Here is a 52,913-nt window from a genome sequence, read left to right as displayed (position 1 = left end):
CGGCGGCGTGCGCATCGAGAGCGGCGGCACGGGTGACGGTCAGCTCGGTGATCCGCAGCGAGAGGTCGGTGCCCGGGGGAGGCGCCAGCAGGTGGCGGCCCGGCCACTCCTGTACCCGGACGAGCGCAGGCCCGAGCGCGACGAGGAAGGCGCCGCAGAGCACGCCGGTGGCGCCGACGGTCAAGGGACCCGTGATGGTCCAGAAGAGGAAGCTGGGGGAGTTGTCCTCGGGCGGCAGCAAGTGGTACCAGAACGGGTACGTCGTGTTTTGCAGCATCACGGCCGGCAACGAGAGCCCGATGAACCCGGCGGCGAAGCCGGCTGTGGCGTGCAGCAACAGCCATGCCAGCTCACGTCGCACCGTCACGTCGCGCAGCGCGGCCCGGGCCCGGTGCGGCACGAGGCCGGGGCCGAGAACATCGAGCCGGGCCCGTTCCCGGTTCGCGACTGCCCGCAGCACACTCAGAGCGGAGGGCACCAGGACAATGCCGACACGAACGCAGCTGAGCAGCACGACCACGCCGATCCAGACGAGCACGGCCATTGCGAGCAACGCCGTCGCCAGGCCGCCTATCAGGCGCGCAACGGCATCGAGCGACGCCCACAGGCGCCGCGACACCCGAGTCATTCCACCTCCCGAGCCCGGACCCTATTCGATCAGCAAACTCCACATCGGACCGAGTCGACCTACCCTCCGTCGCCCACCCACCAGGGCAAGCTGGTCGCTGTCACGAGGTCGTCTGTGTCGAGAAGTCGGACGGACGTGCTCAGGCCGTCGACGCCTGGCGCCGAACAATCGCGAGCCGCACGGAATCGTTGATTCCAAGGCAGAACGTAATGTCGTCCGCTGGTCAGAGCGACCCAGACTGCAGGTGGTTCTTGGTAGCGCAGGCTGTACCTTTTGCTCCGCGGCGGCGATGCCGGCCCCGGCTCGACGAGCACGAACGCCGTCGACGCAGCGGAGGGGGACACCGTGCGCTGTTACGTCCGCACAATCCCGGCGGTCGTGGCGGCAGCTGTTCGCCGTCAGCGGCGGTAGGTGGAGCCGGCCGCCGCCGGACATGGGCCAGCGGGGCTACAGCGGCCGGGTCCCTCTCCGCGCACATCGATACAAGTGCGACGGAGTCCGCCGCTTGAGCCGATGATGGCTCGAGCAGCCCTATCAGTCGTCCGACCCGGATGCGAGCGGTCGGACGCGGGAGAACATCTCCACGTCTGACCGTCGCCCACCCACGGCCTGCCAGTTGCGCAGCAGTCCTTCCCGAACGAACCCTGCGCTGAGCGCCACTTGCTTCGACGGTTCGTTCCACGGCTCGATGCACAGCTCGACGCGCCAGCTGCCGAGCTGGTCGAACGCCCAGTCGGCGAGTCCGGTCACAGCCTCGCGAGCCACCCCTCGGCCGCGCGCGACGGCAGAACCCAATAACCGAGCCCGACCCGGCCGAGGTCGAGATCGCGCAGGCGGAGGCTGATATGTCTGACGACAGAGTCGGTGACCCGGTCCGCGATCGCTCGTGGCACCGTGATTCCGTCAGCCGACAGCTCCGTCATCCGGCGCAGGAAGCCATGTCCCGCTTCCGTGGTGCTCGTGGCCCGAACCGTCGTGATCGATGTGATGTAGGGGTCGGTCGCGGCCTCCGCCAGCACGCTCAGGTCACTCTCCCGCCACGGCCGCAGCTTGAACCGATCGGTCGCTACCTCAACGGTTGCCAAGTTCACAGTCTGCAATCGCGCCTCCTCTGTCAACGCCTCGAACGCCGACATCCAGCCGCGTGGTGGCACCTAGAAGATCTTCATCGTCCTGGTCGTGCCGTTGTTCGAGTGGTGACCGTGGGTTGTCGAACCATTGGGGCGAGTTCCCGCCGAGAGCTCGGCTTCATCTGTCATTGCTGTCGACCAGGGGTGCTCTCGCGTGAGCCGACGAAGGCGGCAAACCGCGGCATCGGTTTCAGGGAACGAGCACGATCTTGCCGAAGGCGGCACCGGACTCGAGCTTGTCATGCGCGTGCGCCGCGGCTGCGAGAGGGAACGTTTCATCGATCAGACTGGCAATGGTTTTGTCGGCGACGAGTTCCAAAAGCTTCTCCATGCGTGCGCGGAGCTCTGCACGGCTGATCGAGGAGAGGCTGAGCATGAGCAGGGTCGGGGATGCCGTGAACCGGCCGAGCAGGATCGAGCCGAAGTCCGGCGTGGGGAGACCCGCCACTCCTCCGCACAGCACGTACCGGCCGTTGGGAGCCAGCCTCTCCAGGAAGCGATCGAACTCCGGGCCGCCGACCGGGTCGATGATGATGTCGTATTCCTCGTACGCTTGAGCATCGGCAAGACGGTTCACGACAGTCGACGCCCCCAGCGCCGCTAGCCGTTCACCGCGACGAGCGGAGCCGGTCACTGCTGTCACGGCAGCCCCGAGGTGGATGCCCAGCAGGGTCGCCGTGAGCCCGACTCCGCCACCGGCACCACGGACCAAAGCCTTGTCTGCCCTGCGCACCTCGGCACGTTCGAGCGATGTCAGAGCGGTCAACGCGTTGAAACCAAGCGCGACCGCGTCCGCTTCACCGACTTGGTCGGGGAGAGCGACGACAGCCTCGACGTCTGCCGTGACCAGCTCGGCATAGCCGCCACCGGTCCGGTCCAGCATCGCGTAGACGCGGCGGCCGACCCACGCGTCGTCGACGTCCCCACCGGCCGCCACGACGACACCGGCCACCTCGATGCCTGGCACGGAACCGGGAGAACCACCGAACTCACCTCGGCGGGACATGACGTCGACGTGTCCCACACCGGCCGCCCTGACTTCTACCAGCACTTCTCCCGGTCGCGGCCGGGGATCGGGGAGGTCGGCGAGGACAAGGTTCTCCACGCCTCCGAATGCCTTCAGAACAACAGCCTTCATGATCAGCGTTTCTCCTCGGTGGGGCTGCGTCCGATTGGATCGCACTATCACTGTATGAGGCTTGGACCGGCACATGCCATGCGCGTATGTGCCGCTTTCATGCGCGATTGTGCCTATGCTTCTGGTGTGGACGTGTTCAGTGATGTGATCGGCAGCATCCGGGCCGGGCGGCCGGCGTTCTGCCGCACCTCTGGCAGCGGCGCTTGGGGACGGAGCTTCGACGACTTCACCGGGGCCGGCTTCCACGTGCTGCTCCGTGGTGCGTGTTGGCTTCTGCTGCCCGGTCGGACGCCGTTGGCGCTCAGTCCGGGCGACGTGGTGCTGCTGCCGCACGGCACTCGGCATGGGCTGAGCGAGCGACCGGATCGACCACTGGCCGATCTGCCGAGGGAGGCAAGTCTCCCCTCTGGAGCTGACTTGCGACCGGAAGTGCCGATCGACCCCGCGGTGGCGCACGCGGACATGGTGTGCGGCGCCTACGAGTTGCAACTCCGGCCGCTGCACCCGTTCTTGCGGGCGCTGCCGGACGTCGTCCACGTGCCTGCGCGGGCCGGCCGGCACCCGGCGCTACGCGCGGCGGTCGATCTCCTGGCCGCCGATGTGGTGGACGCGCTCCCCGGTGCTGACGCGGCGGTGCCCGCGCTCCTCGACCTGGTGGTGATCTACACGCTCCGCGCGTGGCTGCAGGAGGAGTCCGAGTGCACAGCCAACACCGGCTGGTGGGCCGCGCTGGCTGACCCCGCGATCGCCGAGGCACTTCAGCACATGCACCGGGAACCCGGTCGCAAGTGGACAGTGCAGGAGCTCGGTGAGACGGTCGGCCTGTCCCGAACCGCGTTCACCCGGAGGTTCACCTCCATGGTTGGACAGCCTCCGCTGGTCTACCTGACGAATTGGAGGTTGGGCATGGCCGCTCAACTGCTGCGGGAAACCGATAATCCGATCGCCCTCATCGCGGGTCAGGTCGGCTACCGGTCCGAGTTCGCCTTCGCCAACGCCTTTCGCAGAGCGTTCGGCGTGCCCCCTGGGCGTTTCCGGCGCGCTGAGCCACCTGTCAGCCGTGGTCGTGAGAGTCATCGGAAGGCAGGCGCCACCGCATCCGCCAGGTAAGTCCTCCCACTCGCGGCGGCACCACCACTTCTGCCGACGAGGGCGTCTCACAGTCCAGCGGAATGACACCTCTGATCACGGTAGGCCCGCCTGGCGGACTGACGATCTTCGTCGTGCCGGCGAACGCGGCGACCCTGCGCTGGATACCGGGCAACCCGGCGCCGTGCCCGTCGTCGGCGCCACCGTGACCGTCGTCGTGACCGTCAAGACCGAGCTACTCGCGTTCCTGAACGGCTGGCGGTGGCGCGGTGATCGGCGTTCCCGGGAATCGTCTGGTGCGGTTGCGTTCACGCACCGTGAGCAGGTGGACGAACAGCAGCACGCCGGACAGCAGCGGCAACGTCACGAGGTCCGCGATGGTCACGCCCAGTGCGAGAAGCGCGGACATGGCTTTGAACCCGACGACCCAGCCGAAGGGTGAATACCGCCACTTTGCGGCCAAGACCAGTCGGGAGAGGTGGCAACCTCGGCGATCACGCCAGGCGTTCGAGCACACGATGTTGACCGGACGGGTGGGTGAGTCATCCTCCCTGGTCGGCCGGTGCGACACCAGTGAGGGTGAGGCTGCCGGGAATGGCGGCGAAGGCCGCGAGCGTGTCGGTGGCGAGGTGCTCAACGGTCGGGTCTTGCGGCCGGTCTGCCCAGGTCTCCAGCGCGCGGTGGAACGCGGCGGCGAGGATGTCCAGCGCCAGGCGGGGGCGTAGGTCGTGTGGGTCGAGCCCGAACCTGCGGTGCAGGACGTCGAGGGCGGCGCGGACGGTGACGCCGCAGAAGTACAGGCAGTGCGCCTCGATCGCCGGAGTCCTGCCGGCCAGCCGTGTGCAGGACAGCAGCCGGTGCGCCCAGTCGCCGGTGTTCATAGTCCGCATCGCGGCGAGCACGGCGTCTTGCAGCACCTGCAGGATCGAGCGTTTCGCATCCACCGGCCGGGTTTCCAGCTCGTCGATGAACGCCTTCCACATGTCCTCGTACGGAGCCATCGCCACTTCTTCCTTGCTGGCGAAGGTGCGGAAGAACGTGCGCTTGGACACCTCCACCCGGTCGCACAGCTCGTCCAGCGTCACGCTGTCGAAATCACGTTGCGTGAACAGGCGCAGCGCGGTGTCGACGAGCGCCTCGCGTGTGCGCTGTTTCTTGCGCTCCCGCAGCGTCGGCCGTGGGCCGGGAGGCGACACGGAGTCGGTGGCCATGCGGCGACCTTACCTCAATGCCACATGCCGCTTGAAAGCAATCGCCACTCAGTGGCAAGGTGGTGCGGAACGATCACCGAACCGGGAGGCACCTATGCAGGCCCTGCTCCTCGACCACTCCGCACCCGGCCACCTCCGGCTCGGCTCGGTTCCCGACCCGGAGCCGGCCGCCGACGAGGCTGTCGTCCGTGTGATCGCCAGCTCCGTCAACCCCGGTGACCTCTACCTGGACGCCGCTCCGGAGGGCAGCGTGCCCGGTTACGACGCCGCCGGGGTCGTCGTGCGGGCGGCGGCGGACGGCTCGGGTCCAGCTGTCGGCACACCGGTGGTGACGCTCGGCTTCGCCGGCGGGTGGGCCGAGCTTCGCGCGGTCCGGACCGATTGGATCGGCGTCGCTCCGGCCGGCGCCGACCTCGCCGCCGTCAGCACGGTTCCGGTGGCGGGTACCAGTGCGCTGCGCGCGCTGCACAGGCTGGGCCCGATTCTCGGCCGCCGAGTTCTCGTGACCGGCGCCACGGGTGCGGTGGGCCGATACGCCGTGCAACTGTCCCGACTCGGCGGCGCCTACGTAGTGGCCTCCACCGGTGACCCGGACGCGAACGGTGACCAGTTGCGGGCGCTGGGCGCCGATGAGGTGGTCCGCGAGCCAGGAGACCTCGACGAACCAGTCGCCGGCGTCATCGACGTGGTCGGTGGTGAACGCATGGTGCAGGCGTACGAGAAGCTCGCGGAAGACGGCGTTCTGGTGTCGGTCGGGCACATGAGTGGCGGAGGGGAGCACTTCCCCGCCTTGGCCTTCTCCGGTCACGACGGCCGGAACAACCGCAGCATCACCTCCTTCTTCCTGGGCGCCTACGCCGGACTGTCCACAGACCTGTCCTGGTTGGCCGCGCGGGTCACGGACGGCACCCTGAGCCCAGGCATCTCCCGGCGCGAGGATTGGAAGAACGCGGGCACGGCCATTCAGGCGCTCGTGGAAGGCCGCGACCGCGGCAAGCTGATCCTCGACATCGGCCAGCACAGGTAGGACACCTCCCGCTGTTATGGCCGCGCGGATGACGTGCCATGCGTCCGGTCCCACACCAGTGGCGTGAGGCACCGGTCGACCATGCCCGCACCCTCGATCGACGTCACCTCTGCACCAGGACCGCCGGTCACCGGATCCTCACGACCGGGGGCTTGTGATCTGGTGGTCACGTCGTCGTGGCACTGCTATGCACGACCGATGCCTTCAGCGAACTGCTCGGCGCCCACAGATGCGCGCGTGCGCTGAGCCGGTACTGAGTGATAGCCAAACCCGACATCGGGCGACGTCCTCAGCGGGCGATCCTTTGGAGAGTCTCGGCGTTGCGGCCGACCGGGCAGTTCCGACAGCGTTTCTCGACCAGCCTGGTAACGAACAGCCGATGCGCTGTTCCTCCCGCGCACACCCGCTCCTGCAACGAAGACTGTCCCGCCTGCGCGATACCCGCTGGCTGTGCGACAACCGGCTGGTCCGGACGGCGCCGTCGCGGGCCACCGGAGACCGCCCAAGGCCGGGCCGCTTGGGGGTGCCACCACTACCTCGGTTGTTCAGCAAGCTGGATTGTCCACTCCGGAGGAGATGAGAAGCCTGGAATCAGTCGGTCACAGCAAGACTGACGTCCGTGGAACCCAGGAGTTGTCTGCCTTGTTCACATCCTCTTCCCACCGATATCGACCTTCCTCGGGGTATCGCCGCGTGGCCACCATGACGGCGGCGGCGGTCGCTGCAGGTGGTCTCGCGTTCGCCGGCCCGGTCCCAGCCGCCCAGGCCGAGCCTCGCCGCGACGCGGTACAGCAGAGCATCGACAAGCTCGTCGGGGTCGACCGGCACCCAGGAGCGCTGGCCGCAGTCCGGGACCGGCATGGCCGGACCCGCCACTACACGGCTGGGCGCGGTGACCTGCGGACCGGCGAGCAGGTGCCGGTGAACGGCAGGGTGAGGATCGGCAGCGCGAGCAAGATGTTCGCCTCCGTGGTCGTGCTGCAGCTCGTCGGGGAGGGCAGGCTGGAGCTTGACGCATCGATCGAGAAGTACCTGCCGGGCCTGGTGAGGGCCAAGGGCGTGGACGCCTCCAAGATCACGGTTCGCCAACTGCTGCAGCACAACAGCGGCCTGCCGGACTACACCGAGTCGATGTTCGCGCCCTTGGGCGACTTCTTCCCGTACCGGCACGTCTACCTCGAACCGCGTGAACTGCTCGACCTGGCGAACGCCCGGGAGGACGGCCGGCCTGCCGGCAGCGGCTGGTCTTACAGCAACACGAACTACGTCCTGGCCGGCCTGATCGCCCAGCGGGTCACCGGTCGCCCGTTCAACGAACTGGTGACCACCAGGGTCATCGAGCGGATCGGTCTGCGCGACACGTACGCGCCCGAGGTCGGCGAGCAGGACATCCGTGGCCGACACCCCCAGGGCTACCAGCGCAACCCGACTACCAAGGAGCTGTTCGACTTCACCCGCATGGACCCGAGCTGGGGCTGGGCAGCCGGTCAGCTGGTCTCCACACCCGACGACCTCAACACCTTCCTCCGCGCGCTGCTGGGTGGCAAGCTGCTCGAACCGGCCCAGCTGGCTCAGATGCGCACCACCATCCCGACGGACCCGGAGTCGGGCCAGGGCTACGGACTCGGCATCTTCAGCATGCCGTTGAGCTGTGGGAAAATCGCGTGGGGCCACGGCGGCGACATCCCGGGCTACTCGACTCTCAACGCGACCACCGATGACGGTCGCGCGGCGACCCTCACGGTCACCTCGCTCAACGGATCGGTGACCGACAAGTCCGTCGCCGCGGACCGGGGCGCACTCATCGACGCCGCTCTCTGCGCGAACTGACCCCGGTAGAGAAGAGGCAGCTTCCGCGATTGGGAAGCCACACAACGGCAAGGGCTCGGGCGGGTGCTCAACGCATCCAAACCCGAGCCCTTGCCGTGCGTGCGTTTCCGCCGGGATGCGACCGGTCGGGGCGTCGGCGGAGGTGGTGCTGGCTGTACCAGAGTTGTGCAGGGCAGGGGATCGTCGGGAGCCGGAGGCGCGGCAACACTATGGGTGTCAGTGCGAACCATCCAACTTGGAGAGTGTCTTTTGTTGAAAGGTCTGAGTCGCCCAGCCGGAACCAGCCCGGGCCCAGCGCGTCGGCGTCGTGGTGCGGTCGTGGCGGCAATCGCGGCGGTGGCAGTTGCCGGTATCGCGGTGACCTCGGCGGCCTCGGCGGATGCGGGCAAGGAGAAGTCGACGCCGGCTCACGACAAGTCGCTGCAGGCGGGCCTGGAGGAGTTGGTCAAGGACGGAACCCTGCCTGGGGCGCTGATGTCCGTGCGGAACCGGGACGGGCGGGTGGTGAACTACATCGCCGGGGTGGGGGACATTCGGACGAAGTCGAAGGTTCCGACGGACGGCTACGTGCGAATCGCCAGCAGCACCAAGATGTTCGTCGCGGTGGCGGCCCTGCAGCTGGCCGGCGACGGCAAGCTCTCGCTGGACGACACGGTCGAGAAGTACCTGCCCGGTGTGGTGCGGGGTACCGGTGCCGGTGCGGCGATCGACGGCCGGAACATCACGATCAGGCAGCTCCTGAACCACACCAGCGGCATGACCCGCGAGATGCCTCTCATTCCCGAGCAGGGGATCCTGCCGATCAGGGACAGGTACTTCGAGGCGAGGGAGCTGTTGGATGCCGCGCTGACCAAGGCCCCCACGTTCGCTCCTGGACAGGACCGGGTGTGGATGTACAGCAACGCCGGGTACGTGCTGCTGGGTCTCGTGGTGCAGAAAGCGACTGGACGACCGCTCGCCGAGGTGATCACGAACCAAGTCATCAACCGTGCCGGGCTGAAGGAGACGTACTATCCCGGACCGGGCGACCGCGACATCCGTGCGCCCCACCCGCAGGGCTACCTGTTCGCCAAAGACGATAAGGGCAACCCGATCCCCGGTGAGCTGGTCGACATCACCCGGTTCGACCCGTCAATCGCCGGTGCCGCAGGACAGATCATCGCGACCCCGAGTGATCTGAACAAGTTCATGGTCGCCCTTCAGGACGGCCGACTGCTCAAGCCCCGTCAGCTGGCGGAGATGCGTCAGACGGTCGAGGCTCCCGGCTTTCCCGCGGGATGGCGCTACGGCCTGGGGACCATCGAGATGAAGCTCAGCTGCGGAGTCACCGCGTACGGCCACGGCGGCGACGCCGACGGCTTCCAGAGCCGCGCCGCGATCACCCCGGACGGCCGGGCGGTCACCGTCGTCGTGACGAACGACGACCTCGGGGTCGGGGCGCCGGAAGTTCTCGCCTTCTTCGACAAGGCCCTGTGCGCCACGAAGTAAAGCCGTTTTCTTGAACACCCTCACCGGCCGGTGCGATGGAGAAACCACCGCGCCAGCCGGTGAGCTTTGTCGGCACGACCCAACGATCTGACGATGCTCAGTCAGACCGGGACGACGCGCGTCGGCTCGACTCCTGCTCAGCTGCGACTCCAAACCGGTATTCGACGCGGATGCCTGTGCGTCAGCGTTCGTCCGAACACCGGCGCGTGCCGCTGTTCGGGAGGATCGTTCGGGTCTCAAGCGCATTGAGCCATGTAGTGCACCAACGAGAAAAGCCGGACGGTGGCCGAGTGGATCGAGGCCCAGCTCGCCCTGAAGGCGACACGATCACGGCTGCGCTTCATGCAGGACCGACCACCGTCGAGCTGGTCGCAGAGGTGCCGAACACCGTTGTCGGCAAACACGACGTACACCTCGTGGACAGGCTGATCCACAACGCCGGACGCCGAAAGCCGCAGGAGCGTTGTGCGGCGGCAGGTGTCGGTACCGACGGCCCTGCACACCGCGCCCTCGCCGACGCGCGCACGACCGCAGAGCTCCCGCGCACTACCTGCGCCGGCCACCGTCGGCAGGAATGACTCGAGACTGGTTGGTGCGGTGATCCGTCGCGTTCCCAGGGATGGTGCGACTGGATCTCGGCAATGGCAGGCGTGCTGCCTCGCGCGCATGGGGTGGATCGGAGATGCGGACGATGCAGCAGAACAAAACCTGTATCTGATCGCGGGGTTGAAGGACCTGAGGCACAAGCTTGGCTACCAGCAGATCACGTACCGGGCGCTGCGGAGGGCGGCGAGGCGCACTGGCCCGGCGAGGGGCGGCACCACGTCTGGGATACGAGCCACCGATCGCAAACAACGCTAGGCGGGCCGCGGTGACAGAGTCGGGTTTCGGCGGCCGCAATTGGGTGTCAGCACGTATTTCCACGACGCCATCGCGCGGACTGAGCTACCAGGACTGGGCGACCTGCGTCTGAGAAGGCCGTCCGTCACGATGCTGAACCGCGACGAGGAACGCAGACTCCGCGAGATCGAACGATCGCTGAAGCGCCAGGTCTCGAGTTCGTCCAGCGGATCACCGCTTCGGCAACTACGGCCTGTCGGTGTGGGCCGACAGGCCGTGGTTGTGGACGTGCTGATCGCCGTCCTGGACGTGCTCAGCGGTCTCCGGTCAGTGGGCTGAGCGTTCTGCCGGCCGCGGTCGGCCGTGCCCTGCGCCTGGCAGCGGCGGCGTTGGAGGCACTTCCTCCGATGGATGACGACAGCCACACCTGGAAGTGACGCTTCACCACTCTCGCCCCGCCAAAACTCTCGATCTCTACGAGACAACCTTCAGGCGCGTTGGACGAAGTCTTGCGTCCAACGCAGCGGCTGTTGATGTTCGCGAGCCTGTCACGCCGGCGTTCAACGTGGCGGATCAGTACGGCAAGGCAGCGTTCGACGCCGTCGATCCCTCCTGGCTGATCGGCTGGGCTGAGGTCGGTCCGGGTCTGCTTCAAGCGATCAACGTCGACTCTTCGACATTGATCTCGAAATGGCTGTGTCCTTAAAGCATGAGGGCCGCGAGGTACACGTAGGCACAACGACGGTTTCCGCCGCAGGCGATGAGCCACTGGGTGAGCAGCCGAGTCTGCGGTCAGCGCGCGGACGTCCTGTCGACGTGCATCTCGACCGCGCGGCAGGAAGACGCCGCAACATCGGACTGGTCGCCACAGCCGATATCGGCTGAGAACCCGCGTGCTCGGCTGGGCATCGGGGCAGCACCCGCCAGGCGGCTCCTCAAGATCATCCGTGCGGAGCTGGACGCGAGCCACCACCAGCCTTGGAACATCATGTCGCCGCCGTGGCGGATGCGCTGTCCATCCGCTTCCACCACCCAGCTCACCTGCCCGCCGAACAACAACCAACCCGACAAGATCATTCTATTAAGAGCTTCAAGGGGTTGCCGGTGCAGGAAACGCGTGTCGTGGCCGAAACGGTTGCGGGTCGTACAGGGGCAGCGCAGTCCATCAGATCGTGGAAATAGGAGCCGTGACGGGATCTCCACCATCGTTGTCCTGTGGAAACCCCACATCTTTGGTCATCCTCGGCCAGTCGTCATACGGACGGCCGGTCCGACGAGGCTGGGCTTGAGGCATTGCGCCCAGGGTGACCCGCTTGCCGTGCGGATGCTGCGTCGTTCGTTGGCCGACGACCTGCTTGCCGGACAGGACAGGAAATATTTCGAGCGTGCGTTCGACATCCTCCTGTCTTTGCAAGGCCAGCGCTGACGGAACTGGATCAGGCCGCCGCTCGCGTGAAGGCGCGTTCCGGGTCCGGTAAATCCGCGCCGTCGGGAGGTTCCATTTCCGGACCACCGCCAACATTCGCACGATGACCACCATCTGAACAGTGACGACCGCCACGACCTCGGGGGACAGGTGCAGGGTGAACCCGAGTCCTACGAGGACCCCACCACCGAACGCGGGCAGCGCGTAGATCTCCTTGTGCAGCATCGTCGGCACTCTCATGACCAGGACCTCGCGCATCAGGCCACCACCGACAGCGTTGATCATGCCGATGATGCCGGCCACGTAGACCGGCGTACCGTGCTCCATCGCCCTGGTCGCGCCGGTGATGGCGAACATGCCCAGTCCGACCGCGTCGCAGAATCGCAAGGGCATGTCGAACCGCCACAGCCGCGGGTACCAGAGGACCACAATCGCCGCTATCGCCAAGCTGGCCACGAAGTACCACGCGGTCAGCAACCCGATCGGTGGCTCGACCCCGAGGAGGATGTCCCGCAGTACGCCACCGCCGATCGCGGTGAGGATCGCCGCCGTGCCGATCCCAAACAGGTCCAGACGCGACCGTGCAGCATCCATGGCGCCCGCGAACGCGAAAGCCAAGATGCCCAAAACTTCCATGACCACGAACACAGCTTGACCCCAAGATGTCCGAGAATGTGGCAGTTACCGAAAGCAGGTGAAGGGTCAGACGATGATCTCGTCATACGCCAGCAGTGTGGCCACAGTGTGCATTCCTACGAGTAGCCCTCTGTGGGAAGGCGGACTGGGCCACCTGATGGTGCCTATTTGGGTCCACGCCCCGTTACCCAATCGAGCCGAACCGGGCAACGCGAGTACGAAGTAGACCACCACACGCGATGGCAGCTTCCGTACGCGACATTGCACCCGCCGGGTCACGTCAAGCACCTCGTCCACCAGTGCAGACGCTTGTATGGTAGGGATGCGATCATTCGGACTTGTTCTCGGCGCAAGTACTTCGCCGCTCCGCGGCGACGATAAGTTGTCGCGGAGCACACGCTTCATTTCCGCGAGCCTCTGAGGTTCTTGCGGTAGCTGGAGAAAAGCGTGACACCGCTGGCGACGGCGACCATCCCGAAAGCGGCGCTGATGTAGGAGCTCAGGCCGAAGGCTTGAGTGGCGACGTTGGCCACGACGCTGCTGACCAGGAGCACCGCCAGCAGCGCTCGGCTGCGGGTGAGCGAGGAGTTCGGTTCCTTGTTCATGACGGAGAAGTTAGTTGTGTTCGCCAGTGCCGCCCATACCGCAGGCTTCCAGGTGTCAGGTAGAGCAGGCTGTACTTGTCCTCGTGAGCAGGTGCAATGGTTTCGGCTCAGATACCGGGGGAACGTCCGTGCAGCCGCCCTCGAACCGGGCCGGCCAGTCGAGGCCGGTGGGGATGACGTGTCACCCTGTGCCGCTCGAAAAGTCATCGCTGCTGGTCAAACGGCATGTCTGTACTCGTTGATGAGGCCGCCGAGGATGCGGGTGCGGAGCACTTTGTGGGTGTCGAGGTCGTGTACCGCGGCGGGGTGTTGCTGAGCTTCGGGTGGTAGCTGGTCTCGGGCTTGGTGGGGGCGGTGTCGGTTGTAGTGGTCTTCGTAGGTCTTGAGGACTTGTCGTGCGTGGCTCTCGCCGGTGATCAGGATGTGGTCGAGGAGTTCGCGGCGGAGGGTGCCGATGACACGTTCGCAGTGGGCGTTCATCCGGGGCGCCTGTGGCGCGCTCTTGATGATGCGCAGGTCGTCGGCCAGGAAGACGGCGTCGAACGCCTGGCCGTACTTGCCGTCGCGGTCGCGGAGCAGGAATCGGAGTGACTCCGTCCGGTGTCCGAGGTCGGCGGCGAGGTTCCTGGCCTGTTGCGTGGTCCATACCTGGGTTGGGTGGGCGGTGACGCCGGTGATGTGCAGGCGTCGGGTGTCGTGTTCGAGGAACGCGAGTGCATACAGGCGTGTGCCGAGCACGGTGTCGAGGTGGAGGAAGTCCGCCGCGATGATGCCCTGGGTCTGGGCGGTGAGGAACTCCCGCCAGGTCGGGCCACTGCGGCGGGGTGCCGGGTCGATGCCCGCGTCGTGCAGGATCCGCCAGACCGTCGAGTGGGCGACGCGGTGGCCGAGCCGGGCCAGTTCGCCCTGGATCCGCCGATGACCCCATCGGGTGTTCTCCTTGGCGAGCTGCAGTACGAGCCTCTTGGTTGCGGCTCGGGTCGGTGGGCGTCCGGTGCGTCGACGGGCGGAGTAGTCCCACTTACGAGCCATGAGTCTGCGGTGCCAGGCGAGCAGGGTGCCCGGTGTAACCGGAAAGACCTCCCACCACCGGTGACGGTCCACCAGCCCGGACAGGGCGGCGAACCAGAGCCGATCCGCGGACTCGTAGCGGACCCGACCTGCGAGTTGCCGACGGAGTACGGCGTTCTCGTGCCGCAGTACGAGCAGTTCGGCGTTCTTCGCCGCCTCGCTTCGGAGGAGCACCGACGGGATGCACAGCAGCTTCCGGGTCGCCTTGTACAGCAGGGACACGATCACCTGGCCATGGTCCCAAGACGGTGGTGCCTCGCTCTACCAGCGGCGATGACTTTTCGAGCGGCACATGCCTCGTCTTCGATGGTCAACCACCGCGGTCCGACAACAACAAGCAGGACATCGCTGTCGCGCAAACGCCTCAGGATCTGATCGGGGAAGTCGCTGCCGACAGGAATCGAACGATTGTCGAAGAATACATTGCTTACGCCGAAGCGCTCACTCAACGCCCGAGCCAGCAAGTCGGCGGCCCAATCCCCATCCCTGGTGCGATAGTTGACGAAGACGCCGCCCATGCTGCCCCCTGCCGTCGACGATCACCGAGATGGTGCCCGAATCGCTCACCGACCGAGGTGATCTCTCGAAAGGTCGCCCTATTCGGATCAAGCACCGCGTGGGCTACAAAGCGGAACGGATGTCCGATCACCACACGATGCGGGGAGAGCAGGGGCTTGTCGGGGTAGGTCGTCTTCGTCGGTGGGAGGTCGGTGCCCGACCAGGTCCGCGGGATCTTGCTGGTGTCGACGGCGTGCACGCTGGTGAAGCCGACACCGCCTGCGCGCAGGTCGACCCGCGCGGTCGGTCAGTCCTTGGAGGAAGGCGGTGGCGTCGCCTTAGACAGAGCGGCGGGGTGCGATCATCGGGTATCGGTCCGTGGCTCTGCGGCCCTTGGGTTGAGAGGGGTTGTGGTGGTCAGCACCGGGCTGGCAGGACTGCGGTCCTGCCCGGCCTTCGGGTCGTGACCGCTTCCGTCCGGTGATCGTTCCCGGTGCGGCAGCGATGGCGTCGACACGATCTGCGGGTAATGCGTTGTGGCGTCGAATAGTTGTGCACCCAGCAAGGATGTGGTCATACTTTCCGTAGTCTTGCTAAGCCGTTCGGGTGAGGGAAACGGATAGTGCTGGACAGATTTCGGTCTGTCCTCCTACGTTGCGGAATGGCCGGAGCCGCTTGGAGGGAGCGGTGTCGACCTGTTGCGCTGCACCTATCCAGGGGGATTCATGGCTAGACCACGCTTATTTGTTGCGGCTTTATGCGCCTTATTATTCGGAGTTCTCCTACCTGCTACCGCGATGGCCGTGGAGCGGGTGGTGTCCGAGCCCGGTGTGATCACCCAGGAGAATCCGGACGGGTCGATCAGCACCATGCGACAGCTCGATCGGCAGGAGGTTCCGGTCGCGGAGCGGGAAGCCGGTGCCCCTGCCGCGAAGTTGGCGGAGATCACGGCACGTCAACGGATCCTCGACCAGGACGCCCGCCGTGCCGAGGGCACCGAATCCGTGCCGGAGGTACCTTCGGCACGGGCCACCGCCGCACCGCCGACCGCGTCGGACTTCAACGTGGTGGATTGTCAGGACGAACCGCTGGCACAGCAGGACGGCGGGTTCGTCATCGACCACTTCCGCTGGTGCGATGTGAGTTTCTGGGAGGTCGAGACCGTTATCTGCACGTGGAAGACGTGGTTCGGCTGTCTCAGCAAGCGTGAGGTCGCACACGCCGAGTTCCGACGCAGCGTGGCGGGCTACGGCTACGACTCCAGCCGCTACCGGCCCGGGGACTGGGTGCCCGCCGACCGGAACCAGATGTACTGGATCACCTTGGTGGACCAGTGGCGCAACGTCCGGGGCACAGCCCCGCTACAGCCCCTGACGTTGGAGATCATCTGTGAACCGGACAGCGGCGTCCCGTGCGAAGCCGATCCGCTGTCGTCCACTCCGGTCACGCGCACCATCGCCGAGTGGATGTCGGACGGCGGCTGGTTCTTCCGCTGGTTGGAGGACCGCTCAGCGGGTGCCGGGCCGGATCGCCTGGCCTTCTTCACGTTCTCGGTCCGCCAGACCTACGGCGCCACCGAGACCGATACCACGGAGGGCACCACGATCCGCTGTGATTGGGCGACCTACGTGCAGGGCACTCAGGGATGTTCGTACTGGGACGTCGTGTCGATCTTCCCGATCAGCCTTGCCCCGGACGCGAAGCACCGCAAGGCGGCACTGCACATCGTCGACGCGCAGTTCACGCCGGACAGGACACAGCCGCAGGTCGACGGCAAGGCCGTGCCGGGCAACCCTTTCGCGCCCCACGACCAGAGCCCGCTGGGCCGGCTGTACCCCGACTACGGCCCGGACGAGAGGACGACGTACAACGCCAACCGGGCCACGGCCGTGCGCGCCTGCAAGGCATGGTGGGGTGACGACTACTCGCAAGGCGGGCAGTTCGACTGCGACGAGTACCCGATGGCGTCCACCTACCAGGGTGCCTCGTTGGCCAACGGGAACTACTCGGCGCGGGTCATCGACGCCACCGACAACGGTTCGGCGGGTGGATTGCTCGCCTCGTTCTACCAGCGGGACCGGATCCTGCACCAAGACCTGTTCTACGTGATTCCGACTGTCCCGTCCGGTGGCGGCGGGGGCGGCGGCACCCCGATCAACCATGCGCCGCGCGTCAACGCCGGTGGTGATGTGAGGGGTGCCGAAGGCGGTCGGGCTCTGCTCCGCGGTTCAGCCTACGACACCGACGACACACCATCGGTCCGGTGGAGCTACACGCCCGGGGCCGACGTCGACGCTGGCGCGACGTGCAGCCTCGGCGACGCCGGACGTGCCGCCACGTCGATCACCTGCACCGACGACGGCACCTTCACCGTCACCCTCACGGCGGACGACGGGGTCAACCCGCCGGTCAGCGATTCCGCGACCGTGCGGCTCGACAACGTGGCACCGGTCCTGGCGCTACCCGGCACGCAAACCGCGGCCGCCGACGGCGTGCAGCCGGGGCCCGAGCCCTGGTCGGTCTACCGCGTCGGAAACGCGGTGACCGTCACCGCGCCGTTCACCGACCAAGGCGCCAACGACTCCCAGACCTGCAAGGTGGACTGGGACGACGGCACGGTGGAGCAGTTCGCCGCCACGCAGCACCTCTGCGCACGAGACCACGTGTACGGCGAACCGGGCATGTACACGATCAAGTCGACGTTGACCGACGACGACACGGGGGTCGACAACTCCACCACGATGGTCGTCGTCTACGACCCCGACGGGGGTTTCGAGACCGTCGGCGGTCACTACGCGTCTCCCGCGGGCGCTGTGATCGGCTCACCGGACACGACCGGCACCATGCAGGTCACCATGAACACGGCCTACCGGCCGGGGGATGAAGGACCGGTGCCGAGCAACGGCAAGGTCGATGCGACGTTGCGGAACGCCGGGTTCGACCTCAGGTCCACCACGCTGAAGTGGCTGGTGGTGACGCGGGACCACAAGAGCGCGGTAATGGGCGACGCCACGCTCAACGGGAACCCGGGCTACGGCTTCGTCGCGTACACCGACGATACCGACAACAGGAACGCCGTGCGTCTGGTGGTGTGGCCCTTGTCCGCAGGGCCTTATCCCAGTGAGACGGTCATCTACGACAACACCAAGGCCGACTACGACATCGACCTGGCGCGACCGCAACCGTTGACCGCGGGATCGGTCGTCATCCACGACTAAGGGCGGGGTGCCCGGCTCTCCTGGCGGGAGTCGGGCACGCCCGTTGGCGAACGAGGACGAACTTGACCTTGCATCCGGAGACCCGCGAGTTGTGGCCTGACGTCGAGTACCGCATGTTCGTCCTACAGGACGTGGGCGGAGGAAGCACCCCGCTCACCCAGGGCATCCCGCAGCCGGACCGATTGCTGCTCCCGGCACCCACTGGCGTGGTCTTCGCGTCGGCAGGCAACGACTTCACACCGGAAGTGCTCGTCCAGGTGTGGCCGTCGGAGCCGCCCCCGGAGCCGGGCGACTGGGACGACGTCGACGAAGCCGCGTTCCACTCGCCGTCGGGTCGAGTGCGCTTGGTCTCCGTGCAAGGAGCTCCTGGCGGCCCCGACATCCCGCTGTACGGCCTGGGCGACCACCTCGTCCGTGCCTATTGCCGAGGCCGCGGCGAGGCGGCCGAGCGGCTGGGGATCGAGCTGTTCTACCGCGGGGTCGAGACCTGGCTCGTCCAGGTCTGGGCTCGACCGCGAACGAACCCCTGACCCGGTAGCGGGATGCGCCGCATCAGCGACCGGCAAGTGATGACAAACGTTGCCGGTGCTATCCCGTGGATCCCGACTTGCGGTCCGACTGCTTCCGCCGGTGTGATCGGGATCGGTTGGACGGTCCGGCGCGGCTCGGTCCCGCCACTGCCGTCCATCAATCCGACACAAAGAGCCTCATATGACACTGATCGTCGGCACCTGCTGCACAACCTGACCGCAGCCGTCGGCCGCGTCGTCCGGGCCCACCCGGTCCTGTCTGACCGAGCTGATTCCGGACACTGACCAGCCACAACCGGCGATCATCGGCGTTAGCTGTATGAGGCCATGACGTTGGTGACGCTGTCGTGGAGCCGGGTGGCTGGCGGTCGGTTTCCAGCGGCAGTGTGGGGTCGATGGTAGTTGTAGTGCACGTTCCATACGGCCTGTGGGGTGCCAATAGTCGGTCACACGGTCTGACCTGCGGTTAGGCGGCAGTGGGTTCGTACTCGTTGATGAGACCGCCGAGGACTGGTCGGCGGAGTATCGACGTGCAGCTCGGCTCTACTGCTGGTCTGTCCGGTCGTGGTGGTGCGAGCTGGAGTGCTCGGTGGGGGCCGGCGGTAGTTGCAGTGGGCCGCGTAGCGGTCCAGCACTGTCCGCAGGTGGTGTTCGTTGATGATGAGCAGTCGGTCGGTGGCTTCTCGTCGGACGGTTCCGATGAACCGTTCGGCGTGGGCGTTGGTTCGTGGACACCGTGGTGGGGTCTTTACGACCTTGATGCAGGCGTCGGCGAGGACGGCGTCGAATGAGGTGGTGAACTGGCCGGCTCGGTCTCGGATGAGGAACCGGAAGTCGTCTGCTCGGTCGCCGAGGTGCATGAGCAGGTTGCGCGAGTCGTGTGACCGCTGCTTGATCGGTGGTCGGCTGTGGCAGCGGTTGTAGCGGTCGGGCGTTGGCGATGCCTTGGTGGGGTCGGTGGGTGTTGTAGAAGTGCTCGTACTGGCGTAGGGCGTGGAGCAGGTGCTGTTGGTTGTTTCTGGCGGCTTGGGTGACCCAGGATGCGGTGGGGTGTGCGGTGGCGCCCAGGACCTTGACTCGGCGGCTGGCGTGTTCGATCACCGCGAGCACGTACAGACGGGTGCGGCTCAGGGTGGTGGTCTCGAAGAAGTCGCAGGCCAGGAGCGCGTCGGCCTGCGAGCGGAGGAAGGCCGACCAGGTCGTCGAGGTGCGTTCGGGTGCCGGGTCGATTCCGGCGTCTTTGAGGATCTGCCAGACGGTGGAGGCTGCGACCTTGATGCCGAGCACGGGGAGTTCTCCGTGGATGCGGCGGTAGCCCCACGTGGGGTTCTCCCGTGCCAGACGCAGCACCAGGAGCCGGATGGAGCGGACGGTTCGTGGTCGGCCGGGCCGTTTGGGGCGGGACTCGGCTGCGTGGCGGTGGGCGAGGAGGTGTCGGTGCCAGCGCAGTACCGTCTCCGGGCGCACCAGTAGCCGGAGCCGATGGAGCGTGGCGGCCGGGAGTCGGTGCAGCAGTGCCGAGAGGCACGCGCGGTCGCCGGGGAGAACCGCGGACGGGTGTTGCCCAGTTGGCGTTCCGGAACCATGATCTGGTGCCGCAGCGCCAGGATTTCCGTGTCCTTGTCCCGGTTGCTCATGCGCAGTAGGCGCGGTAGCGCGAAGGCGTTGGTCACGCTCAGGTAGGCCAGTCGGAGCAGCACAGCCGGTCATCATGCCGTGTTGGCGGACGGCGCGGTGGACCTGCGGCCGCGCCCACAAGTACCTCGGCCCTACAAGCTGTACACGGCTTCAACCTGCATGGATAAGATTCTCGGCAGGCACAGCGCCAGAGCCGCTCGTTTGACAGACCCCACCGCTGGAGGTAACCGCCACCGGCTGCTCGCAGCCGCGCCAGCACCCGCACTGCTCCGTGGCACCGCGTAGCAGTGCTCGGTGCCGCGGAGTACCGGGTGCAGCCAGGAGCAGGGCCTTTCTCGAGCAGTCGGAGGAGGAAGACGACGGCAGCCAGCGCAAGAACGGCGCTCCGGCGTGGAACGACGACCAAGAGGAAGACCTCGGCGGCCCGTCGCGGCGTTGACGTTCGACCGCTGGAGTCCTGCCTGCGTCAGAGGTAGTCGAACAGCGGTGGGAAGACGAGTACCACGATCCAGGCCCAGCCGGCGTACACCGGGAGGTAGGTGGTCTGCCAGCGCTCGAGCGCCGCGAACGGCACGCGTCGGCGGACCAGGCCCAGCATCAGCCAGGCCGACCAGGCGAGGTTGGCCAGCAGGATGACGTTCTCCCCGAGTGCCGCCGCCTTGTTGGGCGTGGTGCCGTACTCGGTGATACGCCCGGTGATCTCCAGCAGCACCAGCACGTCGATGACGAGCGCGCTGACCACGAGGGCGAGCTGCATCCTGTCGAACACGCCGGGCGGGGCCAGCGGATCGCGGGCCGAGATCGAGTAGAGCAACAACGCCAGCACCACGACCAGCAGCAGATCGAACAGGATCAGTGCCTCCCGTTCGACGTCTATGCCGCCGCTGGTGACACCGAGGGTGACGAGGAAGGCCAGCAGTGCCGCGGTGAACAGCGGGGTGAACAGGCGCGTGAGCACCGGGGCGATGTTCTCGACGACGCTCTGCTTCGCCTCGACCAGCCATCCCGCCACCACCACCGCGGCCGCCGCGCCGCAGGGAAGGAGCCACTGCGTGATGAAGCCTTCCGGTGAGATCCCGATGGCCTGGAAGGTGCCGTACATGAAGGCGATCAGCACACCGCCGCCGAGGGCGATGAGCACGTAGTAGACGAACCACTCGCCGGTGAACCGGATGAAGTCCATGCGGCGGCGCGGCGAGCGCACGTCGTCGGCCACATAGGACAGACCGACCACGAACCACAGCGCGATGGGGAGGTGAATGGCGGTCAGGACAACCGATTGCGAGTCGTCCGCGAGCGGATAGGCGTTGGCCGCCACCGCGCCGAGCGCGAACAACGCCGCCAGCACACCGATCAGCGCTTTCGCGGCGTGACGGCGCCAGGACAGGAAGGCCGCCAGCCAGGGCAGCGTGAACAGGCCGACGTTGGGCCCGTAGAACGCGCCGTCCTCTTCGAGATTCATGCCGAACAGTTCCGGCGCTTTGATGGACGCTGCCGCACCCGCCGCGCAGACGGCCATCGCGAGCAGATCCCGCCGCGACCGGCCGGCCGCCACCGGGCTGTCCGTGCCGCCGGTCAGCACCAACTGCTTCCACAGCCGTTCCGAATGCTCCCGGGCGAACTCGCGGGACAGCTCGTCCAGGCTGCCCATGCGCTTGACCGCGACCAGGAACGCCTCGTCGGCGTGCAGTCCGACGGCGACGAGTTCGTCGACGGAGCCCCTCAGGTGGTCTTCGAGCTCGTCGGCGTCGGACTGCCGCAGCTCGCGGCGACGCTGCACGTAGAGGCGCCACTGGGCGAACTGGGCTTCCAGTCCGTCCTGACCGTCGGTCATGCGTGGCCCCCTAGCGGGATCGCGGTCGACGGCCTGGAATCGCCGTGGCCGTGCCAGATCTCCTTGAGGGCGTCCACGACCGTGTCCCACTGGCGGCGTTGCTCGGCGAGCTCGGCCAGGCCGCTCTGGGTGATGCGGTAGTACTTGCGCCGCCGTTCGCCGGCGACTGACCGCCAGTCGGACTCCACGTGCCCGAGGCGCTCGAGCCGGTGCAGCAACGGGTAGAGCAGCCCTTCGGTCCAGTCCAGCTCGCCACCGGACAGCTCGTTGATCCGCCTGAGGATGGCGTAGCCGTAGCTGTCCGCCTCGGCCAGGATGCCCAGCACCATCGGTGTCGCCGAGGCGGCCACAAGGTCCTTGGTGACTTTCACGAGACCCTCCCCACCGACTGACGCCTAGATGATCCATGCATAGTAGTATTAGGTATACTCCGGGTGCAAGGAACCGGCACGTCCAACGGTCACGCTCGCCGCGATGACGGTCGGGTCGCCGTGGATGCCCTGGACATGAACGGCATGACGTGGCAACTCCCGGCCAAGGACCGGCCCTGCAAAGCCGCCTGGCCCAGGACCGCTCGCGCTGTGCCTGGGGCTGCTCCCACCGGCCGACTCCGGCCGGGGGCCGCTGCTCGCCGACGAGCGCCGTGGCCTGAGGTGGGATGTCGATGGCTAGGGCCGTTTTCAGGCTGCGGGCGGCTCCGGTGGCGTGTCGGCGTTCGACGAGTCACCCTGGTCGCGGGCGGCGGCGGCGATGGCGGTGACGGGGTTGCGGTAGCCCATGCAGCGGCAGAGGTTGCCGGAGATCGCGGTGCGGATCTCGGCCTCGGCGGGGGAGGGGTTGTCGCGCAGCAGTTCCGTCGCCACGGCCAGCGTCCCCGGTGTGCAGAAGCCGCACTGCAGGGCGTGGTGGCGGCGGAACGACTCCTGTAGGGGGCAGGGACGTGGCAGCCTGGCCCTCGACCGTGGTGATCTCGCTGCCCTCCGCCTGAACCGCCAGGACGCAGCACCCGCGACGGGCCGCCGAGGGCTCACCGGCCTGAGCTGAGGCCGACCGCGCCGACGACGGCCACGGTCCTTCCGCACCGTCCGTTCGCCACTCGTCGTCAGCATGTCCGGCACCGCCCTCCCCGGCACCGCCAGGTTCGCCGAGCAGGCCGCGAGCTGCCCGACGCTGCCCGCGGCGATGGCGCCGGCGTCGACGGCGAGACCGGATGTCCATGCGGTCGGAGACGACCGCCCTGGAGGTGACGACGACCGCGACCGGGCGGGCCTGCCCGGTCCTCTGACCGACCCAGCCCCGGGTCGGGGCCAACGCGCCCGACCGCGCCGACCCCGGTCCACTCACTCAGCAGGAGACGCGTCCCGGTCCGCTGCGCAAATCCCGGTTTGTCGAGTTATTGCGTGCTGCTGCTCACTTCTTGCATGCTGGTGCGGTCCCTCCAATGAAGGAGCGTGCGGTGCCCCTGTCACGCAGGACATTCCTCGGGTCGGCCCTGGCCGCCTCCGCCCTGACCGCCACCACCCCGACCACGGCGGGCGCGGCGAGCCCGCCGGGCGACGTGGTCGGCAAGATCACCGTCGGCTACCAGGGCTGGTTCGCGGCCCGGGGCGACAACTCACCGCTCAACGGCTGGTGGCACTGGAGCGACAACTGGGGCCAGCCACCCTCGCCGGCCAACCACGCGCTCATGTCGTGGCCGGACATGACCGACTACGCGACCAGTTACCCGACGGCGTTCGGCGCCCTGGGCAACGGTCAACCGGCGACGGTCTTCTCCAACCACGACTACCAGACCGTGGACGTGCACTTCCGCTGGATGCGCGAATACGGCTGCGACACCGCGGCCCTCCAGCGGTTCAACCCGACCGGCGGCGAGGGCCCGATCCGCGACGCCGTCACCGCCCACGTCCGGCGGGCCGCCGAGGCGCACGGCGTGAAGTTCTACCTCATGTACGACGTCACGAACTGGACGAACTTCCAGTCGGAGATCAAGGCCGACTGGACGGAGAAGATGCGCGCGTACACCTCGTCACCGATGTACGCGCGCCAGAACGGCAAGCCGGTGGTCTGCGTCTGGGGCTTCGGCTTCAACGACCCGGGCCGCCCGTTCACCCCGCAGCAGTGCCAGGACGTGATCGACTGGTTCAAGGGCCAGGGCGTGTACCTGATCGGCGGCGTGCCGACGCACTGGCGGCGCGAGATCGAGGACTCGCGGCCCGGCTTCGGCCAGGTCTACCGCAGCTTCGACATGATCTCGCCGTGGATGGTCGGCCGGATCGGGTCCGTCGCCGACGCCGACCACTTCCACGCCAACGTCAACTCGCCGGACGTGGCCGAGTGCGCCCGGCTCGGCATCGACTACCAGCCGTGTGTGCTGCCCGGCGACCTGTCCCGGCGGCACCGGGCGCACGGCGACTTCATGTGGCGGCAGTTCTACAACATGTGCCGCCTCGGCGTGCAGGGCATCTACATCTCGATGTTCGACGAGTACAACGAGGCCAACCAGATCGCCAAGACGCCGGAGACCCAGGCGGGCATCCCGGCGGGCTCCGGTTTCCTCGCCTTGGACGAGGACGGCACGCGTTGCTCGTCGGACTACTACCTGCGGCTCACCGGCGACGGCGGCCGGATGCTCAAGGGACAGCTCGCGTTGACGGCGATCCGCCCGACGAAACCGGTGCTCTCCGACACGCCGCCGGCCGAGCGCGACCTGGCTGCGGGCAGGCCGACCACGCAGAGCAGCCAGACCCAGCAGTACGGCGGCCACCTCGCGGTGGATGCCGACCCGAACACCTACTGGGAGAGCGCGAACGGCGCGTTCCCGCAGTGGATCGGGGTCGACCTGGGCGCGGTGGCCGCGCCGCGCCGAATGGTGCTGAGCCTGCCGCCGAACCCGGCGTGGGGTCGACGCACCCAGACCATCGCGGTGGAGGCGGGCATGGACGGCTCGGCGTTCACCGCGGTGGTCGGCGCGACCGGGTACGTGTTCGACCCGGCCACCGGCAACGCGGTCACCGTCACCCTGCCCGCCGGGCTCGCCGCCCGGCACCTGCGGCTGCGGTTCAGCGGGAACACGGGCTGGCCGGCCGGGCAGCTGGCCCGGTGGCAGGTCATCGGCTGACCCGACGGCTCCTCGGCCGTGTACTTGCAGAACATATAGTCCGTGCAGGTAAGGCGGCGTGATGGTGCTCGTTGAGGATTCCGCCCAGTCGTTGCCGTCGGCGGACGTCGAGGCGGACGACCGCTGCTTGATCGGTGGCGGCTGGTGGTAGGGCGCGTAGTGGTCGGGCGTTGTCGATGCCTTGGTGGGGTCGGTGGGTGTTGTAGAACTTCTCGCACTCGCGTAGGGCGTGGAGTAGGTACTGCCGGTTCCAGATGACGTGCGGTCGAGGAGTTCTCGGCGGCAGCTGTGGATCCAGCGTTCCATGATCGTGTTCATCCGCGGTATCCGGACGCCGCTGAGGACGACCTGGATGCCCGAGTCGGCGGGGACGGCGTCGAACAGGGCGGGGAACTTGCCGTCGCGGTCGCGGATCATGAACCGCGCGTGTCGGCCTTCGTCTTCGAGGTCCATGACGAGGTGCTTGGCGGCTTGGGTGACCCAGGAGGTGGTCGGGTGCGCGGGGCGCCGAGGATTCTGATTCGGCGGCTGGTGTGTTCGATGACCGCGAGCACGTACAGGCGGGTGTCGGTCAGGGCGCGGGTCTCGAAGAAGTCGTAGGCCAGTAGCCCGTCGGCCTGGGAGCGGAGAAACGTCGACCTGGTGGAGGACCGCTCGGGTGCCAGGTCGATGCCGGCGTCCTTGAGGACCTGCCACACGGTGGACGGGGCGATCCTGATGCCGAGGACGAAGAGTTCGCCGTGGAAATGCCTGCGGGCACGCACCGCCCGGCGGATGCGGGCGTTGACCGATTCGACGCTGCGACCGCGGGCGCAGCTCAGCGGGCGGCGTCGACGAGGTCGTCTCCGGGGAGTTCGATGGCCAACCGGCCGCCCGGGTTGACGATCAGCGTGACGCCGGCCAGGGCCGGGACCAGTTCACGGCCGGTGGTCTGCATCGGGGCCTCGGCGTCGGGCGGCAGGTGGTCCGGGGCGGAGTAGACCGAGATGAAGCGCCGGCCGGACTGGTCCACACCCAGGCGCAGGCCGCCCGCATCGTCCGTCTCCAGGACCAGCGGGCTGTCCAGGACGGCCCGCAGGATCCGGTCCTGGGGCAGCCAGCCCGCCGCGACGAAGCCCAGGATCACGTCGAGCTCCGACTTCGGCTCCGGGAACCCGCGCCGGCGTGGGCTGGGGCGGTAGTCGGGGTTGAGGAAGGTCTCGCCGGTCAGCCTGCCGTCCGGTCCGGCCTTGTACGCGCCGAGCAGCGTGGCGGTCGGTACGCCCTCGATGTAGCGCGGGTCGATGTCCGGGTCGGCGCACCACACCCAGCCGTCCGGGTTCCGCCGCGCCTCTTCGCGCATCGCGTCCGTGACCGGCGGCAGGCCGGGGTGCCCGCTCAGGTCGTCGACCTGGCCCGCGGCCACGTAGTCCTGGACCGGTTGCGGCAGCACGTAGACGCGGTCGCCGTTCGGCGTCACGGCCGTCACGACGTTCCACGTGCCCCTGAGCCTGTAGCGGTGGAACTCGCGGTCGGACTCCACCTCCCCGGCGTGCACCAGGTTGCCGTCCGGAGCGCCGTAGCGGTGCACGACCAGGTCGGTCACCCGGGTCAGCGTAATGCCCGTGAACTGGTGCAGCGGCGGGTCCTGCTCGGAGATCACCTGGTACGGCGACTGCCACACGGGCAGCTCCTCGTCCAGCTGGTAGCGCAGCGCGTCCTGGTTCACCACCAGTTGGCCGGTGAGGTAGGCGACGGCGTTGCGGACGTCGCCGAAGCGCTCACGCTTCTCGGTCGACCCGCCCTCGGCCCAGTAGACCTCGTACCAGTCGCCGTCCCGGACCAGGCACCAGGCCTGGTCGCGGTGGCCTTCGAGGCTGTAGAAGCGCGGGCTGGTCTGGCAGCGCACGATCACGTCGAGGAGCGGGGCGAGTGCCTTGTGGAATGCCGCCTCGATCCGGCTCGGGTCCTGCTGCATCCCGCCCATCGCCAGCGCGGCGGCCCGGCCCTTGGCGATCTCGGGCACCGCCTCGGGAAGCCGGTAGCGGTTCTGCCGGATGTGGTCGACCAGGGCGAGCGCGGGCGGCACCTGGTGCTCGCGCAGGTAGTAGGCCACGGAGGCGGACCACACGAACTGCCCGTCCGTGTGGTGGGCGAGCGGGACGACCTGGTCCTCGCTGTCGCTCAGCAGGTCGCGGGCCGAGCCGCGCGAGGACAGCACGACCGGCGCGTTCTCCAGGTAGTGCAAGAGGAGTTCGCGTTCACGGCCGCCGACCATCGGTCGGTACCAGACGCCCTTGCCGCCCTCGACGACGTCGAACGCGCGCACGATCCGGGTCGCCGTCTCCGACTCCCGCGGCTCCAAGGCGTGGACCCGGCCGCGTTGCTGGACGGCACCCGCCGCGTGCCACATCCAGTCGGGCACGGCCTCGGGCCGCCGGGGCAGCAGGCGCAGCTCGTCGGCGTAGTGCTGGAGCTCGTTCGCGTGGCCCGGGGGGACCTGCCAGTCGGGTTTCCCGTCGACCGAGAACCGTCGCGTGGTCTCGCCTCCCGCGACGAACTCGAACCGCGCGGTGTGCCAGGTGCCCAGGGAGTTGCGGAATTCGCGCAGCCGCAGCCGGTGCAGCCACTGGCCCACCATGACCGGCGCCGCCCACGTCCGGGGCGCGTCGTCGTCCAGCGTGACGGTGGCCTCGACCTCCATGCGCCGCGCCACGGCCCGGCACTCCACCGTCAGCCGTCGCCAGCCCTCGGGCGCGAGACCGGCGATCTCCGCCTCGACCCGGTCCTGGATGGACGTGTGGTCGCGCGGCATCGGGTCGCCGGGCGGCAGTGACGGGTACTGCGGCCACGCGTGGGGCAGTTCCGGCAGTTCCCGCACGACGACCACGCGGTCGGCGACCAGGTGGCCGTCGAGCGGGTCGAGGTCCAGCCGCTCCGGTTCGTTTCCCGGGCGCCACACCTGCGCGTCCAGGACCGTCTCGAACTGCGTGGCGCGGACCTGCTTGACCTGGCGGCCGTCCCGGTCGAGCAGCGGACCGCGGACGCCCGGCGCAAGGTCGGGAGGCACGAACGCGGTGCCGTGGGGCCCGGGCTCGAACCGGAACGCATCGTTCCCGTCGATCGCGATGTCGAACCGCACGCGGGTCACTCCTGACGTCACCGTGACTCGATGTCCTGGGCCCAGGCCGGGAGGCTCTTGCCCATCTCCTCCATCACTTCCAGCACGTCGCGCAGGTCCGCCACGTCCGGCGCGGTCGCGGCGAACCACTGCGACACGCTGCCCCACGACCTCGTGACGGCCTCGCCCTCCACGACGCTCCACACCGGAGGGTCGTCCTGGTCCAGGTCCGCGCCGTCCACGACCTGGTAGGCGTAGCCCTGGTGCGCGGTCAGCGCGAGCAGGCCGTCCGGGTCGGCGAGGTCGTGGTCGAGTCCGCCGAGCGAGGCGATCGCGTGCCGCTTGCGCTCACTGGTCATCGCGTCGACGCCGAAGGCCGTGCCGGCCAGCCACAGGCCCGACCGGACCCCGACCAGCCGCAGCACCTCGCGGACGGCCTCGGGGACGCGGGCGACGCGCTGCTCGGCGGCCATGCGGTCGATCTGCTCGTCGGACGCGCCCTGCACCGAATCGCGGCGCAGGCCGTCGGCGGCCACTCGGTCGAACACGGCGCGGACGCGGTCGTTCGCGCTGGGACAGGGCTGGTTCACAGCGGATGGAGCCTTTCTCCGGCGCGGTTCACGACTTCCAGGCGCATACCCGGGAAGGCGCGTTCATAGGCTAGCATGACCTTTTTGCATGACAAGCAGACCTGGAAGTCCGGCGGGGTGCCGTCGCGTTTCGCGGACGGCAGGTCGACGACCATTCGCAGCTCACCCGAGATGTCCCTAGCGGTGAACGGCGTGTACGTCGTTCCATTCGTGCGAGCTTGTTCCTCGGCGCGTTTGTTGAGTTCCGAGATGGCGAGTTCGATGCGGTCTCGAGTGCGTTCCACCTCGCCCTTGAAACCGTTCTTGTAGTGGTTCTCATCCGCTTTGGCGAGTTCGTCCACCAGCCGCGCGGCTTCGCGGAGCGCCCGGTCGACCTCGGCCCGGGGCAGGCCGCTGTGCTCGGCGAGCTGGTGCCGGGCGAGATCCTCGAACATCTTCGGTTCCGAGTCGTGCGTCCGGTCGCTGCCCCGGCCGTCGCGCCAGCCGCCGGTTTCCGGGTCGTAAGACTTCGCGTACGAGGTCTCGAAGAGCCGTTCGCCCTTGGGTGGGCGCTGCGGGGCTTCGGCGGCCGGGCTCCAGTCATGTTCCTTGCCGCTGAAGTTGTAGAAGTCGGTGGCCTCGCCGCCCCGGTCGCTGCGGTAGCGCGCGGTGGAGAGAGCGCGTTCGTGCGGACGCCGCTCCTCGTCGGTCATCGGATTCCGGCCGGTCACCTCGCGGACGGAGTCGAGGCCCTCGTCCCGCTTCTCCCGGCTTTCTTCGCGCATCTCCCGGAAATCGTCTTCCCGTTCGCCGCGGGCCTCGGCGCCGAGCGGCGCGTGGTCGGCCGGCTCGTCACCCCATTCCGGCGTGTGGCCGGATGGGTACGGGCTCTCGCTGATGTGCCGGCTGCCGTCCGGTTCGAATGTGCGCCATTCGCCGTTCGGCGGCCAGCCCGGGTTTTCCCCGTCAGAGGTGTTAGTGGCGAACAGGTTGCCGTTGTAATCCACCCACGCGTGCGTGTTCGGCGCGGTGACCGGGACCCCAAGCTCCTGTGCGAGCCGCGCAGCGAAACCGTCGTCGCGCCGGCCGGTCTCGCAGCCGACCAGCGTGACGGAGTCGCCGTTCCAGTCCGGGTTGGCCCGGATGACGTCCGCGACGTCCTCCGGGGTCAGCGGGTAGCGGCCCACGCGCGCGCCGTCCGGGCTGCCGTGGACGTCCACGACGAACTGCCCGCGGATCCGGTGCAGCGCCTGGGAGGTGTAGGACTGCCCCTTGTCCTGCGTCCGCTCGAAGATCGCCATGCCGGCGGGCGTGGACTGGACGTGGTCCCGGACGTTGCGGTCCAACTCGTCGTCGAGGTCGCCCAGCCGGTCGCTGAGCGGCTTCTGTGGACGTTGCGGGTGTTCCTGCTCGCGTTGCGGAGCGCGGTCCTGCGGCCGGTCCGGGGTGTGGTCGGTGTGCGGCTGGGTGGTCTCGGGGGACCGGTGGTCGGGGTGGGGAGTCCCGTTGGGGCCGAACGACTCCTGGGGCGGGCGGTCTTGGTGCCCCGGGTCGGCCTGCCCCGGCCGTGTCGTGTCCCGATCGGACGGGTCGCTCCGAGGCTGGTCCCGGTTGGTCGGGTCGGTCGGGGACGGGGCGGCCCAAGGCGGATTGGTTCGAGGCCGGTTCGCCTCCGACGAACCGCTCTGGGTCGGGCCGGTTCCGGGCGGGTTGGTGTGGGACGGCGTGCTACCAGGCCGGCTCCGTTGCGACTGGTCGAACGGACCGGTCTGCGCCATGCCCGTCCGGGGCACGGACTTCTGCCCGCCCGCCTGAACCGGAGGCCACGTCGGCCGGCTCTGCGGCATCGACCCTGGGTGTGCCGGGCCGGGGGCCTGCCCGGCGAACGGCTGCCCGGCGGGCATCGGCTGGGTGGGGCCGATCGGGTGCGACGCCGAGGTCTGTGGCGACGGCTGAGTCGTGTCCGCCGGAGTGGGCTTGGCAGTGTCGGTTCGGGTGGTCTGCGCGGTCGTGGTGTCCGCGCGGGGAGGTTCAGGGCTCCGGTCCCCGACGTAGTCGGGGTTCGGCACGAACGGACCAGTCACGAAGCCGCTGCCCGGCTCGTACCGGACGTCGTGCCAGCCCGCGACGTACCTCCAGTCCACGCCCCCGGCGAACAGCACTTCGGACTCGCCGTAGCGGCGGTCGTGACCCATCGCGTCCAGGGTCGCGTCGGTCATGATCCCGCCCGGCGCCTTGATCACGTACATCGCGCCCAGCCCGGCGCGTTCCTTGGCGACCGTCTGGTCGGTGGACGTGCTGACGTACGCGTTCGTGTCGCCGTCGACGTGCTTGATCAGGTCCGGGGCCTTGTCCGGACCGGGAACGTCGAACCCGCCCGCCGCCCGGATCTCGTCCGGCGAACGGGTGTCGCCGCGGTAGAGGGCGTTCTCGTCGCGGGTCCAGTCGGGGACGTCGCGGTGCACGACCTTCGACTCGGGCACCCCGTACATCGACGGGTCCACGTGCCGCACGGCGACCGGGGGCTCGCCGTCCGAACCCGGCGGTGGAGCGTCCTGCCGCGGCGTCGGCTGCCGACCATCCGGCAGCTGCTGGGCGGCGGGATCGGGCGGCGTGGCGGGGCCTGGCGGCGTGCCGGGACCGAATGGTGTGCCCGACTGGGTGCCAGGACCGAATGGCGTGCCCGGCGGGGTGCCGGGACCGAACGGCGCTACGGGCTGCGTGCCGGGACCGAACGGGCCGGGTCGTTGCGTCCCTGGCGCACCGGGGTGGGTGGAGTGGCCGTTGCCGGGCACGCCGGGAGTGCGCGGCGGGGCCTGACTCGCGTGCGCGGGGCTTATCGAGGGCTGTCCGAAGCCCTGCGGCGGACGCGGCGGGCGGTAGTGAGGCGCCCCAGGACCCGGAACGCCGGGGTGCGCCATGCCCGGAACAGGTCCGTTGCCGCGCGGCACGCCAGATCCCGGAGTGGGCATCCCCGGTGGACGCACGGGAGAACCGGGCGGAGGCGTGTTCGGAGCAGGGGGTCGGTGCTGCGGGACACCCTGTCCGGGCGGCCCGTAGTGCGGCGCGCCGGGAACAGGTCCGCCCGCACGAGGCGCACCCGGCTGAGGTCCGCCCATGCCCGGCCCGTGAGGCCGAGGAACACCTGCCTGGCCCGGCATCGCGGCGGCAGGGCCTGTGCGGGGACCGATGGCCGGCCCACCACGAGGCACCGCGGGCGGCACACCGCCCTGCCTGGGCACGGGACCACCGCCGCGAGGAGCGCCCCCCGCGTTGGAGGGGAACGGACTTCCGCTCGGGCCCGGCGCACGTGGTGGCGCGGAAGCCGCCGCACCACCGGGCGGCGGACCGAACGACCCGGCGCCGGCAGGCCGCGGAACCCCACCCGGCGCACCGCCGGGCATCATCCCCGGCGTTCCTCCGGGACGAGGTGCGCCGCCCTGAGGAGCCCCACCACCGGGCATGCCGCCGGTGCGCGGCAGCCCGCCTTGCGGAGCCCCACCACCGGGCGTTCCACCGGCCCGGGGCGCACCGCCCTGCGGAGCACCGCCCGTCGGCGGCGGAGTGCCACCCGGTCGACCGCCGCCCGGAGCCCCCGGCCCGCGGGGCGGACCACCCGCCCCGGAAGGCGTTGGACCAGGCACACCCGGAGGCCGTCCACCCGGCGTGCCACCCGGCGGGTTGCCGGGAGGACCACCGGGCGTGCCGAGCCGAGGCGGTGCGGCCGCCAGGGTGGTGGACCGCGAAGGAACACCGGATGGCGTCGTGGACGGTGCCGTGGACGGCGAACCCGCCTTGTCCGGCAGCTTCACCGAAGGTCCGCCGCCGGTCGAAGCCCTGGTGTGCCCACCGCCCGCAGACCCGTCGGGAACCGTGGGAGGCGCGGAAGTCCGGCCCGCCGAGGGCGAAGAGGACGACGAACTCGACGCCGACGAACTCGACGCGCTCCCGACCGTGGACGTCGTCGCCTTGGGCTCGATCCGGTTCATCGCCGACGCCGACGCCTGGTCGGTGGAACGGGTCGTCCGGGCGGTCTCCTTCGTCTTCGTGCCCGCGTTGGCCGCGGCCTCGGCGGCCTTCTCGGCCCCGCTGCGCGCGGTCTGGATGGCGCGGTCGGCGTGCTGCATCGCCACCTGGCCGAACACGCCTGCGCTGCCAGACGTGGCGTTGATGTTCAGCTTGCTCGCGACGCTGCCGCGGACCTGGTCGCCGCGGTTGGTGATGCGGCCGCCCAGGCTCTCCACGGCGTCCGGGTCCATCCGGGTACCGCGGCCGCCGAGGCCACCTGGGGAGGGAGACGGCGACGGCGGCGAGCTGCTGCGATCACCGCCGCTGTGCGAGGATCCCGAACCCCTCCGGCGACCGACCATCAGGTGGTGGCCGCAGGCATCTCATACGGCTTGACCGCGTCGTACGCCGTCTTGGCGTAACCGCCGTACTCCGCGAACCGCTCCAGGCCCTTGACCAGGCCCTCCATCTTCTCGGCGAGCTGCGCCATGCGGCCGCCGAAGCGCGCCATCGCGGACGCCAGCTTCGACAGCCTGGCCGCGATCTTGGTGGCCATCATCGCCGCGCGGGTGCCCGCGAAGCCCGCGAACGCCGCGATGGAGCTGCCCAGCGTGACCACGGCGGACGCCGCGGCGATCAACGCGCCCGCGATCAGCTCGCCGACCAGGTCGGAGATCCAGCCGAACACCAGCGACCGCAGCTCGCAGACCAGGGCCCCCGACAACGCGTAGATCGCGGCGGTGCCGTCCATGCTCTTGCCCAGCGCCTCGTACTCGCCGGCCATCTGCTCCATCTCACGCCGGAACGCGTCGCCGGAATCGCCCTCCCAGTCGGCCACGGCGCGCAGGTCCTCGCGGTGTTCCTGGGCGATCATCTTCATCTCGAGCGCGGCCTGCTTGAGCTGGTCGGTGTTGGCGTTGATCTCGTCGGGGTTGCCCAGCAGCGCGTCCAGCGGCTCACGCAGGAAGTCGACGTGCTCCAACAGCCACCCGACACCAGCGGACGCGAGCATGCCCAGCGGGTTCGCGGCGGTGGCCACCAGGTCCACCACCATGCCCGCGCCGCCCAACGCCACGTCGATGACGTCGACGCCCTCGCCCTCCGACTCGGCGGTCAGCGAGTCGACGAAGCCCGCGACGCTGTCCACGACACCTGCGCCGGCCGACCAGGTGGTGCTGTTCTCCTCGGACACAGTCCCCCCGGCCTGGTCTAGCGGTTCTTGAAGATCGAGTTGTCGCTGAAGTCGTCGTCCCCGTCGTCACGAGGCGCCGGACGACGCACCAGTGGCGGAGGCGGCGGCGGAGCAGTGGCCTCGTACTCCTCGTTGAAGGTGTACCGGGGCCGCTGCTCGTCCTGGTCCTGCTCGTCCTCGGCGGGCGGCAAGTACTCGGTGATCACCCGGTAGGTTTCGGAGTCGGTCCCGTTGACGGCCGAGAACGTCTCCGCCACCTTCACCGCCGCACCCCGTTGCGCCTTGCGCGCCACCTCGACGATCTCGGCCGAGAGCTGCGCGGCGGACTTGCGCATCGCGCCGTCGGTCAACCGCACGTCGGTCAACGCCCCGTTGGGCGCGACCGTGACCGTGACGAAACCGTCGTTGGACGAGGCCGACCCGCCCGCGCCCGCGAGACCCTCCTGGACAGCGGCCGCCTTCGCCTGCGCGTCGGCGATCTTCGTCTCGAAGTCCCGCATCCACTCGTCGGGCGTCTTCACCGTGTCTCCAACACCGTCATTTGACCATCCGGCTCAGAGGATTCCACATGCACGCCGGCCACAAGACGCGAACGCGAGAAACGCCCTCGGCGTCCCCGAGCGCTCCGTTGCCCATCCCGATCGCGGCCGGTGCCGAGCCCAGCATCGACGTCTGCGGTCATCCGGCGTGAAGGTGCTGTTCGGCGAAGGAGGTTTCCAACCACACCCTCCAAGGACCGGAGGCAAAGTCATGCCTCACTACCCGTGGCACCTGGCCCTCGACGCCGTCGAGTAGCCGCCGTCACTCAGCTACCTGCCACTCGCGAATGATAGTCCTGTATTCGGTCACCTAGCGATGGGCAACTCGCTCTTCCCGAGCGATTCGGTCAGTGGATGTCCGCCAACCGGATCGCAAACGACCTGCATGTCGAATCAGAAGAGCCTGTCTGTGACGTCGCTATCGCGTGCGGTAACGCATTCGCGAGCCAAGGGGCATCCCTCGCACATCGGTGCTTGCTTGTAGCAGTGGAGTTGGCTGACCAGTCGCAGCGCCGCCATGCGCAACGGGGCTTTGCTGTCACCGCCCACCAGACGTGAGAGGTCGACCCTGCCGTCGGTGAGGCTGTTCGCCCGTTCCGACGCTGTGCCGAGCACTCGCGAAGACACGCGGATGACCGGTTGGCCGGTCAACAGCACGTCATCACCGGCTAAGAGCTTCAGGAGCGCGGTCTTCCCAGGAGGGAGGTTCAACACCTCCGGCATGTCCTGCGGGTGCAGCCAGAGCGTCCGGTCGTCCTGCAACTCCCGCAGGCGTGCGACCACCGCGGCAGCCGCTCGTGTGACGGCCGCCTGCTCGATGAGGTCTACCGCCCGCTTGGTGACTCGTCCCTTGGCCGCCACTTCGCGGATGCCGGCGCCGTACGCGAGCAGTTCAACGGGAGACGGGTCCAGCATGGCCACGACTGCGGCAACGGGTGGAGTCAGGTGGTCTCCGGGTAGCACGCACCAGTAGTCGCCGGCGCGACGCCTCTCCGCCCAAGTGGCCAAGCGCTTGGCCAGGTCGCGCCACCGGTTTCGAGGTCGCTCGGTGGTGTCCGGTAACGGGAGCAGCGCGGTGGCAGCCGCCTTGCCGAGCATCGGTGGCACGGCGTTGCCGATCTGCTGGAACGCGTGGCTGCGGGTGCCCGCGAAGCGGAAGTCGTCCGGGAAGGTCTGGATGCGCGCGGCCTCGCGGACGGTGAGGGTGCGGTTCTCCGACGGGTGGATGTACCAGTAGCCGTCCTTCGCGATGTGCGCGGTGATGGAACGGCTCAGCTCGCTCCAGTCCAGGCGCTTGTACTTGTCGTCGAAGGTGTCGGCCTTGTACCTGCGCAACTCGGGGGCGATGTGCGCGTAAAGCGTTTTGGAAGTCATCAAACCGAAGATCACGCGGTCGTCGGCGCGGACCGGCCGGGTCATGTGGTCCCACACCCTGTCCTCGTCGGTGTCCCGCCTCATCGTCTTGGCGAACTCCGACAGCTCATCAGCGGGTGCGTATGGCAGGTCGCGGCCACCGATGGTGAGACCGAGCTCGGGTAAGTCCGCAATCGCCTCCCGCACGCTCACCTGTTCTCCCGGCTCGGGCCAGGTGAACTCCTCACCGTCCAGGCGTGCCAGCAGAATCAGGCGCTTGCGGTGCTGCGGGACGCCGTACCGCCAAGCGTCGACCAAGCGAAGATTGGTGCTGTACCCGGCTCGCTCCAGCATGTCCACTATCCGACGCACCACGTGGAAGTCGTCGCCCAACGCCATGTCGGGGACGTTCTCCATGAGCACCGCACGCGGCTTCACCTTCAGCACCACGTCGACGTACGCCCGCCACAACTCTTTGCGCTCGTCGAACTCATCTCGCAAGCCTGCGTCCACCAGGCTGCGAATCTTGCTGCGCCCGGCCCGGCTGAAGGGCTGGCACGGTGGTCCGCCGGCGATGAGGTCGATGTCGGCGAGCTTGAGCATCCTGATCAACGCCGCGCGCTTCTTCAGGTCTCCAAGGTCGACGTCGAGGGCAAGACCGGGGAAGTTCGCGCGGTGGGTTTGCAGCGCGAACTTGTTGTGGTCGACCGACGCGGCCACGGTCCACCCGGCGTTGGTCAACCCCAAGCTCAACCCGCCACCGCCGGAGAACAGGTCGACCGCGAGCCGGGCGCCGTTCGCCACCTGCTCAGCACACCACTCCTCGAACGTGTCCTCGGTGCACGCGTCCGGGTGCACCGGCAGTTGGAGCAGGTCGCTGCGCTCGAGTTTCACCGCGTAGACCGACATGTCGCCTCCTGCCCTCCGAACAGGGACCCACATGGGACCTCCGCCACCGACGCTCTGGTTCTGCTCAACTTCTTCCATGCCACTTCCCGGGACCGGTCCGCTCGACCGCCCCGACGTGCGAATGATGAAACGGGAGACGGGAGTGCCTAACCGGCGAGGACATCTGAGGGAGGCGCCCAGCCGACTTCGCGGACGCGCTCCCAGCAAGCGGTTTTCTTCGCCCACTCAGTCACGTTGCCTCCGCCAGGAGGCGAGGTGAGCACCTTCCGGACCGCCCTGGCGACCTCGGGCACCGCTGCGGCGATCGCCTCGGGCAGCGTCTGCTCGCGCCAGAGCCGGTCCAGGTCGAGTCCACCGAGCGTGTGCACGATCAGCGACACGGTGTGCGCTGCCGTCTGCCCGAGATAGCCGCCGAAGTTCTGCTTCTGGATGATGGTCCGCACCTCGCGGAACACGATCCCCTTGGCGACCAGATGGCGGAAGTACACGTCGTCAGGAGCCTCGCGTTCGGCCAACTTCCCCTCAGAAGTCCACGTCCGGAAGCACTTCTCGGCTCCCTGGCACACGACCTCCGGCTGGAGCGCGTAGGCGTACTCGTACTTGGCGGCGTCGGTCTTGGCGAAGCGCTGCCGCACAGGGTTCTCCCGGTCGAACTGGCGCCGCGCCACAGCGGTGGTGCGCTTGTTCTTGTCCACGTCGTACTGCCCGCGGACCCGTTCGTAGTACCAACGGGTCTGCACCACGTCAACGCCGAGCGGGGTCACCCAGACGTTGCGGGACCACCGCTCCAGTCCCACGTGGAAGCGGCTGTTGCCCTCGAAGTCAGCCGGGGTGACGGCGTTCTGCGAGTTCGCGAAGCGGGAGATCTCCGGGACCATGCTGTCCAACCGGTCGTCGGGGATCAGGGTGATCTTCGCGGGCACGGTCACTTGAGAGAGGTCGATCCCCTTGCGAGCCGCGTGGTGCAGCGACGCGGTGGTCTGCCCACCGTTGACGATCTGCAACTCGGTCAGGCCCTGCAGCACCAACCCGTTGGGCGTCCGTTCGAGGTCAGCGGCCCGGGCGGTGGCGGAGACGCCGTTGTTGTAGGCCAGGAAACGGCCTGGCTGGTCTCTGATCGTGTCGGCGATGCCCCTGTTGACCTTCCCCCGAGCCTGGAGGTAGGCGCGCACGTTGCGCTGGAGCAGGCGGCTGTGGTGCTCGTCGTACAGGTCGGCGAGCAGCTTCCCCGGCAGCATCGCCATCAGGCAGCGGTACCCGTCGGCCTGTTCGGGCGACTCCAGGCACCGCACCTCGTACCCCATCGCTGCGACGTCGATGAGGATGTCCTCCTGCTGGGCACCGGAGCTGAGCAGCTTGTGCAGGCGGTTGACGTCCCACACGTGCACCAGAGTCGGCAGCCCGGCGACCGTGGCCTCTTCCGCGCGGCGCAGCCCGGTCTTCCCGTCGGTGAAGACGAAAATTTTGATCATCTGCAATTGAGGCCACGCGCCGTGGATGCGCTCCACCATGTCGTAGGCCGGGCTCGATCGCTCAAGCTGCTCGTGCAGGCCATTGCGGCAGAACTCCGCGAAAGCGCCCACCCGGCGAACCATCTGAGTGAGTCGCTCGCGCTTCAACGGTTGGGCGTCTACGCCGTAGTCGGCCGTGACGAGGTGCAGGATCGTGCCGTCACCCGCGATGTCGTAGCCGGCCACCTCGACGCGGCGGTTCTGCCACGGCGCGAACAGGTAGCAGGTGTCCAGGTCGTCCAAGGCCCCGTCGTCGATCAGGTGCTCGCCGACCAGAGTCACGAACGCGTCCCGCACCATCAGCTCCGGCTCGGCTTGGACCCGGTCCTCCACCCTGTGCCGCAGCTCGGCCGCGAAGGCGGCGAGTTCGCCGTCCGTCACGTCGTCCCCCCAGTTCGGTGTTGTTCGATTACCAGTTCTGATTTGCCCCGCGCTATGCGCGCGAGAGCTGTGAGCCGCGGTCGCAGCGGGTCCGGTGGTGTGACCAACGCACCGGGGTGGTCCTCACCCCAGGCCGCCCGCTGCTCGAGCGGCACTTCGACGAGCACCCTGGCGAGCGCGGTGTCGTCGGCCATGTCGAGGTCGTCGAGCCCGAGCCATCCGCCGCGCGAGAGGTACCGACCGTCGCACCGCACGTAGAAGCCCTGGCTCGCACGCCAATCGGCGGGGTTCCCAACTGATGCCACGTCAGTCGTGCGCAAGGCGTCCGGGTGAGGGAGCACGCGAGGGCTCGCGACCACCGTGAACCCCTCTGCGGCCACGCGCTCCTCACCGAGGTGCTGCCCGGCCGGATTGATCCACAGGAACGGGTCCTGCGCGGTGATCGCCCGCCCGTCGACGTCGATGACGACGGTGCGCTCGACCAACTCGCCGAACACCACACCGAGGTCGAGGACGCAGCGGTCGAGGATCGTTCCGATGCGCGCGCCGGCCACCTGAGGACGCGGTGCGCGGAGCAGCACGACCGACCACCGGTCCGCCTTGGCCTCTGGTAGGAGTCCAGCGGGGAGCCTCCGCGAGCCGCGGTTCAACCACCACGTGCCGGTGTCCGACGCTGAGGTGAGCACGAGACAGGCCGATGACGTGTGCGTGTCCCAGGTGATGATCTCGTCGTACAGGGAGGCGGCGACGCCGAGGGCGGCCGATTCGTGCGACGGTGCCCCGCTGTCAGAGAGGACCGCGCGTAGAGCCGGACCGGCGAACGAGCTCCCATCGTGGAGGACCGCAAGCCTGGCGCTCGTACCGCTCCCCGCAGTCCTGATCCGGACGTGGCGTGCACCGAACCGGAGCGCGCGGTCGACCAAGGCGATCAGCAGGTGCCCGACTGCGCTGTCCTGGCCGGTGGCGCCGAGCTGGTCCGCAAGACCCGATCCCGTCGCGATCTCCGTGCCGAGAGGTTGCCTTTCCTGGACAGGCGTGCGCAGGACGTGCAGCCGGGTGGTGCGCGGCGTCGTGGGCCGAGGGCTTGGTTCCGCGCCACCGGCGACGAGTCCGACCTCCGCCAGCTTCTTGACGAGGTTGCTCTTCGCCTTCGACTCGATCTGCCGCGCCCGTTCCCGGGTGAACGAGAAGTGCTCGCCGATCTTGTCCAGGGTGCGGTCGTCACCGCCGTCGAAGCCGAACCGCAACCGCAGCACCTCGGCCTCGCGCTCCTTGAGCATCGAGACCGCTGTCCGCACGAGTTCTGCCCCGAGCATGCGGTCCACCACTTGATCCGGGTTCGACTCGTGGTCGAGAGGAATGGGAACCAGTTCGGCGAACGTGATCTCGCCGTCCACCCCCAAAGGCGCGTCCAGGCTGATCAGGCCCTTGGCCAAGCGCAGGCAGTCCACCACCTTCTCCGAGGAGAAGCCCGTGCGCTCGGCGACCTCCGCGATCGAGACCTCGTCCCTCTCGGAGCGCAGCCTGTTCCAGGTGGCGCGCACCTTGCGAACTTCCTCGTGCTTGTGCACGGGCAGTCGGATGGCCGTGCCCTCATCGGAGATCGCACGCCCCATGTGCTGGTTGATCCAGTTCACGGCGTAGGTGGAGAACTTCAGCCCGCGGGAGCCGTCCCACTTCTCGATGGCCCTCATCAGGCCCAGCACACCGTGCTGGTGCAAATCCTCGTACTCGAGACCGGCCCCGAGGTACCTGCTGATGCAGGAACCCACGAGACCGGTGTTGTGCAGCACCATGGCGTCGAACGCCTTCGCCCGCTCATCGCCGTCGCGGAGGGTCGAGCGGAAGCCCTTCGGCAGCTCCTCCGGCAAGTCCTCACCGGTGGACCGCATCAACGTCGCCAACCCGACCTCCTGGTCGGCGGTGAGTAGGTGTTTGCTGCGAGCGCTGTTCCGCAGCGGAGTGGCGAGAAGGGCACGAGCGCTGTCGATGGCCGACTTGCCGGGTTCGATCGGTTCTTCCGAGACGTTCGGGATTGCAGCGGACGGTGCGGCGACAGCGCCGACCTCCACCCACTCGTCACCCGGTGCGTCGCGTGTGCGGTCGTCCAGCAGAGCGAGCGGCAGGCCGCTCAACGCAGTCGGCCGACCCACTCCGGAGTAGGACAGGAGCAACCCGGAACGAGCCGTCGGGCCAAGCACCCTCAGCGTGTTCTCGAAGCGGAACCGAGTCTCCACCTGGTCAAGCCCCGCCAGTACGACGTGGTCGAACCGCATGCCGATGGCGCTGGCCCAGGTCAGCACCTTGACGCCGGGATCGGATGCGGATACCACGGCGTGCTTGGGGACACTGACTCCGGACAGGTGCCACTGCGTCCTGCCGTCGAACAGGTCGCCGATTCCATCCTTGAAGACCTGCGCCAGTCCCCACGTCGGGAGGAAGACTCCGATCCGCTTGTCGCGGTGTGCTGCCGCCAGCTCCGCGACGAACCTGATCTCCTCGTCGGTGTCCTCATGGTTGATCAGCACCGGGCGCAGATCATCACCACTTGCTGGTTCAGCGAGGACCGAGCTGTCGTCCAGATGCCGGAGCAGCGCACGAACCTGCGCCGTGCCGCTGTTCGCATCGCGCACCGTGGTCGGCGGGCCGGCACCCAGCAGCGTTGTGAGGTCCTTGAGCGTCGTGCCGGAATCGTCGACCGTCTGCACGGGGTCCACGAATACTGTCGCTTCGACGCTCAGCAGCCGCAGCACCGTGTAGAAGTCGGACGGTAGCTGCTGCCCTTGCACCACGATGACGTGTCGCCGGTCGAGCGGGCGGACGTAACGATCCCGGAGGCGTTGCTTGAACTGCCAGAAGTCGATGTCGTAGTCGCCGGTCTCCGGCGGCTTGGTCTGCAGCGCGGCGTTCCACGTGTCGGAGAAGTAGCGGTAGTAGGTCATCGCCACGTCGCCGCGGCTCTCGAACGGCAGGAGCATCCGGATGCGGCTTTTCAGCACGCTGGACCTCGTGATGACGTGGAGCTCCTTGCCGCGCCCGCGCAGTCGCTTGTACGCCGCGACCGCCTCGACTGCTTGATCGACCTCGGGGCCGGCGACCACCACCTCGTAACGAGGCGGCTCGTGGACCGGAGCGCGTAACGCGGCGCTCACACCGTGCTCCCGGGTACACCGTCGACGGTGGCGGCTAGGTCTTTGAAGAAACCGAACACCGGGTCGACCAGCAGCCGCCGGTCCAGGAGCCGGTTCGTCGCTTCGCAGCTCGTCTCCGGCGCCAACGAGCACGCGTGGCACGCGGCCAGCGACAACCCGTCCGGACCCTGACCGGGGTGGTCCGCGCACACCGGGTCGAACGAGCACCAGCGGGCAGCGGTGATCGACATGTCGAGGAGCCGGCCCAGCCGCGGGAACTCGCCCATCCGCACCAGACCGCCCAGAGTGCCCTCGGAGTCGCCGGCAGCGGTGTAGATCAGCACTCCGGCCATGGCAGGGCTGGTTCCCTTCTTCGTCACGTAGAGGCGCTCACGCAACGAGGAGGTCGAATAACCGGCTTCGAAGGCGGTGTTCCGCAGGAGAAGATGCGCGAACGTGTGCAGCAGCACGTAACGGGGCGTGGGCTCGGGAAGCCACTTCGCGCCCTTCTGCGCGTGCCGCTCCACCAGCTTCCGACAGCGGTCCACCACTGCGGCGGATCGCTCCCAGTCGAGCAGGGCTCCTTCGTCGAATTTCAGGAAGAACCCCTCGCCGAACACCTCTACGGCGGGAAGGAAGTCACCGTCGTCGCTCAGGTTTGACGGCACCTTCTCCTTCATCGTGTGACGCTCGAAGTGCGTCAGCACTCGGACCTCGCGGAGGCGGTCGACGAGCACGACATCGGGGAACAGCCGGCTCCAGCCGTTCGCGGCACCAGGCGCGCCGCGCAGCGGTCGGTCGGCCCGGCGTGAGATGAAGCGATCACGGTGGTCGTGGTTGTCCTGGGGGTTGATCAGCGCGGCCCACTCGTCCGGGCGGATGTTCTCAGGACCACCTTCGACGGGCATCCCCGGGTGGTCCACCTCACGCGCCAGCGCCGCTTCGACCTCGGCCACCGGGACGCCGTACTCGTCGGCCGCCACCTCGATCATGCTCCTGGCCAGCTTGTAGCCCGGGTTGCTGACGAGGAACTTGAACTCGGTGCTCTTCATCAGCGCTGTCAGCGGGTCGCTGATCGTGCTCCACGCGGACTCGGGCGGGATGTCGATCGCACTCTCGACGGTCGGGAAGTACACGCTCGACGCGCCGCGCTGCATCGCCACCACAGGCTCGGAGCAGTGCTCGGCGTCCGTCGGGTCCTGCCACGGCTGCCTGCCCGAGCACTTGCTGCCGATCTGGCTGAGACCGATCTTTGTGGTGAGGCCGTCGAGGGACCGTTCCCCCTTGCACGACACGCAGCGCACGACGAGGGAGTTGAGCCCACCACCGACGTTGGCCTTGTTCAGGAATTTCAGGTCCGACCGCTGGCACTGGTTCTGGTTCCGGTCGCGGCGGACCGCGGTGTGCGCCCACCGGACCCAGTCCACGTCCGAGAGGTGCCCGTTGGCGCACACCGCCACGAACCTCATGGGGATGAGCTGCTTGCCGTCGGGGCAGCCGCAGGTGGGGGCGGTGTTCGTCACCTCCTTGGCGGTGATCCACCGGCTCATGCGCCGGCATGACGGGCAGAACAGCCATTGGGGGAACCGGTAGTAGGGGATCGGGCGGTGGGATGACGGCGCCGCCAGCGAATCCACCCGCAAGTAGGCCGCCAGGCGGGGGAAGTCGACGGACACATGAGGACCCCGCCACTTGCCGGCGTCCTCCACCACGAACGACTCCCCGACGAGGTCGATGATCGCTCCGGGACCGAACGGACTGATGATCTGCGAGCGCCGAACCTTGCGCACGGTCACTTCCGCGCCCCCCTCACCTGGACTTGGACCTCCACGTCGACGCTGCGCATCGAGTCGAGCGTCGCCCAGCCGTCACCTCGCTCGGTGAACCGCCTGAGCAGTTTGGGTCGTTCACGGCCTCCCTGGCTGTAGCGCAGACCACCGAAGGACTCCGCGTCGACCGCCCGCTTCGCCCACGTCTCGATGAGGTCGTTCAAGTGGGCCTCGACCCGCTCGAGTTCGGTGGCGTCGGCGCGTTCGACACGCGCCAGGAACGCCTTGACGAGCGCGAGGAACCGCTCGTCGGAGGGGTCGAACGAAGCGGCTTCCTGGTCGGATGAGAGGCCGAGCGCGTGCCGCACCAGTACGACGAGGTCCGCGTGGAGGGCGCGCAACCTGGCCGGCACCGAGAACGGGGTGACCGAACTCGGTTCCACCGACCGGTAGAGAGTCGCGTGGTAGGGGGCGAACGACTCGTAGTGCGACCGGTCGCGCGGCTTGGACGGCGAGTAGACGGTCACGACGAGGCCCGGGCGGTCCGCGCTGCGCCCGACGCGGCTGGTGGCCTGGATGTACTCGGCGGTCGTCTTGGGCTGGCCGACGACGGTCATGATGCCGAGCCGGCCGACGTCGACGCCGACCGAGATCATGTTGGTGCTGGCCAGGAAAGCCACACCTCCCGGTTCGTCGTGCGGCTTCTTGAGCCGGTCCAAGCGCTGCGGGATCTGCGCGGACGCCACGTTGCTGGTCAGCTCGACCACGTTGTCGTCGTCGAGGTGTCGCACGTCGTCTTCAGCCCGTGCGATCACCTTCAGCCGCGACGGGATGTCGTCCGAGGCCAGGTTGATCGTCTTGCCCAGCTCGCGGAGGCTGTTGTGGTAGACGACCAGCGTCGAGTAGGCGTCCTTGGCGGCAGGTGCCAGGTCCACCTCGACCGGTGCCTGCAACTGCGCCGCGGCGACGTGGATGAGTGCGGTGAGTGGTGTGTGCCCCTGGGGCATGACTCCCGCGTAGGCGCGTCCCGGACGTTCGCGGTCGGTGCGCACGAAGTACGAGTCGGACGCGTCCACGCCGGCGGGCGGGAACAGTGCGACAGGACGCCCGAAGACGCCTTTGGTCTGCTCGTCAGCCCGGCGGATGGTGGCCGTGGCCGCGACGATCTTCGGCTTGTGCCCCAGGTGCTCCAGCAGCACGTCGAAGGCTGCTTCGTAGAGACCGACGATGGTTCCGAGCGGTCCGGAGATCAGGTGGAACTCGTCCTGGATGATCAACGACGGACCTGGGTCGCGCCCTGCGCCGAAGAGCGCGCCGGTGTCCTCTTTCCAGACCGTGCGGGCGAACTTGTCGACCGTGCCCACCAACATGGTGGGTGGGTTCAGGTAGAGGTCCTCGTCCACGGACGACATGGGAAGCTCGGTGCGGAACGGGCACTTGTCGTTCACGCAGCGTACGCGGAAGGAGTTGTTGGTCGCCGAGATTCCCCAGCGCTGCTCGTCCTCGGACCGGCTGGGCACGATCCGCGTGCCGCACCACGGGCACGACTCGATCTGGAAGCCCTGGTCACCTGCGGCGCCGTCGCGTGCCCGCGCGAGTAGTCGACGGGCCTCGGTGAAGGTGTTGGGGCTGTTGTCGCCACCGACCCACAGCCCGATCGACACCGGACGGCTGCCGAGCTGCCCATCAGCACCGCGGCGCACCAGCTCACAGGCTGCGATCATGGTGGCGGCCCGCTGGAACTGCTGACTGGTGAGCAAGCGCAGGGTGTACCTCGTGATGACCGTCGTGCCGGCCCCGGCGTCACCTCGGGTCAGCCGTCGGTGCAGGATACTGAACGCCGCTAGCCCCAGGTACGCCTCGGTTTTTCCACCACCGGTGGGGAACCAGATCAGGTCGACAAGGTCGCGCTCGTCGCCTTCGCGAACCACTCCCTCCACCGTCATCAGCAGGAAGCCGAGCTGGAACGGGCGCCACGCATGGTCGAGCGAGTCGTAGTCGACCTTCGGGTCTGGTGCTTCCGACGGGGCGTGTGGCGAACCGGCAAGGTCCTCGCGGCTGTGCGCCATCTGCATGAGCATCACGCGATTGGCCAGTGCGAACGCCTTGAGGGCGTCCTGGTCCTCGCCCAGGAACTCGATACCGGCGAGCATGCGGTCCCGCGCTCGTTCCGCGCGGTCCCGCAGGCGCTTAGCGGCGGGGTGCAACCGGGTGGCGAGGGTTTCCGCTGCGGCGTCCCAGGTTGCCTCGATCCAGCCCGAGTACCGGTCGACGAAACGGGTCAAGGCATCGAAAACGGGCTTGGGGTTTTTGTCGATCCCGCCCAAGAAGTTCAAGCGAAGCACATCTGCCACGTCCGGCAGGTTCGCCCCGTCTGGCAGGTCGAAAGCGACGTCGGGCACGACGTGCACCGGGAGGAAGGACGTGCCGACCCAATCCGGCTGTTCACCCGTGATGTCCCAGCGAGCAGCCGTTCCGTGGCCGACGGCGTACACCGGCACGTCGCGGTACTGGAGGTCGAGTTCCTCCGCCTCCTCGTCGCTGTGCGCTCGTGCCTGCGCTGGATAAGGGATGATGGAACCCTCCACGACCGAGCAGTGCAGCGACACTTGGAAGAGGCAGTCCTCCGGGTTTACCTGCTGGCGCTCTGCCTGCACCGCGCGGTTGACGAGGACGACAGTGACGATCACGCCGTCGGCGTGTGGACGCCACGTGACCTCGATGCTGGCCGCTCCGTCCCAGAGAGGTTCTCCCCGGCTGGTCCCGGAGGGCGAGGGCTCGAGCCGCACCGCTTCGTCCCCCACGAGGTCGAGCGGTTCCCGCTGCCACTCATCGTCCGCGACGCTCAGGTACCGCGCGGCTCGCACCTCGACGTCGATCGCGGAGCGACCCGTGGTCATGAAGCTGAATCCGGCGGAACTCGGCCGGCTCTGCCCTGCCAGGGTTATGGGGTCCTCGTCGTCGTCCTCGGGCAGCGCACCGGCCTGCTCGTCGACCTCTTCGGCGTCGTCCGCCGGGCCGCTTGCGTCGGCGGGCGGGGTGAGCGACATCGGGAACAGCACGGCGGTCAGGTACCGATGCTGCGGTGCCTTCTCGTACAGGACCTCGTCGTCGCCCTCCGCCGGGCCGACCAACTGGTCGTGAAGGTATTCGAGCACCCGGTCCCGATCCGGGAACCCCGTGGTCTGCACCTCCGTCATGCTCCTACCCCCGATCCGCAGGGCTTGACCACCCACAGCGCGGCCTTTGCCCGGGTCATCCCCACGTACAGCTGAGCGCGCGCCGACTGCTCGTCCGCTGTCTCGTCCACTTCCAGGACGACGTACCGGCTCTCCAACCCCTTGAACTCAGCGACCCGTGCGAACCCGACACGTCCACGGCCGGGCCTGCGCATGCGCATCAGGTCCAGCACGTCGATCCGATCGCGCCAGTCGGTCGGCAGCTCGGCGAAGATCGATGTGAGCAGCTCGTGCGGTGACAGCAACACCACCTGCTCGAGCGGCACGCCGTGCTCCTCCAGCTCGACCAAGGCCGTCGACAGCGCGGTGACGGCCTCCCCGCGGTCCATCTCGACCACCACGACCTCGCGACCGTGACCGGCCGTGGTCACCCCCAGATCGGCTCCGGTGCGCTCCTGCGTGGCACGGACGATCTCGATCGTGTTGCGGCAGTTGTCCATCAGGTCGACGAAGGTAGGGCGGTGGGAGTCCAACCTGGCCTTTGCCTCGTCCTCGTAGTGACCGACCAGACCCCGCTGGTTGTTCGAGTCGAGGAAGAACGCCCAGCGTCCGTCGACCAACCCGCCTGTCAACACGGTGTCCAACACGTCGAGGTCGCGTGCGTTGATGACGTCCTGCGCCTCGTCCACCACGACCACGTCGAACGAATCCGCGTCAAAAGCGGACACCTGCTCGAACGGAACTGCGGTGATGCCGTCCAGCTCCTGCTGCGAGCGGATGAAAGCAGCCAGGACGTGACTGCGGCACGTCAACAGGATTCGCTTCTCCGAGCCCCGGACACGCCGGCACATCTCGACCGCCAACATGGTCTTGCCCGTTCCCGCACCACCCTCGAACACCAACCGCGGGTTCCTGTGGTGCTGGTCGAGCGCCTTGTACTGGCTCTTGGTCAGGGCGACGAGTTCTTTCTCGACCAAGTCGTCGAGACGTCGGAGGGACAGCACGCGATCGAAGTCGGGGCGGAGGACGTTGAGGTAGCGCTCGACGTCCTCCGCCGACAGAGGTCCGCGGGGTTCGGGCTTGCCCTCCCAGAACGCCCCCAACCGGTCGAGGCAGTCGACCCACCCCTCTGACTCGAGTCGGATCGAGTTGATCACCATCTCCGGGGCCCACTGCGCACTGACCGGGTCGAACCCGCTGTCCGGGAAGACAACGCCGTACCCGAACACCGTGCGCTCGACCAACTCGGGATCCGTGGTGCGGCGGAGGACCTTCTCCAAGGCGAACATGCTCGTCCTCGCCTGGTTGAGCGGGCTCTCCTTGAGCCGGTGCCGCTTGCCCTTGAGGTCGCGCGTGTGCCAGACGTCCCTCTTCAGGAGGATCTCACCGCCCTTGACCTCGAGCACGAGCAGACCGCGTTCACCCAATAGGAGGAAATCGATCTCGCACACCCGCTTGCGATCGTGTTCAGGCAGGTTGGTGCTGTGCATGGCGTACTCCCATCCGAGCACTTCAAGTGCTTCCAGTTGGGAGAAGATCGCCTGCTCGGCATTGCTGGAACCGGGACTCACCGAGTCCGGGATCATGCGCATGGTGGTCAGCCTGCTTTGCTGCGATCAGGGGGTGCGGTCGAAAGTGTGTTCGAGAAGCTCAGCGGAGTTCCTCCTCTTTGATCGCTTGGTGAACGCGCCAACGATCCATCGCTCGTTCGAGTGACATGGTTACACGAGAAAAATGTGAGCTTCGATCACGTGCAACTAGTGGCGCCAGGGCTGATCAGAGCACGTTCGCGGTGCTTTTGGTCCCACTTTTTGCGGTCTGTTCGTTGCATTATTGTATCCATTGACGAACTATGCATTTCGGTGATCGTGAGCGAGTGGACTGCTGTGAGCGAACGGCCGCTCAGGCGATCCGAGTGAGACGATCGGGCCCAGTGCACTGCACGCGTGGTTGCTCCGCTCAGGGTGTTGTGGAGGCCGGTGGTGGACCGCCCAGACGCGTCGGGGCAATGCACCGGAACGGGAGACGCCTGCCGTAAGGGCAAAGGCCGTCAGGTAGTCGCGCCCAGCGTCGGGGTGGCGGTGTTGTGTTCGCCCAGCGCGCTGAGGTCGATCATGCTGAGGGGGATGCTCATACCCTCGTCCGAGTCGTTGGGCTGCGCCTTCCTTGCATCGTGCATCGCTGCTCCCACGACCCGCCGCAGTCGCGCACGAGGTTCGCGTACGCCGCTCCGACCAGCTCGGACTCGACGCTGGTCCAGACGTAGTAGGCGAGGTTCGCCTCGACTTCCTCAGCCCTCGGACAGCCGGACCCGCTCCTCGCCCGGCGCGTCGGCTCGCCGGCACCGGATCGCGTAGGGGAACTCCATGTACGAGCTGTAAGCCGCGAGGGCTTCGGCGAACGTGGTGCGGACCGTGTTGCGCTTCGTGGGTCCAGCCAGCCTGTGACCGGACACGTCTCGGTCGTCTGGCCGGATTCGGCATGAGAGCCTCACGCCGTGGCTACTGAAACCGAGGTAGGGGAGCTGTTGCACCAGCGCGGCTGGCGGACGGCATTCACGGTCGCTGAAAGGGTGAACGCGTGGACTGCCCTGGTGGGAGCCATCGAGCGCGGCTACGGCGACGACATCCATGAGTACACCAACGACCTCTACTGCCGGAACTGGCTGCACGAGGCGTGGCTCCTGCTCGACGAACACATCGTCCAGCTCTGGACCCCGCAGATCAAAGCTCTGGACGACCGGTACAAAGCTGCGACCATCGACGATGACGGCCGAGTGCTCGGTCAGTTCCACAGGCTTCCTGGCCCCGACCTGTGGTGGTGGCGGCGATACCCTCGCACCTTCACAGGGGATCTCGGGCGTTCGCTTTGCTCGGCCGGTGCGATAGGCACCGAACTGGACGCAGTATGACCCTCAGCCTCACGCGATTCAGGTCACCGATGTCGTCGCAGCCGTAGCGGACCAGCGTGGTCGGGTCGCCCCCCGTGCGGGTCGCGCAGCCGCAGTTCGGTGACGCGTCCGCCCTCGGTGGCGACATCGACGTGGTAACCGCCGCTGTGGCGGATCGAGACCGCTCTCCCGCGGCAGGTCGATGCGATTGCCACTGTGCGGTCGGTGGCGGCGGCGAGCGGCACCACGGCCTCGGGCTGTCGAAGTGCAGGGACCGGCCGTTGTCCCGACGGCGGACGGTGTACCCGGCGCCGTTGCGTGTGGGCGGCCAACGCGGGCCGACCTCGGGCGGCACCTCACCCGACACGGGTGGCTGGGGGTAGACCAGAATCATCCTGTCCTCGGCGACGAACACCACGCCGCAGGCGTTGACCTCCAACCGCTGGTCGAGCGTGCTCGCCCAGCTCCGGCCGAACACCGTGCCCGTCCGGTAGAACGGGACGTGCGACGCAGCACCGGCGGTAGGACGCCCGCCAGGTCGACGTCGGTCTGGCCGAGCACGACGTCGCCACTCGCGATATCGACCGGGTCGTTCTCGCAAACCCGGTCCGACTCGGGGGTCTTCCGGCCGTCCGAGTCCGCAGGCTGGTTCGGGCTGTCCGGTTGCACGGGGTCGGAAGACTCGCCGGGGACGGCCGGCGTGGTGCCGTCCGGTCTGGAGTCCTTCGACCTCGCCGGGCCGGCCGTCACGTTTGGCTTCGATGATGCGGGTGACGAGGTTGTCGCGGATCTCGACGAGCAGGTCGCGTTGGGCGGGATCGGGCCGGCATGGGGAATCGAACGCAGGCTGAACCGAAATGATCTTGACGTCGATCACCGCCCGTTCGACGGTCTTCGTACTTGGCGTGGCAGAAATCTTGACGACAACGTGAGGCTTTGGGTGTGTCGCGGCTCCAAAGCACGAATGAACGGATGCCGTCGGTCAGGGTCGTTTGCGATGATGACTCGGTGAGCCAAGTGGTGGTTGGTCAAGATGGGCACGCCCTCATCCTGCGCGACGTCGTCCGTGGAAGCGGAGGGGAGATCTGGTCCGTGGACGTCGAGGTCGTCCACACCGGACTGCGCGCCGAGTTGACCGTGGCGTCCCACTACGCCGTGGGCTTCGACGATCTTGTCGAGTCCTTCGCCGGAATGGCGGAAAACTGGCGTGGGTGGGACGGTGACCAGGTCTACGAGTCTGTTGAGCATGATCTCCGGATTGTGGGACAACATCTCGGGAGTCGAGTCCGCATAGGTGTCGACCTGTACCCACAGGCGTCCGATCTCGATGGCTGGCGCGTCCAAGCGGCCTTCACGGTGGACGCAGGTGAACAACTCAGCACCGCCGCCCATGACCTCACGGCACTCCTCGGACCACATCTCTGAACACCGTCAGCGCGCCGGTCAGGTGCGTGGGCGGGATCATCCAAGAGCAGAGTGGCGCGGGCATGACCAGATGGATCGACATCCTGGGGGCATCGCGCGGAGGACTTCGAGTTTGTGGGCGGCGGCGGCCATGGTGGTCTCGATCGCGGCGACCTCGCCCGGCCCTGCTGTTTCGCCTCCTCAAGGCGGTCAACTAGGTCGGTGTGGATTTCCTCCAGCCGCGACATCTGAGCCGGGGTCAACCCGGGTCAGTGGACACCTGACGCAGACTTCTCTGCACTAGCGTCCGTGCATTCGAACGACGGCTGCCGGCCGTCCGAGATCGGCAGGACGCGCTGTCGGCGACAAGTAAGGATGTTGTCGGGGGTCAGATGGAGCCACAAGCGCGGCGCAGGTACGACGTCGTGGCAGCGCGCCGACGCCGCAGGAAGACGGAACCGTCCGAGCAGGAAGTGCAGACGGCTGCCTCCCGGCACCGCCGAGGTGGTCTCCAATTCCGTGCACAACGTGGTGGGCAATGTCCTACAGGCACGGGATGTCATCGTTCAGGGCGTCCTGTTTGGGAAGCCGGTGCGGTGTTGATCCTGTTGCGAGGGGGAGGCACTCGGTAGGACCGTCGAGCGGCGTCGTTGGCGCGACAGGGCAAACCGACCGGGATCATGGCGACGCACCCGGCGGTGCGGGTGCGTGGTGGAATGGCTGGCTGCGGACTCGCGGCAGGTGCTCGTCGTCCATCGGCGGGCGGGTGGGTTCGGGGAAGAACAGCGTTGTGGTCGACGCCGTGGCTGAACTGATCGAGGCCGGGTGGACGCTGTCGGCCGTCACCGTCGCGATCACCCCTCGATCACCACAACGGACGCACTGAAGACGTGAACACCAAGACGAACCTGATCAAGCGCCAGATGGGTGGAAGAGCCGGGTAGGGCCTCCTGCGCCACCGCGTCCTTCTCGGGTGACACCACCACCGAAAGTGCACCAGATCCGAACGTTCTACAGCCCTCCGTCCGCCTCGATGGCCTGGACGATGAGTTCGTTTCGAGCGTCCTGGCCCAGTGGTGCGGTGGTGTGGACGCCGTCGCGGAGGTACGCCGTGAGCCGAGTCGGCTTCGCGGCGAGGAACTCGGCCCAGCGGATCACGATCAGGTTCGGGTGTCGGCGTTGGGCGTCGGCCAGTTGGAGGTTGATCCAGGCGCTGTTGCGCTGGTCGGCCAACTGGACGTCGGTCGATTGGCCGCTCCGGGAAACCTGGGTGTTCACCCAGTACACCTTTCGACCCGGGCCTGCGATGGTCATCGTGCGATCAACCTGGGCCGCGAACACCGGCGGGGTGAAGATGTCGTTCGAGCCGGTGGCCATCAGGATTCGGCTCGGCAGCCCGTAGGTTTGAGCCCATTGCGCCAGTGCGTCGACGGCCGGAGCCGTCGGGCGACCGGACCAGTTGTGCACGGCGATGACGTCTCCGGTCCGGCTGTACAGTCGCTTGGCCAGGGCGCTGCCGTCCTGGACCGCGATGCTGTCCCCGAACATGAACAGCCCGTCGGTCTCGAGAACCGGCCTGATCTGGGTCAAGGTGGAGATCGCCTTGGACAGCGTCTCCCACGGCCCTAACGCGCCTGAGCCGTAGCCGTCGGCGAACGCCTGTCCCGGGGTCAGGAAGGTGGAGCCGACCGCGACGACACCCGCCGTGAGCAGTTGCCGGCGTGTGGTCGTCATCCGCGCGCTCACGGACCCGCGGTCGCCTGCCGCGGTGGGCATCGTGTCGGCGGTTGATGGTCGGCGCATGGTGGGCCTCCGAGTCAGTGATCACGCGGATCGTTGGTGGCGGGGACGAATCGGGTACGGATGTGGTTTCTTCGATCGGCCGGGCCGGACGCGACTGGCGTCCGGCCCGGCCGCTTGATCAGTTCACGGCGAGGTTGAAGCCGGTCCAGCCGCTGCCGATTTCGGTGGATTGGCTGAACGTGCCGGTGCCGGTGCCGAGCCACTGTCGCAGTGTGTT

46 protein-coding genes and 1 pseudogene are annotated in these 52,913 nt (G+C 68.0%); 12 read left to right on the top strand and 35 right to left on the bottom strand.

The window, feature by feature from the left end; translation table 11 throughout:
• The 4 genes from OQ02_RS37950 to OQ02_RS37940 form a co-directional block, all read right to left on the bottom strand.
• Positions 1–619 (bottom strand): sensor domain-containing protein (locus OQ02_RS37950; RefSeq protein WP_197043685.1); only part of this gene is annotated, 619 nt, incomplete at its 3' end.
• A gap of 543 nt (positions 620–1,162) precedes the next feature.
• Positions 1,163–1,378 carry a GNAT family N-acetyltransferase gene (locus tag OQ02_RS43250; RefSeq protein ID WP_051773347.1) on the bottom strand — a complete coding sequence of 72 codons (216 nt, stop codon included), beginning with the start codon at positions 1,376–1,378 and terminating at the stop codon, positions 1,163–1,165.
• Positions 1,375–1,764 carry a GNAT family N-acetyltransferase gene (locus tag OQ02_RS43245; RefSeq protein WP_051773345.1) on the bottom strand — a complete coding sequence of 130 codons (390 nt, stop codon included), beginning with the start codon at positions 1,762–1,764 and terminating at the stop codon, positions 1,375–1,377. Before OQ02_RS43245 ends, OQ02_RS43250 begins: the two co-directional genes overlap by 4 nt.
• A 184-nt stretch (positions 1,765–1,948) precedes the next feature.
• Positions 1,949–2,896 (bottom strand): quinone oxidoreductase family protein, encoded by a 948-nt coding sequence (locus tag OQ02_RS37940; RefSeq protein WP_033443516.1) that lies wholly within the window; start codon positions 2,894–2,896, stop codon positions 1,949–1,951.
• Positions 2,897–3,022: 126 nt separating this feature from the next.
• Here OQ02_RS37940 and OQ02_RS37935 point away from each other — a divergent pair, with 126 nt between their 5' ends.
• Entirely contained in the window at positions 3,023–4,006 is a 984-nt protein-coding gene (locus OQ02_RS37935; protein ID WP_051773341.1) for an AraC family transcriptional regulator, read from the top strand.
• A gap of 214 nt (positions 4,007–4,220) precedes the next feature.
• On the opposite strand, the gene OQ02_RS44480 is transcribed toward OQ02_RS37935, so the two are convergent.
• Positions 4,221–4,394: a hypothetical protein gene (locus OQ02_RS44480; RefSeq protein ID WP_156077570.1), complete on the bottom strand. Its 174-nt coding sequence runs from the start codon at positions 4,392–4,394 to the stop codon at positions 4,221–4,223.
• Between the two features lie 133 nt (positions 4,395–4,527).
• The gene (locus OQ02_RS37930; RefSeq protein ID WP_051773339.1) at positions 4,528–5,196 is read right to left on the bottom strand and encodes a TetR/AcrR family transcriptional regulator; all 669 of its coding nucleotides are present in this window, start codon (positions 5,194–5,196) and stop codon (positions 4,528–4,530) included.
• Here OQ02_RS37930 and OQ02_RS37925 point away from each other — a divergent pair.
• From OQ02_RS37925 to OQ02_RS37915, 3 genes are all read left to right on the top strand, one after another.
• A complete protein-coding gene (locus OQ02_RS37925) occupies positions 5,195–6,223 on the top strand; it encodes a zinc-binding dehydrogenase (protein WP_331281574.1) in 1,029 nt (342 codons plus the stop codon). The genes OQ02_RS37930 and OQ02_RS37925 overlap by 2 nt on opposite strands.
• 702 nt (positions 6,224–6,925) lie before the next feature.
• Entirely contained in the window at positions 6,926–8,053 is a 1,128-nt protein-coding gene (locus tag OQ02_RS37920) for a serine hydrolase domain-containing protein (RefSeq protein WP_033443526.1), read from the top strand.
• A gap of 219 nt (positions 8,054–8,272) precedes the next feature.
• The gene (locus OQ02_RS37915; RefSeq protein WP_197043683.1) at positions 8,273–9,541 is read left to right on the top strand and encodes a serine hydrolase domain-containing protein; all 1,269 of its coding nucleotides are present in this window, start codon (positions 8,273–8,275) and stop codon (positions 9,539–9,541) included.
• A gap of 1,153 nt (positions 9,542–10,694) precedes the next feature.
• On the opposite strand, the gene OQ02_RS44475 is transcribed toward OQ02_RS37915, so the two are convergent.
• From OQ02_RS44475 to OQ02_RS43235, 7 genes are all read right to left on the bottom strand, one after another.
• Positions 10,695–11,036 (bottom strand): hypothetical protein, encoded by a 342-nt coding sequence (locus tag OQ02_RS44475; RefSeq protein WP_156077569.1) that lies wholly within the window; start codon positions 11,034–11,036, stop codon positions 10,695–10,697.
• 137 nt (positions 11,037–11,173) lie between these two features.
• Entirely contained in the window at positions 11,174–11,458 is a 285-nt protein-coding gene (locus OQ02_RS46405; protein WP_033443512.1) for a hypothetical protein, read from the bottom strand.
• Between the two features lie 88 nt (positions 11,459–11,546).
• Positions 11,547–12,455 carry a trimeric intracellular cation channel family protein gene (locus tag OQ02_RS41745; protein ID WP_051773337.1) on the bottom strand — a complete coding sequence of 303 codons (909 nt, stop codon included), beginning with the start codon at positions 12,453–12,455 and terminating at the stop codon, positions 11,547–11,549.
• A 54-nt stretch (positions 12,456–12,509) separates the two neighbouring features.
• The gene (locus OQ02_RS47370; protein WP_081916238.1) at positions 12,510–12,848 is read right to left on the bottom strand and encodes a transposase domain-containing protein; all 339 of its coding nucleotides are present in this window, start codon (positions 12,846–12,848) and stop codon (positions 12,510–12,512) included.
• Complete coding sequence (locus OQ02_RS37895; RefSeq protein ID WP_033443511.1) at positions 12,845–13,048, bottom strand: hypothetical protein; 204 nt, start codon at positions 13,046–13,048, stop codon at positions 12,845–12,847. The genes OQ02_RS47370 and OQ02_RS37895 overlap by 4 nt, the downstream gene beginning before the upstream one ends.
• Positions 13,049–13,264: 216 nt before the next feature.
• Positions 13,265–14,347 carry an integrase core domain-containing protein gene (locus OQ02_RS37890; protein ID WP_033443510.1) on the bottom strand — a complete coding sequence of 361 codons (1,083 nt, stop codon included), beginning with the start codon at positions 14,345–14,347 and terminating at the stop codon, positions 13,265–13,267.
• Positions 14,344–14,637: a toll/interleukin-1 receptor domain-containing protein gene (locus OQ02_RS43235; protein WP_081916237.1), complete on the bottom strand. Its 294-nt coding sequence runs from the start codon at positions 14,635–14,637 to the stop codon at positions 14,344–14,346. Before OQ02_RS43235 ends, OQ02_RS37890 begins: the two co-directional genes overlap by 4 nt.
• Before the next feature lie 705 nt (positions 14,638–15,342).
• On the opposite strand from OQ02_RS43235, the gene OQ02_RS37885 reads away from it, so the two are divergent.
• Positions 15,343–17,835, top strand: a complete 2,493-nt coding sequence (locus OQ02_RS37885) for a NucA/NucB deoxyribonuclease domain-containing protein (protein ID WP_156077568.1) — start codon at positions 15,343–15,345, stop codon at positions 17,833–17,835.
• A gap of 62 nt (positions 17,836–17,897) precedes the next feature.
• The gene (locus OQ02_RS37880) at positions 17,898–18,365 is read left to right on the top strand and encodes a hypothetical protein (RefSeq protein WP_033443508.1); all 468 of its coding nucleotides are present in this window, start codon (positions 17,898–17,900) and stop codon (positions 18,363–18,365) included.
• Positions 18,366–18,676: 311 nt separating this feature from the next.
• Here the strand turns inward: OQ02_RS37880 and OQ02_RS44460 are convergent.
• Both OQ02_RS44460 and OQ02_RS46400 read right to left on the bottom strand, forming a co-directional pair.
• A pseudogene (locus OQ02_RS44460) lies at positions 18,677–18,787 on the bottom strand (IS481 family transposase); the annotation flags it as partial.
• Between the two features lie 24 nt (positions 18,788–18,811).
• Positions 18,812–19,066 (bottom strand): hypothetical protein, encoded by a 255-nt coding sequence (locus OQ02_RS46400; RefSeq protein WP_231500416.1) that lies wholly within the window; start codon positions 19,064–19,066, stop codon positions 18,812–18,814.
• On the opposite strand from OQ02_RS46400, the gene OQ02_RS46395 reads away from it, so the two are divergent.
• The gene (locus tag OQ02_RS46395; protein WP_231500417.1) at positions 19,010–19,156 is read left to right on the top strand and encodes a hypothetical protein; all 147 of its coding nucleotides are present in this window, start codon (positions 19,010–19,012) and stop codon (positions 19,154–19,156) included. The two genes, OQ02_RS46400 and OQ02_RS46395, sit on opposite strands and share 57 nt — an antisense overlap.
• Before the next feature lie 1,313 nt (positions 19,157–20,469).
• On the opposite strand, the gene OQ02_RS37870 is transcribed toward OQ02_RS46395, so the two are convergent.
• The 3 genes from OQ02_RS37870 to OQ02_RS43220 all read right to left on the bottom strand — a co-directional run bounded on the left by OQ02_RS37870 (position 20,470) and on the right by OQ02_RS43220 (position 22,946).
• On the bottom strand, positions 20,470–21,837 hold the full coding sequence (locus tag OQ02_RS37870) for a permease prefix domain 1-containing protein (protein ID WP_033443506.1): 1,368 nt from the start codon (positions 21,835–21,837) through the stop codon (positions 20,470–20,472).
• Positions 21,834–22,208: a PadR family transcriptional regulator gene (locus OQ02_RS37865; RefSeq protein WP_033443505.1), complete on the bottom strand. Its 375-nt coding sequence runs from the start codon at positions 22,206–22,208 to the stop codon at positions 21,834–21,836. Before OQ02_RS37865 ends, OQ02_RS37870 begins: the two co-directional genes overlap by 4 nt.
• Before the next feature lie 309 nt (positions 22,209–22,517).
• Complete coding sequence (locus OQ02_RS43220) at positions 22,518–22,946, bottom strand: (2Fe-2S)-binding protein (protein WP_231500415.1); 429 nt, start codon at positions 22,944–22,946, stop codon at positions 22,518–22,520.
• Positions 22,947–23,293: 347 nt separating this feature from the next.
• Here OQ02_RS43220 and OQ02_RS37855 point away from each other — a divergent pair, with 347 nt between their 5' ends.
• Positions 23,294–24,958, top strand: a complete 1,665-nt coding sequence (locus OQ02_RS37855; RefSeq protein WP_033443524.1) for a discoidin domain-containing protein — start codon at positions 23,294–23,296, stop codon at positions 24,956–24,958.
• Positions 24,959–25,371: 413 nt separating this feature from the next.
• Here OQ02_RS37855 and OQ02_RS46390 read toward each other — a convergent pair whose 3' ends face one another.
• The 5 genes from OQ02_RS46390 to OQ02_RS46870 all read right to left on the bottom strand — a co-directional run bounded on the left by OQ02_RS46390 (position 25,372) and on the right by OQ02_RS46870 (position 32,324).
• The gene (locus OQ02_RS46390; protein WP_231500414.1) at positions 25,372–25,722 is read right to left on the bottom strand and encodes a hypothetical protein; all 351 of its coding nucleotides are present in this window, start codon (positions 25,720–25,722) and stop codon (positions 25,372–25,374) included.
• A 53-nt stretch (positions 25,723–25,775) separates the two neighbouring features.
• Entirely contained in the window at positions 25,776–28,100 is a 2,325-nt protein-coding gene (locus OQ02_RS37845) for a type VII secretion system-associated protein (protein ID WP_197043681.1), read from the bottom strand.
• Complete coding sequence (locus OQ02_RS37840; protein WP_231500413.1) at positions 28,097–28,606, bottom strand: hypothetical protein; 510 nt, start codon at positions 28,604–28,606, stop codon at positions 28,097–28,099. Before OQ02_RS37840 ends, OQ02_RS37845 begins: the two co-directional genes overlap by 4 nt.
• A gap of 38 nt (positions 28,607–28,644) precedes the next feature.
• Positions 28,645–31,131 carry a scabin-related ADP-ribosyltransferase gene (locus OQ02_RS41735; RefSeq protein ID WP_156077566.1) on the bottom strand — a complete coding sequence of 829 codons (2,487 nt, stop codon included), beginning with the start codon at positions 31,129–31,131 and terminating at the stop codon, positions 28,645–28,647.
• A gap of 899 nt (positions 31,132–32,030) precedes the next feature.
• Positions 32,031–32,324, bottom strand: coding sequence for a hypothetical protein (locus OQ02_RS46870; protein ID WP_156077565.1), 294 nt, complete (start codon positions 32,322–32,324; stop codon positions 32,031–32,033).
• A 5-nt stretch (positions 32,325–32,329) separates the two neighbouring features.
• On the opposite strand from OQ02_RS46870, the gene OQ02_RS37830 reads away from it, so the two are divergent.
• Positions 32,330–33,031, top strand: a complete 702-nt coding sequence (locus tag OQ02_RS37830; protein WP_156077564.1) for a hypothetical protein — start codon at positions 32,330–32,332, stop codon at positions 33,029–33,031.
• Here OQ02_RS37830 and OQ02_RS37825 read toward each other — a convergent pair.
• The 10 genes from OQ02_RS37825 to OQ02_RS44450 form a co-directional block, all read right to left on the bottom strand.
• A complete protein-coding gene (locus tag OQ02_RS37825; protein ID WP_156077563.1) occupies positions 32,997–33,782 on the bottom strand; it encodes a hypothetical protein in 786 nt (261 codons plus the stop codon). The genes OQ02_RS37830 and OQ02_RS37825 overlap by 35 nt on opposite strands.
• A 62-nt stretch (positions 33,783–33,844) precedes the next feature.
• The gene (locus tag OQ02_RS37820; RefSeq protein WP_051773328.1) at positions 33,845–34,348 is read right to left on the bottom strand and encodes a YbaB/EbfC family nucleoid-associated protein; all 504 of its coding nucleotides are present in this window, start codon (positions 34,346–34,348) and stop codon (positions 33,845–33,847) included.
• 411 nt (positions 34,349–34,759) lie between these two features.
• Complete coding sequence (locus OQ02_RS37815) at positions 34,760–36,853, bottom strand: DNA cytosine methyltransferase (RefSeq protein WP_197043680.1); 2,094 nt, start codon at positions 36,851–36,853, stop codon at positions 34,760–34,762.
• Positions 36,775–38,520, bottom strand: coding sequence for an AIPR family protein (locus OQ02_RS37810; protein WP_033443501.1), 1,746 nt, complete (start codon positions 38,518–38,520; stop codon positions 36,775–36,777). Before OQ02_RS37810 ends, OQ02_RS37815 begins: the two co-directional genes overlap by 79 nt.
• Positions 38,517–41,672 (bottom strand): sigma-70 family RNA polymerase sigma factor, encoded by a 3,156-nt coding sequence (locus tag OQ02_RS41730; protein WP_156077562.1) that lies wholly within the window; start codon positions 41,670–41,672, stop codon positions 38,517–38,519. The genes OQ02_RS37810 and OQ02_RS41730 overlap by 4 nt, the downstream gene beginning before the upstream one ends.
• Positions 41,669–43,441 (bottom strand): DUF1998 domain-containing protein, encoded by a 1,773-nt coding sequence (gene drmB / locus OQ02_RS37800; protein ID WP_197043679.1) that lies wholly within the window; start codon positions 43,439–43,441, stop codon positions 41,669–41,671. The genes OQ02_RS41730 and drmB overlap by 4 nt, the downstream gene beginning before the upstream one ends.
• Before the next feature lie 2 nt (positions 43,442–43,443).
• A complete protein-coding gene (locus tag OQ02_RS37795; RefSeq protein ID WP_051773324.1) occupies positions 43,444–46,620 on the bottom strand; it encodes a helicase-related protein in 3,177 nt (1,058 codons plus the stop codon).
• The gene (locus tag OQ02_RS37790) at positions 46,617–48,191 is read right to left on the bottom strand and encodes a nuclease-related domain-containing DEAD/DEAH box helicase (protein WP_081916236.1); all 1,575 of its coding nucleotides are present in this window, start codon (positions 48,189–48,191) and stop codon (positions 46,617–46,619) included. Before OQ02_RS37790 ends, OQ02_RS37795 begins: the two co-directional genes overlap by 4 nt.
• Positions 48,192–48,649: 458 nt before the next feature.
• Positions 48,650–48,778 (bottom strand): hypothetical protein, encoded by a 129-nt coding sequence (locus OQ02_RS46865; RefSeq protein WP_269321664.1) that lies wholly within the window; start codon positions 48,776–48,778, stop codon positions 48,650–48,652.
• Positions 48,779–48,889: 111 nt separating this feature from the next.
• Positions 48,890–49,054: a hypothetical protein gene (locus OQ02_RS44450; protein WP_156077561.1), complete on the bottom strand. Its 165-nt coding sequence runs from the start codon at positions 49,052–49,054 to the stop codon at positions 48,890–48,892.
• Positions 49,055–49,096: 42 nt separating this feature from the next.
• On the opposite strand from OQ02_RS44450, the gene OQ02_RS37785 reads away from it, so the two are divergent.
• Positions 49,097–49,510: a hypothetical protein gene (locus OQ02_RS37785; protein ID WP_033443498.1), complete on the top strand. Its 414-nt coding sequence runs from the start codon at positions 49,097–49,099 to the stop codon at positions 49,508–49,510.
• Positions 49,511–49,879: 369 nt separating this feature from the next.
• On the opposite strand, the gene OQ02_RS47365 is transcribed toward OQ02_RS37785, so the two are convergent.
• Positions 49,880–50,158, bottom strand: a complete 279-nt coding sequence (locus tag OQ02_RS47365) for a DUF6531 domain-containing protein (protein WP_442973738.1) — start codon at positions 50,156–50,158, stop codon at positions 49,880–49,882.
• Positions 50,159–50,497: 339 nt separating this feature from the next.
• On the opposite strand from OQ02_RS47365, the gene OQ02_RS43210 reads away from it, so the two are divergent.
• Complete coding sequence (locus OQ02_RS43210; RefSeq protein WP_156077560.1) at positions 50,498–50,914, top strand: DUF6228 family protein; 417 nt, start codon at positions 50,498–50,500, stop codon at positions 50,912–50,914.
• Between the two features lie 990 nt (positions 50,915–51,904).
• Here OQ02_RS43210 and OQ02_RS37775 read toward each other — a convergent pair.
• The gene (locus OQ02_RS37775; protein WP_051773349.1) at positions 51,905–52,627 is read right to left on the bottom strand and encodes a hypothetical protein; all 723 of its coding nucleotides are present in this window, start codon (positions 52,625–52,627) and stop codon (positions 51,905–51,907) included.
• Between the two features lie 86 nt (positions 52,628–52,713).
• Between OQ02_RS37775 and OQ02_RS46380 the strand changes: the two genes are divergently transcribed.
• Positions 52,714–52,913 (top strand): hypothetical protein (locus OQ02_RS46380; protein ID WP_231500412.1); only part of this gene is annotated, 200 nt, incomplete at its 3' end.

The organism is Saccharothrix sp. NRRL B-16314, assembly GCF_000716595.1.
Taxonomy (GTDB): domain Bacteria; phylum Actinomycetota; class Actinomycetes; order Mycobacteriales; family Pseudonocardiaceae; genus Actinosynnema.
Note: the sequence above shows the minus strand (reverse complement) of the source record. Positions and strands in the feature narration are given on the sequence as shown.

Coding starts and splice junctions, on each gene's coding strand:
- OQ02_RS43245 (WP_051773345.1), bottom strand. CDS start 1,764: ATGTCGGCGTTCGAGGCGTTGACAGAGGAGGCGCGATTGCAGACTGTG.
- OQ02_RS37940 (WP_033443516.1), bottom strand. CDS start 2,896: ATGAAGGCTGTTGTTCTGAAGGCATTCGGAGGCGTGGAGAACCTTGTC.
- OQ02_RS44480 (WP_156077570.1), bottom strand. CDS start 4,394: ATGTCCGCGCTTCTCGCACTGGGCGTGACCATCGCGGACCTCGTGACG.
- OQ02_RS37925 (WP_331281574.1), top strand. CDS start 5,195: ATGCGGCGACCTTACCTCAATGCCACATGCCGCTTGAAAGCAATCGCC.
- OQ02_RS37930 (WP_051773339.1), bottom strand. CDS start 5,196: ATGGCCACCGACTCCGTGTCGCCTCCCGGCCCACGGCCGACGCTGCGG.
- OQ02_RS37920 (WP_033443526.1), top strand. CDS start 6,926: ATGACGGCGGCGGCGGTCGCTGCAGGTGGTCTCGCGTTCGCCGGCCCG.
- OQ02_RS46405 (WP_033443512.1), bottom strand. CDS start 11,458: ATGATCTTGTCGGGTTGGTTGTTGTTCGGCGGGCAGGTGAGCTGGGTG.
- OQ02_RS47370 (WP_081916238.1), bottom strand. CDS start 12,848: ATGAAGCGTGTGCTCCGCGACAACTTATCGTCGCCGCGGAGCGGCGAA.
- OQ02_RS37895 (WP_033443511.1), bottom strand. CDS start 13,048: ATGAACAAGGAACCGAACTCCTCGCTCACCCGCAGCCGAGCGCTGCTG.
- OQ02_RS43235 (WP_081916237.1), bottom strand. CDS start 14,637: ATGGGCGGCGTCTTCGTCAACTATCGCACCAGGGATGGGGATTGGGCC.
- OQ02_RS37885 (WP_156077568.1), top strand. CDS start 15,343: ATGGCTAGACCACGCTTATTTGTTGCGGCTTTATGCGCCTTATTATTC.
- OQ02_RS37870 (WP_033443506.1), bottom strand. CDS start 21,837: ATGACCGACGGTCAGGACGGACTGGAAGCCCAGTTCGCCCAGTGGCGC.
- OQ02_RS43220 (WP_231500415.1), bottom strand. CDS start 22,946: ATGCTGACGACGAGTGGCGAACGGACGGTGCGGAAGGACCGTGGCCGT.
- OQ02_RS37795 (WP_051773324.1), bottom strand. CDS start 46,620: ATGACGGAGGTGCAGACCACGGGGTTCCCGGATCGGGACCGGGTGCTC.
- OQ02_RS37790 (WP_081916236.1), bottom strand. CDS start 48,191: ATGCGCATGATCCCGGACTCGGTGAGTCCCGGTTCCAGCAATGCCGAG.
- OQ02_RS46865 (WP_269321664.1), bottom strand. CDS start 48,778: ATGCACGATGCAAGGAAGGCGCAGCCCAACGACTCGGACGAGGGTATG.
- OQ02_RS37775 (WP_051773349.1), bottom strand. CDS start 52,627: ATGACGACCACACGCCGGCAACTGCTCACGGCGGGTGTCGTCGCGGTC.